Consider the following 57,031-nt stretch of genomic DNA (forward strand, 5'->3'; position numbering starts at 1 on the left):
TGCTAAATCCAGCAAGCAGCTTTTTTGCTTGGAAGATAAGAGGAAGCGATTAAACCCCTTCTTCTTATGAAGAAGGGGTTTTTCTGTTTTGAAATTAGATTTTTACTTAGGATGGTGTCAAATGACAGAACATGTGGAAACGAAGTTAGCGCAAATTGGAAACCGCAGCGAAGAGGTGACTGGTACTGTCAGTCCTCCCATTTATCTTTCAACAGCTTACAGACATAGAGGCATTGGGGAATCAACAGGATTTGATTATATTCGGACGAAAAACCCAACAAGGCAGCTTGTAGAAGATGCAATTGCTTCACTCGAAGAAGGAACGGCCGGTTTTGCCTTCAGTTCGGGAATGGCTGCCATCCAAACGATCATGGCGCTGTTTGAGAGCGGGGATGAACTCATTGTTTCATCAGATTTATATGGCGGTACATACCGTCTATTTGAAAACGAATGGAAAAAGTACGGACTGCGCTTTGTTTATGATGATTTTTCAGATGAAGACTGTTTACGCTCTAAAATGACGCCAAATACAAAAGCCGTCTTTATTGAAACGCCAACAAACCCACTCATGCAGGAAGCGGATATTCAAAAGGTTGCGAAAATCGCAAAAGAACACGGTGCATTGGTCATTGTGGATAACACCTTTTATACGCCCGTCTTGCAAAAACCGATTACACTCGGAGCGGACATTGTCATTCATAGTGCCACCAAATATTTAGGCGGACATAACGATGTTCTTGCCGGACTTGTCGTCACAAAAGGAGAGAAGCTATCGGAAGACATGTTCCAGCATCAAAACGCCATTGGGGCGGTTTTATCTCCATTTGACTCATGGCTTTTAATGAGAGGAATGAAAACATTGGCGCTGAGAATGCGCCAGCACGAAGCAAATGCGAAGGAATTAGCTGATTTTCTAAAGCAGCAGCCTGAAATTCAAGATGTCCTTTACCCAGGCAAGGGAGGCATGCTGTCATTCCGAGTAGCCAAAGAGGACTGGGTCAATCCATTTTTGAAGCAGCTGAAAACGATTTGTTTTGCTGAAAGCCTTGGCGGAGTTGAAAGCTTCATTACGTATCCTGCAACGCAAACCCATATGGACATCCCAGAAGAGATTCGCATCGAAAACGGTGTGTGTAACAAATTGCTCCGTTTCTCAGTCGGGATTGAGCATGTGGAGGACCTAAAAGCAGACCTGAAACAGGCACTATCAAATGTGAAAGAGGAGGTACACACGAAATGACCACACACGATTGGACACTAGAAACACAACTCGTTCATAATGCGTTTAAAACAGACCGTTCAACAGGTGCAGTCAGTGTACCGATTCAACATGCATCGACGTTTCATCAAAGCAGCTTCGATGAATTTGGCCAATATGACTACTCCAGATCGGGAACTCCGACACGTCAAGCATTAGAGGATACGATTGCAGCGCTGGAAGGAGGAACGAGAGGGCTTGCCTTTGCGTCAGGTATGGCAGCCATTTCAACTGCTTTTCTTCTATTATCAAAAGGAGATCATGTCCTTGTCACAAGAGATGTGTACGGCGGGACTTTCCGAATGATCACCCAAGTGCTTTCAAGATTTGGGATTGAGCATACCTTTGTGGACATGACCAATTTGAATGAAGTGAAACAAGGCATTCAATCAAATACAAAAGTCATTTACATGGAAACACCGTCAAACCCTACACTCGGTATTACGGATATTGAAGGTGTCGTACAGATTGCGAAAGAACATGACTGTCTGACTTTCTTAGATAATACGTTTTTAACGCCTGCGCTTCAACGTCCGCTGGACCTTGGTGTTGATGTTGTGCTGCACAGCGCAACGAAATTTTTAAGCGGCCACAGTGATGTACTGTCAGGCTTAGCCGTGGTGAAAGATGAGAAGCTAGGAGACGAACTTTATTCGCTGCAAAACTCCTTCGGGGCGGTGCTTGGCGTACAGGATTGCTGGCTTGTGCTTAGAGGATTAAAGACCCTTCAAGTCAGATTAGAAAAAGCCAGTCAAACCGCATTAGAACTGGCTTCATTCCTCAAAGAACATCCTGCGGTCAAAAAAGTATATTACCCAGGATTAGATGATCACCCAGGGGCAGACATTCAGCGGAAACAGGCGAGCGGTGCAGGTGCTGTTCTTTCATTTGAACTAGAAAACCAAGCGGCTGTCAAAGAATTGATCGATGGCGTCACATTACCTGTATTCGCCGTCAGCCTCGGAGCAGTCGAATCCATTCTTTCCTATCCGGCCAAAATGTCCCATGCCGCTATGCCAAAAGAAGAAAGAGAAAAAAGAGGCATTACGGATGGTTTACTTCGATTAAGTGTGGGCGTAGAAAACGGAGAAGACCTCAAAAGGGACTTCAAACAAGCACTAGATCAACTAAAGCCCGTCCTTGTGAACCAATCATAAAAGTCAGTGAAAAGCCGGTATGGATACCGGCTTTGTGCCTTTTTTGAACAAAACCATTGACGACTGATCATGATGGTTATATAATAGAGACTGTCAGTAACAGAAAGCCCAGAACTGATACATAACCCGATTCCGTAGCTCAGCTGGGAGAGCGCTACCTTGACAGGGTAGAGGTCGCTGGTTCGAGCCCAGTCGGAATCATCGTTGAAACCCTTGCCTAGCAAGGGTTTTTTGTTTTTCTGATAACGAATATTCGTTCTGTTTCTTTTGATTAGGGACGAACTTTATCCACCAGATTGTTTCTCAGTATCTTTAGGATCAAAACGATTAAAGTGTTCTGCAGTGTTTTAAGGGTTAATTTCTAATAATTCGCGAGCTTCTTCTTCTGTAATTTCTCCATCTCGAGAAGCGATTAATGTTTCGAGATCTTTTTAATATTCGACTTGTTGTTTCTACCTTTGGGAAGAACATCAATCGAGACATCTAAAATGTTCGATATAGCTATTAACGTATTATGGTCTGGTTCTCTTTTCCCTAATTCATAGGCTGTATATGCTGAGATACCAAGTTTATTTCCATATATTGTTATTTTAGCTATTTCTCTTTTCTATTTGTTGTTGCCTACCCTTTAATAAATACATTCTAACGTAACGTTTAGTTACATATAAGCGCATGTAACAAAAAGAAACGTTTTTTCTCAAAGTGGTTGATCTTTTAACAAACGGTGGAAACATAAGCATAATGGGGGAAAGAAGTAAACGGACTAATACCAACTTTTCAATGTTAATATTCTTAGATGGGAACAAACAAAAGGTAAAATTAGACCATTTGGAACTCATCAACAGACAGTAATTATCAAGGTTGAATTAAAATCTTGAAATCACTAACATAGGCATAGTGATGGCGGCTATATATTTTAAAGTTAGCTAATTAAAAATGATAGGAGGGTCACCCCCCTATCTATTTTGCCTGTCCAAGTACCATCACCCTTTTATGCATCTTTTAATAAAGAGACCGAAACATTTGATAGATTCTTTTTGTGTATTGGCTTTTAGATGAATAGTTTTCAGCTCATCTTGAGGAGTTATTACCTTTTGACTCATGTTGCTGTCTGCATTAGAAGTTGAAGCGAATGCAGGAGATGCAGAAACAAGTAAAGCAAAGGATAATGCCGAAAAAGTTAAAATTTTTTTTAATCTCATTTAAAACTCTCCCTTGTTTATTTTGATATTCCAGATTATCCCATTTTTTATAATAAAATCAAGGGTGTTTTTGTAAAAATATGAACGGTTTTTAGAGTTAGATAGATTATAAGAAAATTTCAATATGAACTTTCAAGGAGTGGTAAGGTGAAATCTGTATATTACCAGGGATCGATGAGAAGCAAGTTGAAATGCTCTAATCAAGGAGCTGAAGGTCTATAGGGCTCTGAAGGTGAAGGAAGAAAGGAACAGTTACATTAATTATATTGATGATCTTTTATACTGCTATTATAGTTTGGCTAAACAAAAAATTAAAGAAATTAGAACGCGAGAGCCGACTAATGATGAAATTAAAGCATCGTTCTAGGCGTATAAAAATATTAGGATTGTTGGTGCATCCGAAGCGTCTTTGTCTAAACAAGGTGAATTGATTGAGGATTTTAAAAGAACTCATGTTATCATAGAAGAAAATGGATATTGGAGGATTGTCGTTAAATGCTCAAATCAAAGTTAGTTGTTTGGACGTTTATCGTTGTGACTGGATTCTATATGCTGGTGAGTATATGGAACATTGCTGTATTTCCAGATAAAACATGGACAGATTACGCAGGACAGATTTTGATTGTAGTTTTTGGAAGTATGGTGAATGGTTTAATCGCTGCATTCTTTATGTACGCAGCAGCTATGTTAGTGAAATATATTAATGGTGATAAAGCTTAAAACAGGTGTATAAAAAGGTAACATTTTTTTCGGTTTTTAAAAAATACGAAGTAACACCAGAGGATACAGAAGGGTAAGGAAAGCTTATGTATCAAGGTTTATAAGTGAATAGAGGATATCGGTGATAATCACAGGATTCTACATATCTACCTTGACAGGGTAGAGGTCGCTGGTTTGAGCCCAGTCGGAATCATCGTTGAAACCCTTGCCTAGCAAGGGTTTTTTGTTTTTTTTCTTTTGGTTGGGGGCGAATTGGGGACGAATTGGGGACGAACTTTATCCACCAGATTGTTTCTCAGTATTTTTAGAATCAAAAAATCCCTTTTCCATACAGATCACACACTTTTAATAGTATCAGCATATCCAGTTTAAGAGGTTACTTACAAAATATCTAGAACTTTTTAGTAAGAATTCTCAGAAATGTAATACGGTTTTAAGTATTTTCATTTATAATTCTCTATTTGTCTATACTTGTCATACCGCTGTTGTATAAGCTCTTCCGAGGATAATCGTATCAATTTTTTAAGAGATGATTCGATTGCAGATTCAATCAATTTTGCTTGTGATTTTATATCATTTTGTGCTCCACCCTTAATTTCAGGAATGATTTCATCAATAATTCCTAAATGCTTTAAATCTTTTGCTGAAATTTTCATGTGTTTAGCAGCTTCTGGAGCATACTTAGCATCCTTCCATAGGATAGATGCTGCTCCTTCTGGCGAAATGACCGAGTACCATGAATACTCTAACATATGGATATGGTTACCGACACTAATACCAAGAGCTCCACCACTTGATGCCTCTCCAATTACAATACAAACAATTGGCACTTTAAGTGTAGCCATTTCCAATAGATTTCGAGCTATCGCTTCAGAAATTCCACGTTCTTCAGACCCTTTGCCTGGATAGGCGCCAATTGTATCAATAAATGTAATAATAGGGCGATTAAATTTATCAGCTTGTTTCATCAGTCTTAGCGCTTTTCTATATCCTTCTGGATGTGACATTCCAAAATTTCTTTCTATATTTTCCTTTGTACTTCTCCCTCTTTGATGACCAATAACCGTAACGGGCATCCCTTTAAATTTTGCAATACCACCTATCATTGCTTGATCATCACCATATAATCGATCACCATGAAGTTCGAAAAAGTTTGTAAACAATAAAGGTATATAATCCAATGTCGTGGGCCGGTTACGTAGCCTTGCAATTTGAACTCGTTGAAAAGGTGTAAGATTAAAATAAATTTCATCTTGCATTTTATTTAAACGTTTTTCTAATTCTTGAATTTCTGATGATAAATCTACATTATGTTCTTTCATCATTTTCTTTAATTCATCAAATTTCTCTTTTAGTTCAATAATAGGACGTTCAAAATCCAAACTCATTTTATCCTCCAAAGGGTATGATTTACCTAACTCTAATCAAAAGACTTAGAAATAGAATCAATAAATAATTCAAAACCATCCACAACTATTTTTTGTTCTGATTCTGATAAATTATTGAGGATACGTTGATAAAATGTAAGGGATTGTTCTCTTAAGCGATTAACAGTAATGTGGCCTTTTTCTGTGAGGTGCAGAAAAAGTTCTCTTCTGTTTTCTTCATTTACTTCACGATAAACAAGTCCCTTTTTTACTAACTTATCTACCAATCTACTTACAGTTGAAGTCTCTAATCTAAGTTTATTGGATAGTTGCCAAACGGTTAATTTTTCCATCTCTATTTCCTCTAACGCCATCATTTGAGAAGTTGGTAGAGGTTTTTCAAATGGTCCATTGGGCAAATTTTGAGATTCAAAAACCCCAGTTATTATAATCATCTTCTTAATATCTGATCTTAGTTTTAAGGCATCTTCTCTTTTCAAAAAGGTCACCCTCCTAAAATTCATGTGTGATACATCAATTGTATTATACATGAATATGTTTTTTTCACAAGTTTAACGTAAGCCCATATGACAACATGGACAAGAGATTTCTTCTTGTTAAAATGGTTTAAGTGGATTGATTATAGTCGATCCACCTGATTGATAGATGCATCAGGATCTTACCCTAAGTAATTGCTGTTTACTGTTCTTTCAACAAAAATAGGAAAATATGAAAAATAAAGAGAGGGGGAGAAAAATATGAAGTCATTTTTACTAATTGGACAATCTAATATGGCGGGTCGAGGCTTTAAGCATGAAGTGCCGCCAATTTATAATGAAAGAATCATGATGCTGCGAAATGGAAGATGGCAAATGATGACTGAACCGATTCATTTTGATAGGCCGGTAGCTGGTGTAGGACTGGCGGCTTCCTTCGCGGAGACTTGGTGTAAGGATCATGAGGGAGAAAAAATTGGTCTTATTCCATGTGCCGAAGGTGGCAGTTCCATTGATGAGTGGTCACGAGATGGGGTATTATTTCGTCATGCAATAAATGAAGCTACATTTGCAAAGGAAGATAGCGAATTGGCCGGGATATTATGGCATCAAGGAGAAAGTGACAGCCAAGATGGGAAATACAAAGAATACGATGAAAAAATACGAAGATTATTTCATGAGCTAAGAACTGAATTATCTGTACCTAACATTCCGCTTGTGATAGGTGGTTTGGGCGATTTCTTAGGAAAGACAGCATTTGGCGCAGGATGTGTGGAATATCAACTGATCAATGAGGTACTACAAAAATATGCACATCATCATGAAAATTGTTATTATGTTACTGCGAAAGGCCTTATATCTAATCCGGACGGAATTCACATTAATGCGTTGTCCCAAAGAATATTTGGTATAAGATACTATGAAGCATTTCGAAAAACAGAACATATACATGAACCATTACCAAATGAACATGAGCTAGTGAATGACTGTCATAATAGAATGAATACCTCAGCGGAGAATACATATATAGCACTAGAAAAATTCACGTTGGGCAAGATAACTTACGAAGAGTTGCTGCAGGCTTTAACGTAGGTAAAGGTCATGGTAGTCTTTGAATAGACAGAAACATGATATATCTTTTGAAAGGATGATTGTGGTGGTAAAAACAGATAAAGCTTCCTCCTGAATACAAGAAATTACATTCAGGAGGAGATAAAAAATGTTTAAACAAATAGATGAAAATTATCCGAGAAAAGAGCACTTTCATCATTATATGACATTATATGACGGTAACCCGATGCTCATATAGTCTGGTGATCGATCTAGACATCACGAAATTGTATGCAATATTAAAAGAAAAAAGGCTAGATTCAATGCAAATTACCTGAAGACAAAAGGTATTCTCATGGAAATCTAGAAGATGAAGGCAGACTGAAATGAGTCTGCCTTTTAGTTTTGTGATGATAAAGACATGTGCCAAAGGTTTATTGATGTACAATGGTTCTTTTTGCGGTTTCTTTTCGGTGTCTTGTAAATTTCTGTATGTCATAATAAATGTAATATAAGGAAATCTTGTAGAAGGGGAGTAAGGGGATGGAGAAGGTTCTTTCTTCACATGTTGGTGTGAAAATAAATGAATGGTATAAAATGATTCGTCAATTTAGTGTTCCAGATGCAGAGATTTTGAAAGCTGAGGTAGAACAAGAAATTGAACGAATGGAAGAAGACCAGGATTTACTGATTTACTATCAATTGATGTGCTTTCGTCATCAGCTTATGCTTGATTATATTAAGCCCTCTGATCAACGCTCTTTATCCATTGCAGACTTAGTTGATAAAATAGAAAACTCCAATCATAAATTGTCCGGCATGCTGCAGTATTACAACGCTTTTTTTCGTGGGATGTACGAGTTCAGTATAAAAGAATATGTACAGGCCATCCAATACTATAAAATGGCGGAGAAACAACTTACGCTAGTTATAGATGAAATTGAACAAGCTGAATTTCATTTCAAGGTGGCTGAAGCTTACTATATTATGAAACAAACCCACGTCTCGATGCATCATATTTTAAAAGCTCTGGAAATCTACGATCAATATGATCTGTATAAAGTAAGAAAAATTCAATGTTTATTTGTCATAGCAGGAAATTATGATGATTTGGCTCGACATGATAAATCAATTCCTCATCTAAAGAATGCAATTAAAATAGCAGAGGAAATTGGAGATCAAAAAATCCTAACTAAAGCATTTTTGAATATTGGCCATACATTTGATAGAGACGGTCAATGGGATGAAGCAATCAATTATTTTGAGAAGGCTATTCTAAAGGCAGATGATGATTCTGAGCTTCTTACAAAATTGTATTTTGCGATTAGCTGTACGCAATTTAAAGCAGGAAGACTTAAAGAAGGAGAAGCATCTTTAAAACAAGGAACTAATATACTTAAGGAAGCCCCTAATAAGCTTTATGAAAATCTATTTAACTTCTTAGAAGCGGTTTATGTTAATAATATAAATGAGGAGCAGCTGGCCGAAGTATTTCAGTATCTAGAACAGAAACAGCTTTTCGCTTACGCTGAGGCATGCTATATAGTGTATGCAGATGAGTATGGGAAAAAAGGTCAATTTGAAGAAGCAACAGCTGCTTATCAAAAGGTATTAGAAACACAACTCAAAATTCAGAGAGGGGATTGTTTGTATGAGTTTTAAGAAGGGTTTTAAGATGATTGCTCTTACTGTGGTTGCAGCTGCAGGAGTGTACACTATTGCAACTGATCGAAACACAACATCGATACAAATACAAAAAATCGATCGAAACACGACTATGATCGATCGAAACACAACTTCTCAAAACGTATAGGCAAAATTAAAACAGACCCTGCATGGTCTGTTTTTTATGGGGACGGATTGGGGACGAACCCTTTCAGCTCTCTTCAGAAATGCACATTTTTTATCAGAAAGGCTCATCATAGAACCTTATTAAATCAGTCTTTTTCAGGGAAGGTCTGTTTGCTTCGGATGAGGTCATTCACCTTGACAGGATAGAGTTCGCTGGTTCGAGCCAGTCGGAATCATAGATGTTGATACAGAGCCACTCTCGAGATAATCGAGAGTGGCTTTTGTATTTTTAAAACCAAAAAGAAAAAGGTAACATTACCAAAATAAAAACCACACTGAAAATATAGTGTGGTTAATTTAAAATGCCGTCCATTTGATCAGCTATCTGTTGGCCTGTTGAAGTTAGTACATGAGCATATGTTTGAAGCGTTACTTTTATACTTTTGTATCCTAGTCTTTCACTCACTACTTTTACAGGTGCACCATTTAACAATAAAATTTTTTATAGGTGGTGGTTCGTTGACCTGTTTTTCTTAAACAGGGAGCTACATAAAGTGGCTCTCTGCACAGAATCAATCTTTCTTTTTTTTGTAGTCTTTTACTAAGCTTGAAACAGTTAAACCCATTACACCGAAAGCTACTACATAAAATAAAATATTTGTTACAGGTGTATCAATTTTTCCTAAAATCAAGACAACAGCTATAATAGCGATGGGTAAAGTAATTAACAAACTTTTGGATGCTTTATTTTCCTGTGTCATTAACCAAGAACCTCCTTTTTGTTTCAGCATCTAGGTGTGTTTTAGTACATTTTAAAAAACGAACAACATGATGGTTTTAGCAACCCACCATGCTGCATTTTCACTTCCAGTAACTTTAAGAGCACCTAAATAAATACCATGTTCAAGAGTGCCTGTATAATGTTCAATAGTTATTAGAATTGTTTCTAACCCTGTAACACCGCCTATCATTACTTTCAGTTTTGTAGGTAATTGATCATAAGCTTCTTTTATTGCTTTTATAGCCCATGTGAATTTACCGTGTGTAATAGCTTCTCCATTTGTTTTTGATTGAGCTCCTTTAATTGCTTTTTTGAACTTTTCTGTTTCTACTTCATTTAAATTCCAATACTGTGTTATTTTATCTATTGTAGGCTCTTTTGCTTGATCAAAAGAAGATTTTACAAATGAATAAGAATAGAACTGTTCTTTCTCAAAAGCTTTAGATGCATTTGCTTCTGCAAAAGGTGAGAGTATAAAAACAGAAATTCCTGCAACCATTGATAATATTAAACCTTTGGAAGTACTTGATTTTCCCATAATAAGCTCCTACTTTGGAATATTTTTTAGATTAAGCTTTCAACTAATTAATAATTCAATAATTGTTTTAGTTGTTAGAAATATTCTTCCTTCTTTAAATAATGTTATCATTTGTAAATAAATGAAGTAAATAGGTTATTTGTTATAGGATAGAATGGTATAATATACATATTAATTACGAAAAGACATGACTAGCAAAGAATTTAAATCATTCGTAGAATATAAAAAAGGAATATCTTTTTTGCTCTTAAAAACGAAGAAATACCAGAGGGGGATATTAAAGAAGAAGAGGAGGATAAATAGCTTCTACAGAAAAGATAGAAGTGAATACAGTATATCGTTAATAATTACAGGATTTTTATATCTTCTTTGTAAGCTGAGAAAGATATAGAGCACTAGAAAAGTTCACGTTAGTCAAGATCACTTAAGAAGAATTGCTGAAGGCTTTATCGTAGGCTAAGCTTATGGTAGCCATTGAATGAAAACGTTATAACTTAGAGTAGTGGTAGACAGAAACATAACCTACCGGTTGAAAGGATGATCGTGGTGGTAAAAACAGATAAAGCTTCCTCCTGAATACAAGCAATTACATTCAGGAGGAGATAAAAAATGTTTAAACAAATAGATGAAAATTATCCGAGAAAAGAGCACTTTCATCATTATATGACGGTAACCCGATGCACATATAGTCTGGTGATCGATCTAGACATCACAAAATTGTATGCAATATTAAAAGAAAAAAGGCTAAAAGTATATCCTGTGCAAATTTATTTGTTAGCAAGAGCTGTGCAGCAAATTCCTGAGTTTCGGATGGATCAAGTGAACGATGCACTTGGTTACTGGGAGATTCTCCATCCTAGTTATACGATTTTAAATAAAGAAACAAAGACATTTTCAAGTATCTGGACGCCTTATGACGAAAACTTTGCTCGGTTTTATAAAAGCTGTGTAGCGGACATGGACACTTACAGCAAAAGTAATAACCTATTTCCGAAACCTCATATGCCAGAAAACATGTTCAATATTTCAAGTCTGCCGTGGATTGATTTTACTTCTTTTAACCTTAATGTATCTACAGATATAACTTATTTACTACCAATATTTACGGTAGGTCAATTTAAGATGAAAGAAGAAAAAATCACCTTGCCAGTCGCGATTCAAGTCCATCATGCTGTTTGTGACGGCTATCATGCCGGTCAATATGTGGAATATTTGAGGTGGCTTATTGAACATTGTGAAGAGTGGTTAGACGATTCATTGGATATGTCCTAAATGTCAGGAGTGATTTGCAAGAGGTTTCCAATGGTTTATAGAAGTTAGCATAAAGCAGACTTTAACGAGTCTGCTTATTTGTTGTGTGATGAAGAAGTTATTAGTTTGCAAATAAGGCAATCATGTTTTGTTTCTCAATTATTTTTGCGGTTTCTTTTCGGTGTTTTATAAATTCCATTATGTGATAATAAATGTAATATAAAGGGAATTGTTGGAGTGTGGATAGGGGTATAGAAATTTTCAGCTTGAAACTGTCTTCAAGAGTAGTAGGCCTGAAAAATGATTCTGAGTGTTTGTCATGTAAGCTTCTAAATTAATTAATGATAGGTGATGAACTACGGAGTAATGGAATATTTTGAAACTGTAAAAAGGGCGGGAGATTCTTATAGAAGAAAGCAGTGATTTTGTCGGATGTGAAAAAATGTATGCTCACTCTATCCTAAAATCATTATATTGAATTAAATGTATATGTATTTACTCTAAAAATTGATAAAGGTGGTTTACATGATGAAAAAAAGCAATACATTATTACTGTCTTCAATATTTTTAGCTAGCACGATATTCCCTGCAACTGTTTCAGCAACTACTGTTGAGAAAAATGAAACTGAATGGATAACAATTGCAGAGGATACTTCAACGGATTCTGTATCGCATTCAACTAACAAAAAATCGGCAAAAGCTGACTATGTTACGAATTGGAAACTAAGAAAAACTGGTGGATTGATTGGCGAGATATTTCAATGTAACTACAGCATGTTAACGACAGCGAAGTCAAAGGGTAAAATTGATTATATAGAAGCAAAATCACGACTATATGGAGGAGATGGAGGACTTTCTAAAAGCAAGACCGATTCTGCGAAGAAATCAAATTATGCTGGAGCGAATGCTGCCGGTGGTGTTGATGGTGGCTGGGGATGTAAAGGTAGAGCGATTGGAAACTCTTTATATAAAGATAGTGGTTATAAAACTGTTAGTCGCCAAAAGACTTTTAAAATTTAATAGTCGTGATGAGACATAGAACAATTTTATTCATAACCATTTTCATCGTATTACTAATGACTTTTATTTTATTTGTCAGACAAGGAAAAGTCTCTGGCGATATAGACTATAATGATGAAATGTTGGATGTTACTGGACCAGGAACGGAGACCGTATCATATTGTATGTATGAACCTGAGGGGAAGCTTCTTGATACTCTAGATATCGGTTTGATTAAGAAGAACCAAATGAACAAAGTTCTTTCCTTCTCACACTACATAGACGCAGATAGAAAGTACACGTTATTCTTACTAGCAAATTTTAATCAAATAGCATTTTCTGCAGATAATCATAGACCAGCTAAATCATACACATTTGAGATGACTAAAGACCAGGTGATGACATTACCAATCAAAGCGACATTACCAAAAGATGTTGGAGAAATAGCGTTTATTATTGTTCCCGAAGCAAAGTATCATTTGAAAGATAGTCATATAGATATAGCGACAGGTTTACAAGAAAATTATATTATGCGATTCATTACAAAAAAAGCTTCATCTCATCATATTAGAAGTGAATTTTCTCCAATATATAAAACGGATGAATTAACTGGAGAAGAAATTTTCATGGCTTCAGGAAAGGTTTCAAATAAAGTGCTGTATACTTCAAAAAGTCAAATGCCGGTCTATCTCCAAGTGGATAATACAAGTAAAGAAAAAATGAATTATGCTTTAGTCGCATTCTCGGAATTCGATCAACAAAAATTCAATGGAAAACCTGTGATGTATGTATCTGTAGAAAGTGAAAAAACAAATGTTTATCAAATAAAATTGCCAAAAGTGAAAAAGGAAAAGAATTTTCAAGTCATTGCTTTTCCTGCACCTTTTGATAATAGTACTAAATTTGAGGAAGTTAATTTTAGAGGCTATTCTTCTATTAGAACGTTAATTCAACCATAGGAGGCAATTTTATGTGGATGATCATTATTTTATTCATTATATTGATAGGATTTACAGGGAACATGGTATCGATTTAGAGAAATATTCAACAATCTAATGAAAAGATTATAAAATTATTAGAAGAAAATCAGACACACAAGTAGTCCATTGAGTTATGGTTTATGACAGCGTATTTAGCACACTGCTCCTGAGAGGGAGCTCTTTATTTACGGTTTCTTTTTGGAAAGAGTAGCAGAATAGAAAGGCTCTTAAAGCTCAAAATGATATTCAAAAAGGAGAGTGTCTGTATGGTGATTAAAAGACTCCTAATCATTGTATCCATTGTATTGTTAAGTGTTTCAACAGCAGAAACTTTAAAAATCATTGAAACAAAATCAATTCGGAATACAACAATGGAGGAACAAAAAATCATATCGAAACACGACTATGATTGATCGAAATACAACTTCTGAAAACGTATAGACAAGATTAAAACAGACTTTAAGAGTCTGTTTTTTTATGAAGTAGAATGAGCAAATGAACAGTTGGTCAATGTTATACTTATCTCAGATAGATACGAGGAGGCATCCACTTTGAAATCATTCTGGGAGAAAGATGAAGAGAGTCCTTTTACGTTAGAAAAGATAGATGAGGAACAAATTCATGAAGCAGAGGGAACGCTTGGTGTCACTTTACCTGATACATACAAAAAACTCATTTTAGAATGGAATGGTGGTTTTACAGTTCGCAATGCTTTTCCAACCGAACGGCCGAATTCATGGGCAGAGGATCATGTTCAATTCGACCATCTAAGAGGAATCGCCAAAGATGATGTAATTATGAATAGTGTTCAGTTAAGTGATGAATTGGAGCTGCCTGAGGGACTTATTTTCATCAGCGGGGAAGAAGATACATGGATCGCCATGGATTACCGAGAAACGAAAGAACATCCTCCTATTCACTATTTCGATTTAGAGCTGGAAGTAGATTTTAAGCTGGCAGATAGTTTCGATGAATTTGTTGAGCGGTTATATACAGCTGACGACGCCATGGTTGAAGTAATAGAGATTGAGGAGGAAGCTTCGGATTTATATATCAGTAAAGAAGAGCTTGAACACATTTTTGAGAGAGGAGACCTTCGTCAGCAGAATCTCTTCAAAATAGCGCATTATCCGATGGAAGACATTGAAGAGATCGCATGGTTTTTCATGCGCATGAAACAGTGCATTCAACAGATAAAAGATCAACATGTCTTGTATGAAACAGCTACTGCTATTCACTCCAACCTTCTGTTAAACCCAGATATGCCAAGGAATGACCGTATCAATCAAGAGCTGCAAGAAATGGCTGAATTTCTAGAAAATAGTGGAGATCCGAATATCGCCTTTTTGGGAGGGGACATTCATCCAGTGAAAAAACGACAGTGAAAGAAAAAAAGCCCCCAAAAAGGGCTTTTTTTAATCTAATTCATGAAAAAATTGTTTGAGCTGATCAATGAAAACGGATTTGGATTTTCCCTTTTTATAGATAAACTCAATATTGATGTTGAAATTGATAGATGGATCGATTGAAATTTGTTTTAATGTTCCTTGTTTTACTTCATTTCTAACACAATGATGAGGAAGAAACGATAGTCCCATTCCTTGCAGTACCAAATTTTTTGCAGTTTCCATATGATCAACCTCAATGGAAATGTTCGGTGTGATGTTGTTTTTTTGAAATAATCGGTGGAGCATCAACCAATCAAATGACCCATAGTCAAAGAAAATAAAAGGTTGTTCTTCTAGTTCATTCATATTGATGTTGTCATGGCTGGCGAGCGGGTGATGAGTTGGGACGAACAGCCCGATTGGATCGCTGAAAATCGGGATGGATTCAATTTGAGGATGTGTTTCAGTCCTGACAATGCCAAAGTCTACTTGGTTGTTAATCACTTTTTGGACAACATCCTTTGAATGTCCTGTTACAATTTTCACTTTCAGGTTTTCGTATTTTTCTTTTAGGGCGGGCAATATGTTAGGCAATAGATTATTGGAAATAGAGGATGCGCATCCAATCGTCAATTCATAAGGGATCATCGTTTGTTTGAGACTATGCTTTGCTTCTTGATAAGAATGGAGAATCTTTTTGGCATGCGGGTAAAACTGTTCACCTTTTTCCGTCAGAGATAATTTATTTCTCTGTCTATCAAATAATTTCAGATCTAATTCTTTTTCTAACGATTGAATACGTGCCGAAACAGAAGGCTGGGTTAAATACAGTGCTTCTGCAGCTTTATTGATACTGCCTAGCTGGCATACATAAATAAACGCTTCTATATTCTCAATATTCATGTTATCCCCTTATATGACGTTCTTTAAATGTTTAGCTTTTCAAGCTCATACACTAATTTTACAGCTTCTTTCGCCAAAATGACAGTAGGGTCAATCACTTTCACAGCTTTGGTTGACCTTAGAACTAAAGGAATTTCTGTACAGCCGGCAATGATAGCTTCTGCTCCTTGATTGATTAAAATTTCTGCAGCTAACGCCAGTTCACTTTCGCCTTTACTCAATTTCCCTGCTTTCACGGCATAAATCCCATTCATCACGTTTTTCTGAAGATTTTCACTAGGAGTCATGACATCAATCTTGTGATGGGCACAAGCCTTTTGATAGAGCTGGGTTTTTAATGTGCCATCAGTACATAGTAATCCCACAGACGTATAGTGATGTTTGTTCAGGTGCTTAGCGGTTTCTAATGGCATATTCATGATAGGGATATGAGTGGATTGTTGTACGTTTTCTAAAAAGAAGTGAGCGGTATTGCATGCAATCAGAATAAAGTCCACTCCTGCGCGTTCTAATCTTTTAGCTGATGCAATCATATATTCTGTAGGATCTTCGCCTTTCCCAAATATGGCATTGGTTCTATCAGGGATTTGCGGATAATTATCAGCAATCACATGGAGATGATCCTGATCTTTAATAGCTGGTGTATGAGAGATAATTTTTTTCATCAGATCAATCGTCGCTAAAGGGCCCATACCACCCATAACCCCAATCGTTGTAGACATCACTATCACCACATTTCATTTTTTTCTATTATAAAAAAAGAAAGGATGGTGAGTGTTATAGAAAAGTTCTATTTGTATATAGAAGGTTGATTAAAAGCACCTTTTATTTTCTTCTTTATCTGTTTTGAGGTATGAGTTGCAATCTAATCAAAAAACATTAGAATAAAGAAAAATTGATAAAGGAGCAACCATATGAATTTCAATTTGAATGAAGCTTTAGATATGTTGAGTCGAACTCCTCGTACATTAGAAAGTCTTTTGTCAGGTTTATCGAAGGATTGGCTTCACAGTCGTGAAGGGGAGGGAACGTGGAATCCCGTTGAAGTCATTGAACATTTGATTGAAGCAGAGAAATTCAACTGGATTCCCCGATTAAATGTCATTCTTGCTGATGGAGAGAATACCCCATTTCCTGCATTTGACCGCTACTCCCATTTGAATCAAACTGAAAGACAGATAGAACAAGCACTAGCGGAGCTTCATCATGTGCGGATGGAGAATGTGGCATACATTCAGCGTATGACACATTCAAGTCTTGATCTAGAGAAAAAGGGCGTCCATCCAGAATTCGGCGTCGTGCAAGTGAGCGAATTACTTTCTGCGTGGGTTGTCCATGATTTCACCCATATTTCCCAAATTGTTCGGGTCATGGCGGAACGATATCGAACCGATGTAGGACCGTGGAGCGCTTATTTAGGGATTTTGAATAGGAAATAAATGATTAATGACGCTTCGCGGCCCACTCGGATTGAAGAATCGCATATTGATACTCATCGACCCAATGTCCTTTTGACATATAATTTTGTAGCAAATGTCCTTCGCGTCTCATGTCTAAACGTTCCAGCACTCGAATAGATTTTTCGTTGCGTACATCTGTAAAGGCAATGATTTTATGTTTGTTCAGTGTAGTGAAAATATATTCGATCATTGAATTCAAGGCTTCATGAATATAGCCCTTTCCTTGAAATTCAGGCGCGAGTGTAAATCCTATTTCAACGATTCTAGGCTCGCTGCCGAGTGTATGAATGGCGCAATCTCCTATCAACTGATTGGATTCAGATAAGGCAATCGCGTATTGAAACCACGTCCCTGGTTGATTAGGTTGTTGCGTCATTTGGTGTTGTACAAATGATTCAGCGTCTTCGTGCGTGTAGTTTTCCCAAGATTGAAATGTGGCAATAGAGGGATTTGATCGGTATTGATAAAATGCTTCAATATCCTGCTGATCAAACTGACGAATCACAACCCGGTTTGTTCTTGTAAATATGCTGTTTGCATTCTTCATGTGTTACCCTCACTTTTTAGTTTGTTCTTGATTTAAAAAAGTCTATTAGCCATTCAGATAGCTGTTTTTGCGCTTTGGTCACAAATCGATCGGCATAATACGTTAATTCAAGATGCCGAACAGGAGCAGGGGCAGAAATAGGGATAGAGACAATATTAGGCCATGCTGAATGTTGCTTTAACAGCCCTCTTGGCTGGATGGTGGCGCCGATACCGGCTTCAACCAGCTGCAATAATGAAGTGGCAGACCCAACATCCATGACCGTGTCCAATTCAAAACCGTGTTCTTTACATACGTCATCGACCAAATCTCTTCCTAGATAGCCTTTTGGATACATGACCAGTGCATGTTTTGTCAGCTCTTTTAGCGTCACTTCACGCCTTTTTGCCAGTTCACTGTCTGAATGAACAAACAATTCGTAGGGCTCATCGCCAAGTGGAATTTGAATCAGTCGTTTATCCGCAGGCCCGCGCAGCCCAATTCCGATATCGACTTTATGTGAGAGCACCTCGTCACGAACAAAGATGGTCGAAAAAGCCTTTAGGTTGATCTCTGGGTACAGCATTTTAAATTCTACAAAAAGCGGAACAAGCTGAAAGTCAAGATCAGAGGGAAGGACGGCAAGCCGAACGGTACCCCGCTGTTCAGATAACAGCTCTTTCATAGCATTTTTGGCATCTCGTTCAGCCTGAAGCATTTTCATGCCATATTGATAAAGAAGCGTACCAGCTTCAGTTGCAACTACTTTTTTACCGATTCGGTCAAAAAGCGGCATCCCAACTTCAGCTTCAAGCAGCTGAATCTGTTGGCTTAATGTAGGCTGTGATATACCTAGTTGCTCTGCAGCCTTTGTGAAATGTAAATGATCGAATACAGCCATAAAATAGGTAATGTGACGAGTATCCATATGCCATCCTTTCATTAATGATAGTATTTTCCTATCATCATAATACGAATTATTGTATTGATCAATGAATGAAGCGGATTTATACTCATAGTAACCTCAACAAGATGAGAGAGGAAGAAGAGTATTGATAAAAAAAATATTTTATTTAGCTGCTTTATTTTTAGCTGCCTTAAACTTGCGCCCAATCATTACATCCGTAGCTTCTATGATGAGCATGATTCAATCAGACCTTGGCGTTAGTGCACTCACGGCAAGTCTTTTAACCACTTTGCCGGTCTTGTGCATGGGAGTGTTTGCCCCTGTAGCAACGAAACTAAGCCGCCGGTTTGGATTAGAGAGAACTCTTTTTTTCTCGATTTTTCTTATCACAATTGCGACTGGACTGCGTGGTACAAGTCAAACGGTTACCATCCTTCTCATGACTGCTTTTGCAGGAGGAGTTGGAATTAGTTTTGCCGGACCATTGTTGTCTAGTTTTATTAAAAAGTATTTCCCGAAAAGTCCTGGGATTGTCAGTGTGTATTCTATATCGATGACAGTTGGAGCTGCACTTGCTTCGGGCTTGACCATTCCGATTTACCTTCGCAGTGAGCATAACCTTCCACTTGCGTTATCCTGCTGGGCGATTTTAGGCGTTATTGCCATGATTTTATGGCTCGGTCTAGCTCGTCAAAACCAACAAGCGGATCATGCAGATGTGCCGCTGAGATTACCGCTACGAAACAAAAAAGCCATTCAATTTACCTTGTTCTTTGGCTTTATGTCTAGCATGTTCTATTCGTTAACAGCGTGGATTTCACCCATTGCGCTTGATTTTGGGAATAGTCCACAGTATGCCGCCATGCTGCTTACGATATTTACACTCATTCAGATTCCGGTGGCATTACTCGTTCCAAACATCGTCAATCGTCTAGGAAAGCCGAAATTATTTCTGATCTTATGCAGTTTGTCAGAGCTGATTGGCCTCATATTCCTTCTATTTCCAATGCCGATCCTGCCAGCTGTTATTTTTCTTGGGATTGGAGCAGGTGGATTATTTCCTTTGGCGCTTATGCTGCCTATTATTGAAACGCGTACGCCAGAAGAAGCCGGTACATGGTCAGCGATGTCACAGATGGGCGGGTACGTCATGGGAGGATTTGGTCCATTTTTAATCGGTTTGATTTTCGATATCAGCGGACATTTTCAAGCTGCTATTGTCGCAATGCTCGCCATCGTGATGCTGATGATTGGCGTGCAGTTATCTATGAAGTTAGGGGGAAAACGTGAAGAAGGATCCAGCTCATAATTTTACTCGCTGGAAGCATTTCGGTCATCATGTCTAGATGCTGCCCTATTTAATTGGAAATTGGAGGGATTCACATGCTTATACGAGAAGCAAAAACGATCGACTATCCACAATTAAGAGACATTTATTTCGAATCCCGCCGGCAAAGTTTTCACTGGCTCCATACGGAAGAAATACATCAGCATGATTTTGATCAGGATACCCGGGAGGAACAAATTTTTTTAGTCGAGAAGAACAGTAAAATCCTTGGTTTCATTTCTCTCTATGTACCAGATCGTTTTATTCATCTCTTGTTTGTCCATCCAAATGCGGCTGGTCAAGGGGCTGGAGATCTATTGCTTCAACATGCTATAGAAGTTCTAGGAACACCGGTCACCCTCAAATGCGTCTCCGAAAATCACAAGGCTTTATCTTTCTATCACAAAAGAGGTTGGAAGGCAGTGGTAGAAGAAGGAGAACCGGGGGCGGAATACTGGGTTCTTGTTTATGAAGAAAGATCATTTATGTTTTAGCTCCTTTACAAGGGGCTTTTTTGCGGTTTATTTTCGGTGTCGAAAGATTTATAAAATGATAATATATGTCATTATAGGGAAAATAGAGGGAGGAGTAGGGGTGGATGAAAAAAGTACTTTCTTCTCACGTCGGCTTGAAAATCAATGAATGGTATTATCATATTCAAAGATTTAATGTTCCTGATGCCGAGGCGTATAAAGAAGAAATCAAATCGATGCTTGATGATATGGAAGAAAATCAGGATCTATTATTATATTTCTCACTCATGGAGTTCAGACATAAATTAATGCTAGATTACTTGGATCCTTTAGAAAATGGGAAAGAACGAGCGAACTTCAGGGAACTTGCAGTGAAGATAAAAAAAGATCAAGAGAAATTAACAGGATTGCTAGAATATTACTTCAATTTTTTCTACGGCATGTATGAATTTGAGAACTACGAATACTTAAATGCGATTACCTTCTATAAGCGGGCAGAAAAAAAGTTAACCCTTGTAAGTGACGATATTGAACGTGCCGAGTTCAATTACAAAATGGCTGAAATCTATTACCACATGAAACAAACCCACATGTCCATGCACCATATCGCACAGGCGATAGAATGTTACCGAGAAAAAGATACATACACAGTTAGAGAAATTCAATGTTCTTTTGTCATTGGCTTAAACTATATCGATATGGGCTGTCCCGAAAAAGCCATTCCACATTTTGAACGCGCACTAGAACAAGTTGCCGATCACTCAACAAAAAGATTAGAAGGGTCAGCGCTCTATAATTTAGGGTTGAGCTATTTTCATCACGGTGACCTAGCACAAGCAATTATTCACTTTAATGACTCGATTCGAGCATTTAAAGAGCGGGGCTACGAGCATTTAAATCGGATTTTAGACCCTCTCGTGATGTTGTCAAAAGCCTATTTTAAAAAGAACGAACAGGATTTAGGTACGTATGCTTTGCATAGCGGAATAGAACTATCTGAAAAACTGAAAGATCATGTGCTGTTACGTATCTTTACGTTTTTAAAATCACTATACGTTGACAACAATTTTGAACAACTAGAACAAATTTCAGAATGGTTAGAGATGAAGTCCATGTATCCTGACCTTGAAGACTTAGCAAAAGATGCCGCAAAATATTATAATGAATTGGGAGATAAAGACAAGGCAATGCTGTTTTATGAAAAAATTCTTTATTTCCAAGTTCAAGTAAAGCGGGGTGACTGTCTATATGAAATTTAAAACTGTATCCATTGTATTCGTGGTGATGAGTGTGATAAGTGTTGTGAGTTATTTCACATCTGAAGTTACAGCAAGTCATGATGAAGCTAGGAGAGGTCATACAGCAAGTATCGGTTATTCTGCTTAGTAAAAGGCCCTTAAAGGGCTTTTTACTTTAAAATGGAATTTATGCAATGGATAAAGTATATTTTTCACATAAAATATACTGAGGAAGAAGTAAAATGACAATGTTAAAATCCAAATGATTTCGAAGGATTTTCATTATATTCTTTGCTTTAACCTTTATGATTAGCCTGTTAAATATGGCTGTATTTCCAGGGACGCCAGTGTCTTATTATGTTGGTCTGATTTGTAAGATGTTGTTAATCAGTTTGTTAAATGGTATGTTTTTCGGCACAATCTTCTATTTGATTGTCACCTTTCTTATCGCTAAAGATTTTAATCAAAATCAATAGTTAGCAAAGCATTCATGAATCTAACATTCTGATTGGAAGGCAGGCAGTATAAGCCGATACTAGAACAACAAAGATTCAAAAGTTCTCAAGTCTCATTTTTCATTCGCAAAACTCCACTACAAACTCATTCAAAATTTGAATTGCCAATGTTAAATTTCTCTTTCACCTTTATATCGATTGAATGTTGTTAATAATATGAGAATAGCTAGAAAAGTGTACCACATGAAAAATGATTACTAGGGGGATCACAATTTCATGTGAGGCCTCTAAGTAAGTGAAGTAAAAAAATCTGCCCTAATAAAGGGGGCAGATTTTTTTGCATTTTTACATTATTCGTAAACATAACAAGTGCCGCTTATAACAGTGACACATTCATAAGTATTAGAGTAAGACTTACCATTCGAATCTCTAAAGAAAACGGTAACGGTTGCTACTCCACTGCTATTGTAGCCATTCCATTGATATTGATAGCCATCATACTTGTCCCTAATAGGGATTAAATTCGAAGCGGCATCAGCAGGAATTGCAGAGAACATTAAAGCACCAGTGAAGAGAGTAGCTCCCACTATTTTTTTCATTTTTCCCTTAAACATTAAAACATCTCCCTTTTCCTTATTTTTCTATTAAACCAATGTTTAACAGATGCTTATAAGAATAGCACGTCTAGTAGGAGAAAAATGTCAAAAAATGTCTAAATAAATAAAAATTCAAAAAATATACATATTTAGGAATTATTTGTTTTTGGCGTGATTGAATGTTTTTTCCTAAAAATGAATAAAGATAGACTACGCATAAAAGCGAACATGGATAAAGGGATGATTAAATTGATTAGGAGGAGAAATACATGCAAAAGCTTTGCAGGGAAGTCTGGATAGAAGTCAATCTTGATGCGATAAAAAGAAATATCGAAGCGATTCAAGCGCATATTCCAAGAAAAAGTAAGATCATGGCTGTCGTGAAGGCGAATGCTTATGGACACGGTTCAGTGGAGGTAGCACGGCAGGCACTAGAAAGCGGTGCGACGGAGCTCGCAGTTGCTAGCTTAGAAGAAGGGATTGTATTGCGAAGAGCAAAAATAGAAGCACCTATTCTTGTGCTTGGATTTACACCGCTCGATTGTGTGAAAAGGGCCGCAGCCTGGAGAATTGATCTCTCCGGCCTTCGAGAAGACTGGATTGCTCAAGCAAATGAGATCTTAGCGGAAGAAGAAAGCCAGCGCCGGCTTGGGATTCATGTCAATGTTGACACAGGGATGGGGCGATTAGGTGTACGGACAAAGGAAGAGCTGTTAGCGGTGGTGAAGGCGCTTGAAAAGAGTGAAAACCTGAGGTGGGATGGAATATTTACGCATTTCTCTACTGCGGATGAGCCTGATCCTGATTTCACGTTGCTGCAGCACAGCATCTTCATTGATTTTCTTCGGTTTTTGAAAGAAGAAGGGATCAAACTGCCGACCGTACATATGAACAATACAGCTGCTTCGATTGCGTTTCCTGAATTTAGCGCCGATATGATCCGGCTTGGTATCGGACTTTATGGACTGTATCCCTCGCAATACATTAAAAGCTTAGACGCTGTTCAGCTAGAGCCCGCTCTCAGTTTAAAAGCAAGAATTGCGTTCGTGAAGAAAATGGTGACAAAGCCAAGAACGGTCAGCTATGGGGCAACCTATGTGGCAAAGCCTGACGAAGTCATTGCAACCATACCGATTGGTTATGCAGATGGGTACTCACGTGCTTTATCCAATCGAGGGTTTATGCTTTTCCGCGGAGAACGAATGCCAATTGCGGGCCGAGTCACAATGGATATGACGATGATCAGCTTAGGAGAGATGAAAGCAAAGCAAGGCGAGGAAGTCGTCATTTATGGCCGTCAAAAGGGCGGAGAAATTTCTGTTGATGAAATTGCTGAAATGCTCAATACGATTAACTATGAAGTCATTGCAACATTAAGCCGCCGTGTTCCAAGGTTTTATCGTCGAGGCGGGAAGATTATTAAAATATCGACGCCGGTGATGTATGTGTGAAGGTAAGGACTGCATGAAAGTCCAAAAATCCCCCTTTATATGGAAAGGGGGATTTTGAGTTTCATGTCTTATTACGGCTTAAGCTCGATACTCTTTATCTAAAATAAGAATTGGTTTAATCGTAGATCCATTTTTAGAATCTTCAAAAGCTTGTTCAATCTCTTCTAATTCGTAGAATTTTGCTAGTTTCTCAACTGGGAATTGTCCATTTTTAAAGAACTTGACTAGTTTAGGAATGAATAGTTGAGGAACGGCATCGCCTTCTATCACACCTTTTAACGTGAGCGCATTGAGCATGAGATCATTTGTGACATTAAACGTTAAATCACGTTTTCCTACTGCTACTGTTGCACAAGTTCCTTTGACACGCAGGCAGTGAAGGGCAGCTAGCGTGACTTCTGGTACTCCAGTTGTTTCAAATGAGTAATGTGCCCCTTTTCCTTCTGTGATTTCCTTCACTTTTTCAGCTGGGTTCTCATGTTTACTGTTGATGACATGTGTTGCACCTAATTCTTTTGCTAGCTCAAGGCGGCTATCATGGATATCAACGGCAATAATCGGATCACAGCCTGCAATTTTTGCTGCCATTAACCCACTTAAACCAACAGCGCCTGTACCGAACACAACAAGGCTTGTACCTGGAGCTGGAGCAAGTGAATTTAAGACAGTACCGCTCCCAGTCATTAAGCCGCAGCCGAATGGTCCTAAATAACGTAAATCAGTTTCTTTGTCTACTTTCACCACATTTTTCTCATCAACCGTTGCATATGTACCAAATGACGATTGACCAAAAAATTGTGATACATCTTGATGATCATGTGTATGGATAGGCGTTTCATTATGTTTATTACGACCAGAAAAATTCAGTGGAATCATGTTTTCACATCCACCAGCGTTCCCGTCAAGACAATTATGGCAATGACCGCAATAAGCGAAACCAAGTACAACGTGGTCTCCTTCTTGAACGGTTGTGACATTAGAACCTGCTTTCACGACAATGCCAGAGCCTTCATGTCCTAATAAAGCAGGACGTGGGACAGGAAGCGTGCCATCTAATACAGTGGCATCCGTATGACAAACGCCAGATGCAACGATTTTGACAAGCACTTCATCTGCTTTTGGATCATCTAGTAATAGTGTTTGTTTCTCGAAATCTTTTTCATTTGTTGTGACCATCGCTTGAATTTCCATATCATGTGCCCTCACTTTTTGTATAGTATGATATTCTGAAGAAGTTAGATCAAATGTCACAAAAAATTCATTTCTTTATGACTAAGTTGATTGTAGGACGAAAGATTTTTCGTTTCAATCAGCAAAAAATCTTTTTTGTATAGGTTTTCAACACAAATAAATTTATGTATATCTAATCAACATTTATTAAAAAGTGTCTAAAGGAGGGGCCCATGATCAAAAAAGAGGATCGCCGTGTTGAGCGAACAAAAGAAACACTTCGTCAAACATTCAAAATACTAGTAAAAGAAAAAGGATATTCGCACGTAAAAGTGAAGGATATTGTGGAAAAGGCAAACTATAATCGGACGACGTTTTATGTGCATTATGAAAGTAAAGATGAATTAGCAGCAGATGTTATTCACCGGGAAATGGTAGATTTCGAATATGAATTTTGTAAGCCGACTCGTGAAAATCCACTGTTGGATTTAACTCGCATGAAACCAGAGGGCACCGATGTATTTCAATATATCGTTGAAAATCGCGACTATTATGATTTATTAGTGATGGAAGACCGAATTCCCCAAATACAAGAAAAATTGCTTAAAAAAATACAATATATTTTCCAAAATAGAATGTCGTTTGTGAGTGATCAGTATGCAGAAATCAACGACAGTTATTTTGTCCAGTATCGTTCATACGGCATCTTTGGTTTTATCATTGAATGGATCAGAAATGACTACAATGCATCTCCTTCAGAAATGGCACGCCGCATTATCAATTTATTATATATTCAATCCTCACTCATGATTCAGTTGAAAAATGAAGAAGTGATTATGAAAAGGTAATGCTTAGGTTGCATCTCTAGCGCACAACATTTTGAATGTATATAAAGTTTTATTTAAAACTTCTTTAAATTGTAAACTTTGTAAAAAATAGAACGATAAAAGGAGGGAACATAACGAGTTGGAGGAATAGAAAATGAAAAAAAGGTTTTTATTATTTATCACGGTACTCCTATTAATGAGTACTCTTAGTCCATTTAAAGCAAATGCAGAAAATTCAATTGGATGGACGAAACGAGCTGATTTACCAGAAGAACGTATTAATGCTGGTGTGGGAGTCGTTGATGGGAAGATTTATGTATTTGGTGGAGCAAGTGAAAAAAATAAGTTGAATAACCAAACATTTATGTATGATCCAAAAAAAGATGTTTGGGAAGAGAAAGCCAGTATGCCAAGAAATAGAACAGGCGGTACTTACGCTACTGTAGGTAAAAAAATCTATCTAATAGGTGGAATTAATGAAGAGACAGAAGTAGCTTATAACACTATAGATATTTATGATGCAGAACTTGATCAGTGGGCTGAAGAGCCGATTCGAATTCCAAGAGAGCCGGTTTTTTCAGCTTATAGTAAAGGAACTTTACAAGCAGTTGCAGTGAAAGAGAAGATATATATTGTATCTTCAAAAAACTCATATAAGAATAATGTCTATGAATACAATACAGTCTCTGGTGAATGGAAGAGCTTGAACTCATCGGGTTTGCCATCTCGGAATGGGAGAGCAATTTCTGCAATTGACGGAAATATATATGTTGCAGGTGGCGAAAATTCGATAGGGCATAGTAGAGAAAAGTATTTGTTTCAGTATGATATTTCAACAGATACTTGGAAGAGATTAATTGATGTTCAGTTAACATCTTATACATATGAACCCTCCTATGAAACTTACAACGGCAAGTTCTTTATTATTGGTGGGCAATTATATGGTGATAGTTCAAAAAATATGGTAAACAAAGTTCAGATTTTCAATCCAAAAGATGGCCAATTTAAAAATTCAGCATATGATTTACCAGAAGGTAGAGTATCAGCTGTCGCAGCAATTGTTGATGACCAATTGTATGTCATTGGTGGACGTAACTATTCAGAATCTATGAGACATCTTTCTGTGAAAAGTGATTACAGATCCGTGATTTCTATTTCATTAAAAGACTTACAAGTGACTGAGGACGAAACAAAGCCGGATGATGGGATAGCAGAAGACCCAAAGGATCAAGATGGGACACAGCCAGGTGATGATACAACAGAAGAACCGAAAGATCAGGACGGGACACAGCCAGGTGATGATACAACAGAAGAACCGAAAGATCAGGACGGGACACAGCCAGGTGATGGCACAACAGAAGAGCCGAAAGACCAAGATGGAACAAAACCAGGAGAAGAAACTGTAAAAGGTATACTTTCCATTACCATGATCAATGGGTTACAAAAGGATTATCTGCTCTCAATGAAAGAAATCAACGATTTTCTTAATTGGTATAAAGAAAGAAGCTTTGGTATCGGAATGAACTTTTATGAGATCAATGATGAACACAATAAAGGGCCTTTCACAAGTAAGAAGGATTACGTGGTGTACCAAAATATCTTAATGTTTGATATCAAGCAATATTGATAAAATGAAAGCTGCTGATAATAGATTAGCAGCTTTTTATATTTTGCATTATTGTTAAAATTAGGATGAACATCATAAAAAAATAAGATATTTTTTTAAAAATCTGCTAAACATCCCATAACCACGTCCGATAATAGAATTGTCAGGGTTGATAAGCCCTAGAATAAAGGACTTTTTTCAGACAAGGACGTCTGTCAGGTCCCACATACATGGAGGTAATAGGAAATGAGAATTAACCACAATATCGCAGCACTTAACACATTAAACCGTTTGTCTGCAAACAACGGTGCGAGCCAAAAGAACATGGAGAAACTTTCTTCTGGTCTTAAAATCAACCGTGCAGGAGATGACGCAGCAGGTCTTGCAATCTCTGAAAAAATGCGTGGACAAATCCGCGGATTAGAAATGGCTACTAAAAACGCACAAGACGGTATCTCTCTTATCCAAATCGCTGAAGGTGCATTGACTGAAACTCACTCAATCCTTCAACGTGTACGTGAGCTTGTTGTTCAAGCTGGAAACACTGGTACACAAGACGATACAGACCTTGGTGCAATTCAAGATGAGATCAAGGCGCTTGTTGAAGAAATCGGAAATGGTGCAGATAAAAATGGTATCTCTGATCGTACAGAGTTCAACGGTAAAAAATTACTTGACGGTACTTTTAGCGCAAGTGGTGCTGATCCAAAATCATTAACTTTCCAAATCGGTGCTAATGGCGCGCAACAGTTATCAGTTAACATTGAAGCAATGTCTGCTGACAAACTTGGTGCAGTTGATCCAGGTACTGGTGATTTAGTAGCGAACCAAGCTGTATCAAATCTTGATGTCACAAAATTTGCAGCAAACGCAGCTGATGTAGCTGATGTTGGTTTTGATGCACAATTAGGAATTGTTGATGGAGCAATCAAACAAGTTTCAACTCAACGTTCTAAACTTGGTGCAGTTCAAAACCGTCTAGAGCACACAATCAACAACCTTGGTGCTTCTGGTGAAAACTTAACAGCTGCTGAGTCTCGTATCCGTGACGTTGACATGGCGAAAGAAATGAGTGAGTTCACTAAGAACAACATTCTTTCTCAAGCTTCTCAAGCAATGCTTGCACAAGCGAACCAACAGCCACAAAACGTACTTCAATTACTACGTTAATGAAAGGCCCCTTAATGGGGCTTTTTTTTATGCTCTTTTTTCTTCGCTTTTTCTCCTTCTTTTCACTTGTGATTCTTTAATCCCTCTGTTAAATCATGAAAAACGACCTTTAAATTTGGCATACTCTAGCGAAACGATCATATTGAATGAGACTTTTCCCTTATTTATTCCTTTTTTGTTAAACATATTCCATTAAAGTTCGATAAATGGATTGTAAGGCTTACAGAAAAATTCTAATTTAGAACTTTTAGACATGGATGTCTAATTGGTTCAAACACATGGAGGTCATTTAATATGAGAATTAACCACAATATCGCAGCACTTAACACATTGAATCGTCTTTCTACTAACAACGGTTCAAGCCAAAAGAACATGGAGAAACTTTCTTCTGGTCTTCGCATTAATCGCGCAGGGGATGACGCAGCAGGTCTTGCGATCTCTGAAAAAATGAGAAGTCAAATCCGTGGTCTAGAAATGGCTACTAAAAACTCTCAAGATGGTATCTCTCTTATTCAAACGGCTGAAGGCGCATTGACTGAATCTCATGCGATACTTCAACGTATTCGTGAGCTTGTTGTTCAAGCTGGGAACACAGGTACACAGCAGGAAGAGGATTTGGCATCCATTCAAGATGAAATTTCAAACTTGCAAGATGAGATTACAAGTATTTCTACTCGTACAGAGTTTAACGGGAAGAAATTATTAGATGGAACTTATTCGTCTAAGGGTGCTGATGACGGTGGTGAGGCACAAAGCCTTGTATTCCAAATCGGTGCAAACGCAACACAACAAATTACACTTAACATTGAAAACATGGGTGCTTCAGTTTTAGGTACAGATGGGACGGCTGAAGGTGAAGATGGAGCCGGTTCTGTTGCTGGAATCGATGTGACAAAATTTATTAGTGCAAGTGGTGAAGATGGCGAGGAAGCTGCTGGATTTGATGCGCAACTTGGTATTATTGAAACAGCTATTAAGCAAGTGTCTGCTCAGCGATCTAAGCTTGGTGCAGTCCAAAACCGTCTAGAGCACACAATCAACAACCTTAGCGCTTCTGCTGAAAACTTAACAGCTGCTGAGTCTCGTATTCGTGACGTTGATATGGCGAAAGAAATGAGTGAGTTCACAAAGAACAACATTCTTTCTCAAGCTTCTCAAGCAATGCTTGCACAAGCGAACCAACAGCCACAAAACGTACTTCAATTATTACGTTAATTAAAAGCCCCCTTTGAGGGGCTTTTTTTATGTTGATTTTAGCAACAGATGTAATTGAAAATCTGGAACAGCTTCATAGAAGAAAGCTCGATTTAATTCATCATTTTTTTGATCCCACCTATGCCACCAGTTGCGGACCTCACCAGTGGAGTCAGCTTGAATCATGTCTTGCAGCTGCTCTAGGTTGATGATTTTTCTCGGTTCTATTAAGAATGAATGCATACGATGATACGCCTCAAGGCATTTAGGTTGTTTTGTTTGAACGGCATATTGTACATAATAATTGAAAAATTCTTGTACAAATGTCAGATGGGGAATGGGGGTTCCTTTTAATTCGACGCCTTCCCAAGCCATATCCGCAATTGCACAAAGCCACCAGCCAAGCTCATTGGCGTGCTGCATTTGTTGTAAGGTATGCCGTTCAAAAGAAATAAGCTCATCTTCTTGTGCTTGTTTGAGCATACGCTCAAGTGTCTGTGCCTCAAGAGCTGCCTTTGTCATTCCCTGACCATGTATTGGATCTAATGTGCATAAGGCATCACCCATGACCAATAAGCCGCTTGGCCAATCTTCCATTTGTTCATAGTGGTTTCTGACACAAGCCGGAACTCTAAATCCTTTTGGTTTCGTATAGGGAATTAAATGAGTGATGGCTTCTGCTATCGAGGGATTGGTCAGCCTAGCGGTCTCTACATCAAACTGATCAGCGTCCGTTGTTGGATAATGAGAGCCGCCAGCTGCAGAGAGAAGAACCGCTGCTAAATCATGATCTACTCGTTCAAACAGTCCTGTTGGAATTTTTTTATTTGGCTGTCCAACGATGACCATTGGTTCTAGGTTTGGTGCCTCAGATGGTATTTGGTAGTATCTCGTGCTATAGCCAAGAGAGACGATTAGCTCATCTGTCTGCGGCAAGGTTCGTCCTGCGCTTTTCAGCCATTTTGGCAATTTAGACATTCTTCCAGACGTATCAATGACTAAGTCCGCACTCATTTTGTTGATGATTCCAGGCTTTATTCTCCGATCTTTGACCTGTAATCCACTCACTTTAGTCGTTTCTTCTTCAAAAAGAAGAGCGATCGCTTCATGTTTTTCTAAAAATTGAACACGATCCTCACGTAACATTCTTTGCATCAGCACCCACTCTAGCATGGCACGTCGTGTGACAGCTGTTTCTTCAGTATCGGTGAGTACTAACTCGCCATCTTTTGTCATAAATCGAGATGTCTGATGCCATGTGTTGTACCCGCCCATTTCGAGTAATTCTTTTGTATAACCAGGAAATAGACGTTCCACTATTTGTTTGCCTAGTGGCAGCATTCTATGTGGATGAAAAGCTTGAGGTGTGCCAAGACGATTTTCAGGAGCGTCTGGCAATTCGTCCTTTTCAATGATCAATACTTCAAGGTAAAAACTTGATAAAACCTTTGCAGCGAGCATTCCCGTTATTCCGCCTCCGATGACGATCGCCCGCTCATACTTCATGGGTTGTGTCACAACATGCGCCTCCAGTGAATATATCAAATGGTTACATGACCATTTCATCATATGTTGATTTTCTAAGTATAGCAAATTCTCGTTTTTTTGAATATAGAAAGGAATTGGCATACTTTTTACTCGTAAATATGAAAAAAACTTCAATCATGATCATTATTTTTAAAAAATAATGATCAAATTTAAGAGGAATGACCGATAAATACATTAAGGGGGTAGAGAAAATGGATATACTACAGAGTATTGTAACCGCAGCACCTTATATGATGAAGATTTTAAAAGATGAAGTGACGATGGGGGTCATTGATCGAGAAAAATTCTTGCTGTATTTGCCATCAAAAGATGTGGATTTTCAAATACGGACAGGAGATCCCATTAAACCAGATGATCAGAATATGAAAAATGCGCTTAGAGGCGAAACATCAAGTACATTTGTACCTGAATCGGTGTATGGGACGCCTTTAAATGCAATGGGATTGCCGATTTTCGATGAAAATCAACAAGTCATTGGTGCAATCGCTTTAGGTTTTCCACTTAAAAATCAAATAGAACTTGAGGCGTATATGGAGTCATTGAACGACATCATTCAAAGTATTCAAGAAAAAGTACATGTGGTGGCGGCTCATTCAGAAGAGCTCTCTGCGACAAGTGAGGAAATGACATTCCAAACACAGCAAACACTTGAAAGCTCGAAAAAAACTTCAGATATTACAAAAATGATCAAAGGTATCTCTAAACAAACGAGTTTGCTAGGATTGAATGCTTCAATTGAAGCAGCCAGGGCAGGGAAAGAGGGAGCGGGTTTTAGTGTGGTAGCGAGCGAGGTTCAAAAGCTATCAAGCGAAACCTCACGTGCAACAGAAAACATAGAAAGCTCATTGCAAGGGATTTCCTCTAATATACATACATTACTCGAGAGTATGGGCCATATGAAAGGGTCATCTTCAGAACAAGCTTTATTAGTGACGGAGTTTAGTGAAATTGTAGATAGGTTGACGACGGTTAGCAAAGAAATGAAAGAATTTATGCAAAAGGTGATGTCAACGTAAAAAACGAATCCAAAAAGGGTTCGTTTTTTTGCTGGCTCGTTATTTTCTATTTTTCTGATCAAAGCGATAATCGTATGTTTCACCTTTGACCACATTTAAAAACTCATGTCCAATTTGAACGAGCTGTGCATTTTCCCATTTGATCAGAGGATCTTTATCAGGGTACTTCCAGTAGATTGTTTTTTTGTGATGGGTGAGTTTGTTTTCAATTTCTGCTCTGACCGCATTCTCTTTTAGCTTTCCTCCGCTATGTCGATATGTGTTAATGGTATAGGTTCCATCAGGTGATGATATCGAGCGGATGAATGTCCCGTGAGACACGCCTTGAAGAGAGAAGCATTTCCAGTAAATAATTCCGGCGAAGCTAAGACATAAGATGGCAAGGATGATGGTGGTTTTCTTTTTAAACATGAATTCCTCCAGGTGTAGATCGCAATATTCTAATATATGAGAGAGAATACAAAAAGATTCATATAGTCCAAAAGTTCTATTCATTTCAATTATCGGTCATTTTTTCTCAACATTCAACAGTTAGCCCGTAAAGATAAGGAAAATTTAAGGATGCATTCAGATCACACTGGTTATTCGAAAACACTTTACAAAAGAATTTGCGATCAGTAGACTTATGCTCATATAGAGAAATGGGGCAGATGGAATGAATCAAATCATAGATACGTATCAAAATTATGAAGAGCTTTCCGCTCATGAAAGAAAAGGGATCGACTATCAGATTCTTCATCAGCGGAAAGGGGATCAGCTTCTCGTCCTGTCACCTCATGCGGGAGGAATTGAATCTGGTGTGAGCGAGCTGGTCCATGAAGTAGCAACCGATTATTCTATGTATTTATTCGAGGGCCTTAAAGTGAAAGGCAATCATGTTCTTCATATTACGAGCACACGTTTTGATGAGCCGATTTGTCTTTCTCAAGTGCATACACATCATTATACGTTTGCACTCCACGGCTATGGAGAAACAGACGTCCTACAAACTTTAGTTGGCGGTACCGACAGGGAAAAAGCTGCTGAAACAGTGAAGTATCTCACACAAAATGGCTTCCATGCCTTACTTTTATCTGAATCGGATCAATTTGCTGGAACACATCCTCAAAATATTAATAATCAATGCCTCACAGGAAAAAGTGTTCAAATTGAAATTAGCCAAGCTCAGAGAAGAGCTTTCTTTCAAGACTTTAGGCGGAGCCGTAGGCGTGATACACAAACCGAACAATTTTATCAATACACAAATGTACTGAAACAAGTGTTAAGCCTTTATGAATAAACTTCTGACGTCACGTGTGTTGACGCTTTTGTTTGATATTTAGCTTCATTTTCTGCGACCTTGCTGGCTCTCATTAAATAAGAAGTGAATTCTTTTTGAAATTGAATGCCGGCTCTTCGCTGTTCAAATAGAGCAAGCCGTTTTTCAGCAAAATCCCGAGTGACATGAAATGTTTGAGCAATATGCAAAATGGCTTGCTGCCTAAGGTTTGGGAGCGTCATTTGCAGCAGCATAAAAGTCGGAACACAAAAGTGATACATGAATTGTTTTGCTTGAAACTCTTGCAGTTCTCGAAAGAGCTTGTGCATGTTAAAGTGGTTGCCTGTATGCTTCAGCACATGACAAAGCTCGTGGGCGAAATCCTGCCACTGTTCTTCTGACGATAAGGCTCTGTTTAAAATAATACTGTAAAGACCTTGATGTTTGATCATCATGCTGCCAGTATCCTCGTAGTGTACCCATACATGAAATTCAGCGGCGATCCTATGCATGTCTACATAGGCAGGACCGCTTATTTGCAGTTGAGTGTATAACCGTTTAATATCTTCTTCTAAATGGGTTAAAAAATAAGTCATGTCAAAACCTCCATACAAACGTATGTTCTATTTTTGCCGTAAAAGAAAAGTCCATATAGGACTAAATGGCTAATAAAGCTATCGCTTACTTTTTATATCGGCTTGTTTTTAACAATTTTAACATAAAATCAAAGAAAATTGGAAGTTTTTCCTGTTTTTTATTCTATTTTTTTATATTTTACAAAGATAAAACGGCGATTGAATTCAAATTTTACCATAGTCTTATGACGAAAACAAACAAATTTGTCTTACGTTTGCCACCGATTGATGAGCAAGATCAAACATCAATTTAACAAAAAGGAGTGCAAAACATGGTACAAATTTATCAAGATTTTATTCCAGTTGGAAACGGAAATCGGCCAGGATATGCTATGACGCCGCTTTATGTAACTGTGCATAACACAGCCAATACATCTAAGGGAGCTGACGCAAAAAGTCACGCGGCATATGTCAAACGCTCAACAACAGAGGTAAGCTGGCACTTTACAGTGGATGACAAGGAAATTTTTCAGCATCTCCCTTTAAATGAAAATGGATGGCATGCTGGGGATGGACATGGAGATGGCAACCGAAAATCGATTGGCATTGAAATTTGTGAAAATGAGGATGGAAACTTTCAACAAGCTGTCAAACATGCCCAGTGGCTTATTCAAAAGCTTTTAAAAGAACATGGCATTCCATTAGCAAATGTGGTGACGCATCAGCATTGGTCAGGAAAAACATGTCCACGTCTGCTGCTAGCTACATGGGATGAATTTAAAAGAGGAATTGAGACTGCAGGTGATCCGGAAACGGTTATCACATATGTGGTGAAAAGCGGGGATACGCTAACGAGTATTGCCAAAGCCCATGGTGTCACAGTGAGTGATTTACAGACATGGAATCAGATTAGTGACCCGAACATGATTCGAGTTGGACAAGTTCTCAAGATTTATCATGCAGAAGAAAAGCTCAGTTATGAACTGCCAGATGGGGTGTTAAAGGTGACATCACCTCTGACAAAGGGGGAGCATGTACGTCTCGTCCAAAAAGCGCTTGCTGCTGTGTATTTTTATCCTGACAAAACAGCTGTAGATAAGGGCATTGATGGCGTTTATGGGGAAAAAACAGCCAATGCCGTCGCGCGATTTCAACTGATGAATGGTCTAACGAGTGATGGAGTATACGGTCCTAAAACAAAAGTGAAGTTGCTTCAACTATTGAATCAGTGAGTCTTTCTTTTTGGCCGCTTGAATGACGGCTACACTTTTTTCGTGTAATCGGCAGACATAAGGGGATGGCTTAAATTCAGCAAACTGAACATACCTCAATTGTTTAAGTTTCTTTTTCATATTGGCACCTCAATCGTTGCAGCAGTTGGTTTTATTGTATGCAAGTAGATGTGAAAACGGAAGTAGGACGCGGATGAAGTTCCGCGTCCTTTAGTGTAATCAAGCTTTTTTATTTTTATACTCATCTAGGAGCTGTTCATTCTTTTTGAAAATACGCTCCGTATGGGGACTTACTTTGTAATCAGCCATACTAATATGGCGCTTTTTCTTTAAAATCTTAAATGGGTTTTTCTTGCGATTGTTATTATCCCCTTGAAGTGCGTGTTCCATCTTCATCACCTTCCTCTTCGTCAGGCAAGATTAGGTCATAAATCGTTGTAAGTGAAGTCATTAATAAATAGTCGAATTCAGTGACAATATCCTCAGAGGTCAGCTTAATCACAAAGTGTGCATCCGCTACTGAAAACGGGATGAGAACCAATTTGCCGAAATCATCGTAATACACTTCCTGCCTGTCAAGCTTTGCTTGAATGAGCGCTCTCTGATCAAGTGTCCGCAGCAAGTCATCTTTTTGCTCCTGCGTATCATAAGGACAAAGAACTGCTTGAATATTCATTTTTTCTGCAAAAGAATAGATCAGTCGTTCAATTCCCTCTATATAAGCTTCTATACTTCCATAATATACATGGATCGGTTCATTTTTCAATAGGTATTGGTACGTTTTTAGTTTATTGAGGTAAGAATGAAGCAGGTCGTTATTTTGTTCTAGGAGTTGATGGGTGTCGGTTTCAAGTTCATGATTTCCGAGTTTTTTTATATAGGAGCTGAGGAAAATAAAGGCATCAGTTAATGCGAAAAAAACAGCAATAATCAGGTAGTGCATCCAATCGGTGAAGATTGAAGCAGGGTCATTTGTCCAGTACACAACAGCACCCGCTACATAAATCCAATACCACGTTTTACGAATCGCAAACATCTTTTCTTTTACTTTTTGTTCAAAGCGCCATACCGCAAATACATATACAGCAAGAGCACCTAGCAATAACCAAACAGTCAATTGAAAAAATAATAGCATGTTCTTCTCTCCCATAGACAGATGGATACTTACTTTATTTCTATGGATATGATTGGAAACCCTGCTTCATGAAAAAATGGCTCGCAGGAAAAGAGCATTTTGAGGATGCAAACAAATAAAAAAGACCTGTTAGACAGGTCTTTGATATTAAAGAATCGCATTTAACACAAAGTATATAAGTGCCCCTAGAGTTCCCGAAATCGGTAATGTGATCACCCAAGTGACAAGCATACGTTTTGCCGTACCCCAGTTGACTCCTTTTACTCTATGTGCAGATCCTACACCTAGAATAGAAGATGAGATCACGTGAGTGGTACTAACCGGTAAGTGAATAAATGTTGCACCGAAGATAATAGCTGCACCCGTTAAGTCTGCAGATACTCCGTTTACTGGACGAATCTTCATGATTTTACCGCCGACTGTTTTAATAATCTTCCAGCCGCCAATAGACGTACCTAGTCCCATTGCAAGCGCACAAGAGAATTGTACCCAGAAAGGAATGTCGTCTGTTGTATGCAAATTACCTGCAATTAAAGCCATCGTAATAATTCCCATCGCTTTTTGCGCATCGTTTGTTCCGTGGGTATACGATTGCAGTGCAGCCGTTAAAATTTGAACACGTCGGAATTGTTTATTTGTTTTTGCGAGATTGTTGTTTCGGAATATAATTTTGATAATGGTATACACGATATATCCCAAAACAAAAGCCAGGATAGGTGAAAGCAATAGTGCTTGAATGATTTTAATGAATCCTGAATAGTTTAAAGCGCCAAAACCAGCAGAGGCAATAACAGCTCCTGCAATTGACCCGATCAGTGCGTGTGAAGAACTACTCGGAATCCCGTAATACCAAGTAAGCAAGTTCCAAGTAATGGCTGCAATTAAAGCAGCCAAAATGACGACAGATCCGTTTTGAAGTGTAAAAGGATCTGCGATGTCTTTTGTAATGGACTTTGCCACACCTGTAAATGTCATTGCTCCTAAGAAGTTCATAAACGCTGCCATAATAATAGCATGTCTTGGCTTTAACGCCTTTGTTGAAACAGAAGTAGCAATGGCATTTGCTGTATCGTGGAATCCGTTAATGAAATCAAAAGCAAGTGCACAAATGACAATAAGTATGGTAAGGATGAGTAAAGTATCCATGTTTAACTAACCCCGTTACGCATTCTTCATAATGATTGTTTCTAGATTGTTGGCAACACTTTGACAGGAATCTGCGATTTCTTCAAGTGTTTCGTAAATTTCTTTGTATTGAATGACCTTAATTGGATCTGTTTCTTTTCCAAACAAGTTCTTTAGTGATTTGCGGTGAAGATTGTCACAATTATGCTCAATCTCTTTAATTTTGATTGCGTGCGGATGAATATCTTTCAAGCGATTATCAGCCAGTAATTCAATAGTCGTTAAAATTTCTTTCGCACATTCTCTGATGTAGTGGCTGAATTTGTCGATATGTTCGTCAGAGCTTGTAATTGAATAAATTTCTAAAGTTGCTGAAAAATGCTCAATGCCGTCTAAAACATCGTCGAGGCTATTCGTCAATTGAAGAATGTCTTCACGTTCAATCGGTGTAATAAAGGCTTTGTTCAGCTCTTTAATCATGGTATGAACATGATTATCACCTTTTGTCTCATATTCCTTCAATGTGTCAGAAAATTCTTTCAGAGTGGTTTGATTTGTTACTTTATAGCTAACAAAATACTCAGCAGTTTCATCTAAATTTTTAGCAATTTCCGTTAACAAGACGGAAAACTTGTCTTTTTTCCTTTTTAACATGTAAAAACCCTCCATTGTATAAATGAGACAATGCACACATCAAATAATTATATATTCTTTTGTCGAAAAAAAACAGGTGTAGTCGAAAATTTCTTCACTTTTTCTATTTGATCTTATTCTGACCTAAAGATGTGATCTCAACTCACCTTTTTCAGAAAGGGGAAAAGAAAGCAAAAAAGCGGACCATTTTTGGCACCGCTTAAAAGTTAAGAAGCTGAATAAACAAGCTTAAATCGCTCACAAACAAGAAGCATATCTTCCTTAAATGTTAATCCGTACGGCTTAAGGGCTTCTGTGAAAAATTCTTCATGTTCTTTGTACCAATAGTCATATGAAAGATCGCCTTCACCTTCTGCTTTTGCAAATGATTCAGGAACTTCATTCATTGGCATGATATCTACTTGTGTGATCTCTATGATGGCTTTTGGTTCCTCTTGGCTGTCCAAAATGACCGCATATTGACCGGGTTTTGGAAGAGGCTCTTGTTCTTTTTCGTAAAAAAGGTATCCAGAACAAGTGGCTGTTTTTTTTCCTTGTTGTACAAGGTCAAGCAAGTGATCTGGATTTGCGCCAAATGCCCAAGCAGAAACAGAGGCGTGATCAGGAGTTTTTTCTGATTTTTCTTCCCAATAAGATTCCCAAAATAAAGTGCTTTTGTGGTTCATTCTTTTTCCCCCTTTGTTATGAGTTTATTATATCGTGAAGTTTCAAACTTGGAAAACGTATGTCTTTATTACTACAAGATGTGCATGTCATATGTTTTGAAAACATGCGTTTTGTTTGGCAGATATAGGATGATAGAATGAAAAATTTTGAAATTTTAGAATAATCTATTGTATTCTGGTCAAGAAGTCGGTAAGGTCAAAGTAAGAATATGGAAGGGGTGTTGTTCATGAAACGCATTTCTCTAACTGTTTTGTCCATATGTCTGTTTGTTTTCTCGTTTTTCCTGCCGGTCAGCCAAGTCACTGCAAACGAAACTCATGGGAATAAAGTAGCTGTTGGCAAAGATGGTATGGTGGCTACTGCACATCCGCTTGCATCGGAGATTGGTGCTGACGTATTGAAAAAAGGTGGGAACGCAGTGGATGCTGCTGTTGCCATTCAGTACGCACTTAACGTAACAGAGCCAATGATGTCTGGAATTGGCGGCGGCGGATTTATGATGGTTTATGATGGGAAGACAAAGGAAACTTCCATCATCAATAGCAGAGAGCGAGCACCACAGGGCGCAACACCTGACATGTTTTTAACAGATGATGGGAAAGTGATTCCGTTCTCTGAGCGATCTACACATGGAAATGCGGTAGGTGTTCCAGGGACTGTAAAAGGTCTTGAAGCTGCATTAGATAAGTGGGGTACTCGTTCTATGAAGGAATTGATTGAGCCCTCCATTCAACTTGCAGAAGATGGTTTTGAAATTGATTCTGTCTTGGCAAATGCGATTGATGATCACCAAGGAAAATTGAAAAAAACGGCCGCAGCGCCAATTTTTCTTCCAAATGATCAGCCGCTCGAAGAAGGAGATCTGCTTGTCCAACCAGGTCTTGCAAAAACATTTAAACTCATTGCGAAAAAAGGAAGCAAAGCGTTTTATGAAGGAAAAGTAGCAAAGGCACTTGCAAATACAGTTCAAGATTTTGGCGGGACGATGACTTCAAAAGATATCAAACGTTATGAAGTCAAGACTGACAAGCCAATCTGGGGAGACTATAAAGGATATCAGCTTGCAAGCATGCCTCCACCAAGCTCAGGCGGGGTGTTTATGCTACAAATTCTCAAAATACTTGACCATTTTAACCTGTCTCAGTATGACCCCAAATCATTCGAAAAATATCAGCTGCTTGCTGAAACAATGCACCTCTCCTATGCTGACAGAGCCGCATATGCCGGCGACCCCGAATTCGTAGATGTTCCACTAAAAGGACTACTAGACGATGATTACATTTCAGAAAGAGCCTCTCTCATTCAATTAGATCAAATGAATCGCAGCCCGAAAGAAGGAGATCCTTGGGCATATGAGGATGAGAAAAATCCATCCCCAATTGTTCCTCAGCCAGAAGATAAAACCATTGGTGAGACGACCCATTTTACTGTTGCAGATCAGTGGGGAAATGTTGTGTCATTTACAACAACCATTGAACAATTATTTGGTACAGGGATACTTGTTCCAGAGTATGGATTTTTCTTAAATAATGAACTGACTGATTTTGATGCAAGACCTGGCGGGGCAAATGAAGTCCAGCCCAATAAACGTCCGTTATCAAGTATGACTCCGACGATCATTTTTAAAGATGGAGAGCCTGTCATGACTGTTGGGTCTCCTGGTGGAACGACGATCATTGCTTCTGTTTCACAGACGATTCTCAATTTACTTGAATATGACATGGAGCTTCAAGATGCCGTAGAAGAGCCAAGAATCTACACAAACAGCTTAACTTCGTATCGTTATGAAGTAGGTGTCCCTCTAGATGTAAGAACAAAGTTAAATGATATGGGTCACCAGTTTGGCAGTTCCCCTATTGATATAGGGAATGTGCAAGCTTTACTGATTGATCGAAAAGCAGGGACATTTACTGGAGTAGCTGATTCAACGAGAAATGGAACTGCTGTAGGTGTCAATCTAAAGGTAGCTGCAGATCAATAGCATTTCCCGGGAAAAGAAGCGCCTCATCAAGAAGGCGTTTCTTTTTAGTTTTCATTAAAATAAAAACACAGTTGACACCTGTGAATAGTTTGAATAATATATAGACTAACATCAATCATACATAGCTGATCGGACAACCGAAGGCTCTTGGCATTGACGTACAGGACTTTTTTGTACTTCAATCGCTGAGGGCCTTTTTTGCGTATAGAACTGAAAACGGCAAGGTTGGTGTCACTATTCAATGTGAAAGGGAGCGGATAACATGAAAAAATGGATATGGATTTCTATTGCGATGACACTTTTCATCATCACAAGTGCTGCATGCTCAAATGCGAATGAAGCCTCAAATCAAAAGGGAAAGGTTGAGCTGTTGAATGTGTCATACGATCCTACACGTGAATTGTATCAGGAATACAATCAAGCCTTTCAGACTTATTGGAAAGACAAAACCGGTGAGGATGTGACAATACAGCAGTCTCATGGAGGGTCAGGTAAGCAGGGGAGATCGATTATTGATGGACTCGAAGCAGACGTGGCTACACTTGCTCTTGGGTACGACATTGATGCCATTGCAGATCGAGGGCTACTTTCAAAGGATTGGCAAAAAGAATTTCCGAATCAGTCCACACCTTATACGTCTACTATTGTGTTTCTTGTGAAGAAAGGAAACCCCAAAAAAATTAAAGACTGGGATGACTTGATTCAGCCGGGTGTATCTATCATCACACCAAATCCAAAAACGTCAGGCGGTGCAAGATGGAATTATTTAGCCGCATGGGCATATGCAGATAAAACCTTTCATGGGGATGAAGAAAAAACGAAGGATTTTGTGAAAAAGTTATATGAGCATGTCGAGGTGCTCGATTCAGGTGCTCGTGGCGCCACAACAACTTTTGTCGAGCGCGGTCTTGGTGACGTGTTAATTGCTTGGGAAAATGAAGCCTATTTAACACTGCATGAATTAGGCAAAGACAAATTTGAGATTGTCAGTCCCTCCATTAGTATTTTAGCAGAGCCGCCCGTTGCTGTTGTCGACCAAAATGTGAAACGAAAAGGAACAGAGAAAGTGGCAAAGGCTTATTTAGATTATTTGTATTCTAAAAAAGGACAGGAAATTGCGGCTAAAAACTATTATCGCCCAAGAAATCAAGAAGTGCTAAACAAATATAAAGATCAATTTAAAGAGATTGATATGGTGACCATTGATCAGGCATTTGGCGGATGGCGAAAGGCGCAGAAAAGATTTTTTGATGATGGCGGATTATTTGATCAAATATATAGCGGACAAAAATAGGGGGCGACGTGATGAAGAAAGGCTATGCTGCCGCCAATAAAAGAAAACGTGTATTGCCTGGATTCGGGCTGAGTCTCGGAGTGACACTTGTTTATGTCAGTGCGATTGTCGTGATTCCTTTATCTATGGTATTTATTTGGACGGCTTCATTAGGAGCAGAAGGAATTTGGAATGTCTTTAGTGATGCGCGGGTGCTAAAGTCGCTGCAGCTTACGGTTACGACTTCTTTTGCAGCTGCACTCATCAATGCAGGTTTCGGTGTACTGATCGCATGGGTTCTCACGCGGTACTCGTTTCCAGGAAAGAACATCCTGGATGCCCTCATCGATTTGCCGTTTGCTCTTCCAACGGCAGTGGCTGGCATCGCTTTGACGACTCTATATTCTCCGAATGGGTGGATTGGGCAATTTTTGCATGTGAAGGTGGCATACACCCCGCTCGGTATTATTTTGGCACTGATTTTTATTGGCGTTCCATTTGTCATAAGAACGGTTCAACCGGTCATTGAGGGGCTTGAGCAGGAAGTGGAAGAGGCCGCAGCTATACTTGGTGCTACAAGAAAACAGACCTTTTTTCATGTACTGCTGCCTGCCTTGTTTCCAGCGGTGCTGACTGGATTTTCTCTTGCATTTGCAAGAGCACTCGGTGAATATGGCTCCGTTGTGTTTATAGCGGGAAATATTCCGTTTAAAACAGAGATTACACCACTGATGATCATGTCTAAGCTTGAGCAGTATGATTATCAAGGTGCCGCAGCCATTGCCTGTTTCATGCTGCTCTTATCATTCGTCATTTTGTTATTGATTCACGGATTGCAGTGGTTTGTCGAGCGGAAAAAACAAGTGGAAGTGAGGTGAGATGATTGGAAAGGGAGCTTATTAAAGAGCACCGCATCAAGTACAGGAGTCCTGTGACGGAATCAAAAGCGGTGAAGAGTATGTTGATTGGTGTGGTGTATGCTTTTTTGATTTTGTTTTTACTCATGCCGTTGATTGCTGTGTTTTCAAAGGCTTTTGAGAAAGGATGGAGTTCTTATCTTCTTGCCATCTCACATCCAGACACGCTTGCGGCAATTAAATTGACTGTTTTCATTGTGATGATCACATTGCCGCTTCAAATGATTTTTGGGGTCAGTGCTGCTTGGCTCATCACAAAATTTCATTTCCCGGGAAAACGTTTGTTAACGACTGTCATTGATCTTCCGTTTGCGGTGTCACCTGTCATTGCAGGACTTGTATTTGTACTTTTATTTGGTTCAAATGGACTTTTAGGACCGTGGCTTTTAGCAAATGGATGGAAAGTGATTTACTCTGTACCGGGGATGATTCTTGCGACCATCTTTGTGACATTTCCTTTTGTTGCGAGAGAGTTAATTCCGTTTATGCAAAATGAAGGCATTCATGAGGAAGAAGCATCGCTTACGCTTGGTGCCAGTGGGTGGAAGACCTTTTTCCTTGTGACACTTCCAAATATAAAATGGGCCCTTTTTTACGGCGCCATTTTAGCAGGGGCTAGGGCAATTGGTGAATTTGGTGCAGTGTCGGTTGTATCCGGTCATATCCGCGGAATGACGAATACGATGCCGCTTCATATAGAAATTCTATACAACGAGTATCAATTCCAAGCGGCTTTTGCCGTGGCCTCTCTCATGGCATTTGTGGCGGTCATTACATTAATCATCAAGCAGATCATTCAGCAGATGGATCATAGGCTTGGCAAGCGTTCAAAATAAATGGAGGGATCAGCCTTGGGGATTACAGTGAAACAAATATCAAAGCAATTTGGGCAGACGAAGGTTTTGCAAAACGTGGATTTGACGATCGGAAATGGGGAATTGATTTCCTTACTTGGACCGTCTGGGTCAGGTAAGACGACTTTATTAAGAATTATTGCAGGGCTTGATGATGCGAATACAGGGCAAATCTTATTTGGAGAACAGGATTATACTTATATTCCAGTGCGAAAACGGCAAATTGGTTTTGTCTTTCAGCAATATGCGCTTTTTCGAAATATGACGGTATTTGATAATGTGGCTTATGGATTGAAGATGAAACCTAGAGGAGAAAGGTTGCCTAAAAAAGACATCAAAGAGCGCGTGCATGAGCTGCTGAAAGTCGTTCAATTAACGCAGTATGAACATCGTTATCCAGAGCAGCTGTCAGGTGGACAAAAGCAGCGTGTAGCACTTGCACGTGCTCTAGCCGTTAAACCGAAAGCTCTTCTCTTAGATGAACCTTTTGGTGCACTAGATTCAAAGGTGAGAAAAGACTTAAGACATTGGCTGAAAAAAGTTCATCAAGAATTTCAAATGACGACCATCTTTGTGACGCATGATCAAGAAGAAGCGTTTGATATCGCTGATCGTGTTGTGGTGATGAATGAGGGCAGAATCGAAAAAATCGGCACAAAAAAAGAAATGACAGAGCAGACAGACAACCTTTTTGTATCTGAGTTTTTAGATATAGGAAGCCATATTTAACAAGAAATTGATGTGATGTAATGAAAGAGATGCGGCAAAAAGCTGCATCTTTTTTTATAAAAATTTTCCTAGGAACATTGACTTATAATTTCGAATATTATAATATCTTTACAAAGGTAACAGTATTGAACATTTTATAACACACCTGTTTGTAAGCGCTTTACAAAAGGTTTTATTTTAAAATGTTCATTCTATTTGTTACATGTGTTCATATTTATACCAAATGAAAGGGGTGGTTGTTTGAACAGCTTGTTTGAGTTAGATCAACAGCTGATTGAGCTGCAATACGAAGCATCTTCAAGTGAGGAGGTGACTGCCTATTTAGCAGAAAGGTTAGAAACTGGAGGGTATATTAAATCGAGCTTTTTACCAGCAGTGCTTGAAAGAGAAAAAACATATCCGACCGGTCTTCCTCTTGCGACCTTTGGGGTAGCCATTCCCCATACAGATCCTGAACATGTAAACAAACCGGCGATCAGTGTAGCGACATTAAAGGAACCTGTTATTTTTCATAAGATGGGAAGCCCTCATGAGACAGTTCAAGCCAAAATTGTGTTCGTTCTGGCAATCTCTGAACCTAGTAAGCAGCTCGTGATGTTAGAGAAACTGATGACGCTTTTCAGAAAAGAAGAAGTAATGACAAGTTTATCTCACATGACATCGTATGAAGAAGCCGTTGATGTACTTCAAAAAGAATTAAACCAATAGTTATTCAAGACATAATGTAAGCGCTTTATTTAAAATCAGGAGGTGGATGTATGATCAAGCAAGCCGTCGATTTCATCTTAGACTTAGGGCCAACAATTATGCTCCCAATTATTATGACGTTATTCGGTATGATTTTAAGGCAAGGATTTAAAAAATCCTTCCGTGCAGGTATTACCATCGGAATTGGATTTGTCGGGGTCAATCTTGTCATTAATTTACTTGTAAGCGGTCTTGGACCAGCAGCCAAAGCCATGGTCAATTCCCTTGGATTAAAGCTTGATATTTTAGATGTCGGTTGGCCGATTGGAGCCGCCATTTCATTTGGTACACCTGTTGCCCCTTTGATGATTCCTCTTGTGCTCTTGTTAAATGTCATTTTGCTGTCTGTTAACTTTACGAAAACATTGAATGTGGATATTTGGAATTTCTGGCATTTGATTTTCGCTGCTTCTGTTACTTACTACGCTTATCATAATATGTTCTTAGCTCTTGCCGTTGGTTTAATCGTTTCTGCGATTACACTAAAACTCGCCGATTGGACGGCACCGACGATTGAACACCATTTCGGATTAAAAGGCGTATCGATGGCTCATGCTGAAACGGTCAACTTCGCTCCGCTCATGTATGCGTCAAACCGCGTGATTGATAAAATCCCTGGTCTAAACAAAATTCATGCGGATCCAGAAACTTTGAAAAAACGTTTTGGCATCTTTGGTGAACCGCTTGTGATGGGTCTTATACTTGGTATCATTATTGGTCTTCTTGGGGGCTATGATGCAAAAGGTGTCATGACCCTTGGAATTCAAATGGCTGCAGTGCTTGTGTTAATGCCAAGAATGGTTGCTTTATTAATGGAAGGACTTATTCCAATCTCTGAGGGTGCTCGTTCTTATATTCAAAAGCGTTTCCCTGGAAAAAATGTCTATATTGGTTTGGATACAGCGATTGTCATTGGTCATCCAGCGAATATGGCTGTAGCCCTTTTGATGGTGCCAATCACCATTTTGCTCGCTGTCGTTCTTCCTTACAATGGTATGCTGCCGTTTGCAGACTTATCGGTTCTGCCATTTACAGTAGTATGGGCAGTAGCAGCCGCTCGTGGGAATATTATTCGCGGCCTCATTAACAGTATTTTTACCTTAATGATTGTCTTCTTCATTGCAACGAACCTTGCACCACTCGCCACAACAATGGGGAAAGCAGTTGGTTTCGACTTCCCAGAAGGGGCAAATATGATCTCTGGTATCGATCTTGGTTCACACGTCATTCCTTGGATCATGGTGAGACTTCTTGATCCGAGCAATCCTTACTTCATTGCAGCGATTGTCTGTGCACTGGCATATGCGCTTCTTTGGTACTGGGTGCGAAATGATATTAAAAAGCAGTATGCAAAAGAAATGGGCTTAGATCAGAAAGATCAATAAACGAGCTGGAGGGATTCTCATGGCAAAAAAAATATTAGTATCTTGCGGAACGGCAGTTGCTACGTCAACAGTTGTGGCAAAAAAGGTAGAAGAGACATTAAAGGAAAAAGGATACGATGTCATCGTTGAACAATGTAAGGCATCTGAGGTTCCGCAGAAAGCGGAGGGTGCTGATTTAATTGTGACGACAACGCCTGTTAGTGATACAAAAGGAACGCCTGTGATTCAAACGTTATCTTTTTTAACGGGATTTGGCATTGAAGATGATATTGAAAAAATTATCGATCATATTAAGTGAACGATGATCGCGTGGAGGAGCTGCGAAAGCTCCTTCCATGTCATTTGAAAGGAGGAGCTCTCATGCAGCAGCATGCTTATAGCCGAACGTCTGCCATGTTTTCTATTTTCCTTCCGGCCTTGTTAATATGTGTGTTTTTTCTCTGGTCTCTTTATACGTTGATGTCGGCAGGACCTGAGCCATTAGCTGTGTTAGGTGTCTATACGCTGCCTATCCTTATGCTTTCTAGCATCACTGGCCTGAATCAGCCAACGAATATCATGATTAGTGAAGATGAGCTGAAAATAGGTGCTTTTGGCAGGTGGCACACATATGCCGTGTCCGATATTAAAGGAAAATTGTTTTTAAAACCATATCCTCATATCGGGAAAGTATATGTCAGAGTGGGACCTGCGCGAATATTTGGCGGACGCTACTGGATTTCAAGTGAGATGAGTGAGTACAAGCAGCTCGTTCAATCCTTGCAGAGTCTTGCGACATGTGATGAAAAGGAGGATGCGGCTAAATGAAATCAGCTGTCTTTTATTCTTCAGAGGACATTCGTTACGAGGAGCGGAAGCGGCCAGCCATTGGTGACGACGAAGTATTATTAAAAATGCGTGCCTGCGGGTTATGCGGGACGGATATTTATAAAGCGACACATGAGACGGTACCTCCTGGCACAGTGCTAGGGCATGAAATCGCTGGTGACATTATCGAAACAGGCCGTCACGTTACACATGTTCAAACGGGAGACAGGGTGTATGTAGCGCATCATGTCCCTTGTTTTACATGTGACTTTTGTCAAAGAGGATTTTATACAATGTGCCCGCAATTTGCAGCCACAAATGTAGAGCCGGGCGGTTTTTCGGAATATATTCGTGTTCCTGCTTTACATGTTAAGCATACAATGGGCAAGCTCCCACATGACGTCTCATATGAACAAGGAGCGATGGTCGAACCGGTTGCCTGCTGTCTTCACGGCTTTGAAAGGGCGCCCGTTCATCCTGGAGATTCGGTCTTGATTCTTGGAGCGGGGCAAATTGGCTGCATTCAATTACAGCTTGCCAAATATTATTTGGCTGGAAAAGTGATGATCACAGACGTAAATGAGAACAGGCTCCTTCAAGCAAGAAATCTTGGGGCGGACGTCGCTTTTCATCCAGCATCTGAGCCAGTAGAAAACCGCGTCATGAAAGAAACAGATGGAAAGGGAGCGGACCTTGTCATTATTTCTGTGGGGAGCAGTGCGCTTTTAAAAGAAGCATTTCAAGCTGTCGCAAGAGGCGGAACGATTTTGGTCTTTGCTCACTTTCCGAAAGGGGATGTCTCCATTCCAGCAGAACGTTTTTTCCATGATGAAGTGAAAGTAGTCGGAGCTTATTCCTCGCATCCCTATCATTATCGTGAAGCGCTAGAGCTCTTAAAAGCGAAAGTCGTTCATACAGAAAAAATGGTGACGCATCGATATCCATTAAGTCAGCTTCGTCAGGCGATAGAATGCGCTAGGCATCCAGAAGGTGAAAGCGTCAAAATCATGATGTATCCAGATGAATGAGAATGTACGAGATGGAGAGAAAGAGAAGGTCTTTGGAAAAGGGCTTTGCCTTTCTCTTTTTTTCTGAAAAAAGATGAAAACGCTTAAAAAATAAACGGAAATGCTTGACTTCAATGAGAGTTAAACGTATGATAATTACAAATGTAACACATAAGAACAAATGTAAAGGGGAGAGAAGAAATGCAAAAACAAATCACTTTGCCTGAACAGATTAGTCATGAGAAATTAGCAGATTTATATAAACAAATGTGGTTAGTAAGATATTTTGATGAAAAGGTCGATCAATTCTTTGCTAAAGGATTAATCCATGGAACGACCCATTTATGTGTTGGACAGGAAGCATCTGCTGTTGGATCTATTGCTGTGTTAAAGGATGAAGATAAGATTGTCAGTACACACCGCGGACATGGTCACTGTATTGCAAAAGGTGCAGAGGTCAATAAAATGATGGCTGAACTGTTCGGACGTGAAACGGGTTACTGCAAAGGAAAAGGCGGCTCCATGCATATTGCCGACTTAGAAAAAGGAAACCTTGGGGCAAATGGAATTGTTGGCGGCGGTATTCCGCTTGCAACAGGTGCGGCGCTCACGTCCAAGATGAAAAAGGAAGGCTTTGTGGTCCTTTGTTTCTTCGGAGACGGCGCCACAAATGAAGGCAGCTTCCATGAAGCGCTGAATCTTGCTTCCATTTGGGATTTACCTGTTGTGTTTATTTGTGAAAACAACCAATACGGCATGTCTGGTCCTGTGAAAGAAATGATCAACATTGAAGACATTTCAACAAGAGCAGAAAGCTATGGAATCCCAGGAAAATCGATTGATGGAAATGACATGGTTGAGATTATGAATACAGTAGATGAAGCGGTCAGCCGTGCAAGAGCTGGAGAAGGGCCATCACTCATTGAAATGAAAACGTATCGCTGGAAGGGTCACTCAAAGAGTGATGCGAAAAAATACCGTACACGTGAAGAAGAGACAGAATGGAGACAAAAAGACGGAATTAAACGCTTTAAGTCACTCTTAATGGAGCTAGATGTTCTGACAGAAGAGCAGGCTGCTCGTTTACAAGAAGAAGCGAAGCAAGAGATCGAGGCATCTGTTGAATTTGCGAAAAATAGTAAAGAACCATCAATTGACACACTATTAGAGGATGTATACGCCTAATTAGGAGGGGAATCACGTGACAAACACGACAGTGAGAGAGATTTCATATTTAGAAGCCGTTCGAGAAGCAATGAGTCAGGAAATGAGAAAAAATCAAGATGTCTTCATTTTAGGTGAAGATATCGGCGTATACGGTGGCGCATTTGGTGTCACGCGCGGGATGATCGAGGAATTCGGTCCAGAACGCGTCCGCAATACGCCGATTTCAGAGGCTGCCATCGCAGGGGGGGCAGTCGGAGCGGCTTTGACAGGGATGCGTCCGATTTTAGAACTACAATTCTCTGACTTTATTACAATTGCAATGGATCAGCTTGTAAACCAAGCAGCGAAAACACGTTACATGTTTGGCGGAAAAGGGAAAGTGCCGCTTGTTGTCAGAACACCAGCAGGTTCCGGGACAGGTGCCGCAGCGCAGCACTCCCAAAGCTTAGAAGCGTGGATGGCTCATATTCCTGGACTAAAGGTGGTTCAGCCTTCAACAGCTTATGATGCAAAAGGACTTTTAAAAGCAGCAATGGATGATGACAACCCTGTCATTTTCTATGAACACAAGCTTTTATATAAAACAATTGGTGAAGTACCAGAAGAGCAGTATTCGATTCCTTTAGGGAAAGCGGATGTGAAGAGAAGCGGAAAGGACGTCACAATTGTTGCAACAGCCATTATGGTGCACAAAGCGCTCGAAGCAGCGAAGGAACTAGAAGCGGAAGGAATCGATGTCGAGATCATTGATCCGAGAACGCTCGTCCCATTAGATGAAGAAACCATTATTGAATCTGTGAAAAAAACAGGCAAATGTATCGTTGTGCATGAGGCAGTGAAACGAGGCGGCTACGGCGGAGAGATTGCCAGTATGATAGCGGAAAGTGAAGCCTTCGACTATTTAGATGCACCTATTAAACGACTTGGCGGTCTTGCCGTCCCAATACCGTACAACCCAACGCTGGAAAAAGCAGTCATTCCACAAGTGCCAGATATTATTGAAGCAGCAAAAGAGCTCGTGCGCTCTTAAGTAAAGGGGAGAAGATCATGCCAAAAGAGATATTTATGCCGAAGCTAAGCAGTACGATGGAGATCGGTACCTTGCTTCAATGGTTTAAAGAAGAAGGAGATTCGGTTGAAATCGGTGAGCCTCTATTTGAGATTATGACAGACAAAATCAATATCGAGGTTGAAGCCTATGATGATGGCGTTTTTCTAAAGAAATATTATGAAGCAGATGATCAGATTCCAGTTAATGCTGTCATTGGATATATCGGAGAGGCTAATGAGCAGGTACCGAGCGAGCCGCCAGCGCAGTCAGATGAAGCATCTTCTGAAGACAGCGGAACGTCATCACCATCTGAACCATCTGTTTCGACTGAAGTTGAACCAGCGGTGGGTGAGAAAGTACGCGCAACACCTGCAGCGAGAAAAACGGCAAAAGATCACCAAGTAGCCATTCAAGAAGTATCTGGTACAGGACCAAAAGGCAGAATTCAAAAACGGGATGTCGAAGCGGCCCTTCAGACGAACGAGGAAGGCCAACGCGTATCACCACTTGCAGGAAAAGTGGCTGCTCGTGAAGGAATCGACTTAGCGAATGTTGCTGGTTCTGGCGCTCACGGAAAAATCATGAAGAGTGATGTGACAGCAGCAGGCGCACAAAAGGCAGAGGTTGCTCCAGTGAGAACACAAAAACTAGCCGGGATGAGAAAAGTGATCGCAGATCGCATGTCACAAAGTGCCTTTACAGCGCCGCACGTCACATTAACAAGTGAAATTGATATGACAAAAGCAAAAGAAGTGCGCAAACAGCTGCTCCCAGCGATTGAAAAAGAGACAGGCTACAGATTGTCGTTTACAGAAATCATCATCCATGCGGTCAGCAGTGTCCTCACGCGCCATCCGCAAATCAATATGACGTTTGAACAAAATGAGCTCCATTTCCATGAGGATGTGCACATTGGTCTTGCGGTTGCTGTGAAAGACGGCTTAATGGTTCCGGTCATCTCTCATGCAAATCAAAAAGGGCTGAAACAGCTCACAAAAGAAGCAAAAGAAATTGGTCGAAATGCACGCGATCAAAAGCTACTGCCAGACCAGTTGAAGGGGTCTACATTTACCATTAGTAACTTAGGGATGTATGCCATTGACACGTTTACCCCAATTATTAATCAGCCGGAAGTGGCGATTTTAGGTGTTGGACGCATTCAAGAAAAACCTGTAGTGATCGATGGAGAAATTCAGGTGCGGCCAATGATGGGCGTCAGCTTATCATTTGATCATCGAGTGGTAGATGGTGCACCAGCAGCAGCCTTTTTAACAGACCTTAAAAAAGTGCTTGAACAACCATTTGAATTGCTAATGTAGGAGATGAATCGGATGACAAAAACGTATGATCTGACAGTCATTGGCGGAGGGCCTGGCGGATACACTGCCGCCCTTCAAGCCGCTGAACGTGGACACAAGGTTGCATTGATTGAAGAGGATTTTCTAGGGGGGACTTGTTTAAATCGAGGCTGTATCCCTTCAAAGACACTGCTCAAACATGCAGAAGTCATTGAATCCATTGAGAAAGCAAAAAGCTGGGGAATCGAAACAGGTGAGATGGTTCTTTCCTTCGATAAAATGAGAAAACGTAAAGATGATGTCATCGAAAAACTCAGGGGCGGAATCGCCTTTTTATTAAAGCAAGGAAAGATTGATGTATATAACGGCAGAGGCACAGCTGTGACAAAAAATCGCATTGACATTGAAAAACAAGATGGATCAGAAACGATTGAAACAAAAGAGCTGATCATTGCCACTGGCTCATCACCTGCTATTCCGCCTATTCCAGGGCTCAAAGAGATTCAATTTGACACAAGTGATACGATCTTTGACATCCCAGATATTCCTGTATCTGTCGTCATTATTGGCGGGGGTGTAATTGGTCTTGAGCTGGCATGCATCTTCCAGAGTCTCCAATCAAAAGTCACCATTATAGAAGCCGCTCCGTCGATTATTCCGCAGGAAGATGAAGAAGCGTCGAAATTACTAGAAAAAGAATTGAAGAAAAAAGGCATCCATATCGCAAAGAAAACGACGGTGACAGAGGTAACAGAAAGTGAAGGAGTCAAAGCGATTCATGCGACAGACGATAAAGGAGAGACGCACATCTTTACGGCTGAAAGACTGCTAGTTTGCGTCGGAAGAAGACCAAATGTCTCTGCTGTCAGTCAGCTTGATCTTCAGCTGGATGGTCCTTTTATTAAAGTAAACGACGAGATGAAGACAAGTGTTGAAGGTGTATATGCAATTGGAGATGTAGCCGGCGGCTATCAGCTCGCTCATACGGCGATGGCAGAGGCAGCCGTTGCGGTCAGCAATATATGCGGCGAGCCTGAAAAAATGAATCACGACATCGTTCCTAGATGTATTTATACATTGCCAGAAGTAGCGAGTGTGGGACTGACAGAGAAAGAGGCAAAAGCCAAAGGGCTAAACGTGCGGGCAGAGCGATTTGATTTAGCTGCAAGCGGGAAAGCGTTGGCAGCAGGTGTTCAAACCGGTTTTATTAAACTCGTGTACGATACCGTATATGGTGAAGTCATTGGCGCTACAATGGTTGGTCCGCATGTAACGGAGATGATATCAGAGGCTTCCTCATTTATGTATTTAGAAGGAACAGCGGAAGAGATGGCCAAAATGATTCACCCGCATCCAACCATCTCAGAAGGCTTTTATGAAGCAGCTCTTGATATTGTGAGTAAGCTGAGAAAATAAATGCCAAACAAGGGATAGGGAGGAGATCCGTGTGCACGTCCAGCTTCATCAGAAAGTGGCACTTGTGACAGATAGCACAGATGGATTTGGAGAAGCCATCTGCCTAGCTTTGGCCCAGGCAGGTGCACATGTTTTCATACACGCTTTTGGTGATGAATCAAAAGCAAAGTCGATAAGCGAAGACATTGAAAAATTAGGCGGCCAATCGACTGTTGTCATCAATCCGCTTGAGACACCGCGTGATGCTACGCTTATGCTAAGACAAGTCATCGATACATGCGGCAAGCTTGATATTTTAGTCAATCAAGCCGAGCAAAAAGCAGATGAGGAGATTGATGACGTAAGTCCTGAGATATGGGTCGATGAAGTGGAAAGGTCCGTAAATACAGTCTTTCTTTCCAGTCAAGCCGCTGTGTGGCATATGGTGGATCAGAAGCAGGGCTGCATCATTAATATTTCCTCATCAGGCAGCATAACAGGTGATGGCGGGATCTCACATGCTACATCAAATAGTATGTTGAATGCCATGACAAAAGGATTAGCGCGCGAATTTAAAGACAAAGGCATCCGGGTATTGGCACTACTTCCACCGCCTCTCCATTTGCTTCCTGACAAAGAGCAAATCAAGGAGACGGTGGCTCATATGACGGTTTTCTTAAGTACATCGTACGGTGCATTTACAGATGGAGCAGCGATTATGCTCGATGGGGGTGAGAGCGCTGGCTAATCAACAAAAACCAGTTCTCATCGTAGGTGGCGCCCAAGGAATTGGCAAAGAAATTGCTCAGCGTTTTTTAAAAGAAGGGCATCGTGTAGCTGTGTCAGATATAGATGAACAGGGACTTTCGCTTTTAAAACAACAGCACCCTCAGCTGCTGACGTTCCAAGCTGACGTTTCATCGTGGGAAAGTGTTCAGCAAATGGCGTCAGCAGCTGAAAGGGAGTTGGGTGGCATTGGGCATCTTGTCTATTCAGCAGGAATGACGAAATCCCTTCCTTTTTTAGAGGTTGATTTTTCCCTTTGGAAAAAGACACTGGCTGTGAATCTATATGGTCTTTTCTATTGCATCAAAGCATTAGCACCCTATCTATGTGAGCGGAAAGAAGGCAGCGTTGTCATTATTGGATCAGGATCTGCGATAACAGGCTCTGGCGGCGGCATCCAGTATTACGCGTCAAAAGCCGGGGCATTTGGTCTCATGCGTTCGCTTGTAAAGGAATTGGGTTCCCATCATGTCCGCATCAATGTCATTGCACCGCGCGTCATTGAATCTCAGATGCTTGATACGCTCTATCCGACTGAGCTTGAGAAAAGTCAGCTTCGATCACTTATTCCTATCGGGAGATTAGGAAAACCAGAAGATATTGCTGGAGTCACTTTATTTCTCGCAAGTGACGAGGGAAGCTATTTGCACGGACAGATACTCTTATTAGATGGCGGGAGAACGTATCAGCCTAAATATAGCGAGGGAAAAAGAGCGGAGAGTTAATCGCTCTTTTTTTATTTTCATAACAATTGTTCCAATTAGAAACGAATGTTTGGTATACTGGTAATCATAGTATATTAAAAGGATGATGTCACATGCTGAATTGGGAAGAAAGACGACAGCTCGTCAAGGTTGCTCATCTTTATTATACAGACGGGTGGACGCAGCAGGAGATTGCAAAAAAGCTCAATGTCTCAAGACCAGTCATTTCAAAGCTCTTACAAAAAGCAAAAGATGTGGGAATCGTTGAAGTGTACATTAAAGACGAAAGTATTCATACAGTGGAACTTGAAAAGCAGCTGGAAACGACCTTTCAATTAACGGATGCTGTCGTTGTCCCAAGTGTCGGGACAATGTCTGAGATGGTCAAACGGGCAGTCGGTCAAGCGGGCGCCTATTATCTGTCTAAAAACATGAAAGGCGCTGAGAAAATCGGTATTTCATGGGGAACCACACTTGCCGAGCTCGTCAAGGAATATCCATTTGAGCGAAGAAACGATGTCAAAGTCATTCCTTTAGAGGGCGGAATGGGCAGGCAGGCAGTCGACATTCACGCGAATCAGCTGGCATATGAGCTGGCAAAGAAGATGAATGGTACGTGCTCCTATTTATATGCACCTGCGATTTTAGAAACAGAAGAATTAAAAGAGCGGCTGATGGCGATGCAGGACATAGAAGCTGTGCTTGAAGAAGGCAGAAATGTTGATATTGCCCTGATCGGTATTGGGAATCCGCATAAAGGCTCTACATTGAAAACAGTCGGTTATTTAAAAGAAGAAGATTTGTCTGGTTTAAGGCAATCAGGAGCTGTTGGTGATATTGGTTTTCGTTTCTTTGACGGGGAAGGGAAACCAGTCCAAGATGAGCTGAACCAAAAGGTGATTGGATTATCGTTAGAACAATTAAAGAGCGTGAAAAAAGTCATCGCAGTTGTGGAAGGAACCCATAAGGCTGAAAGTATTTTAGGAGCCTTAAACGGCGGCTTTATTCAGGTGCTCGTCACCGATGAATTGACTGCGGCAGCTATTTTAAAGGAAGCATCTGTCCAATAAACAGCTGACAGCCATCGTATTGTATAAAAAGAGCAACATCAAACGAGAAAGGAGCTGTGTATCTTGAAGCAAACCGAAATGGAAGCAAACCTACACTGTACTCGGTGCCAAGAAGAGACCCTCCACAGCATCGTTTATGTGAATGATCAGATGAAAAGCGTTGAGTGTACAGAGTGTCATCAGAAGATCAGTGTGCAAGTCGACATCATGAAGGAATTTTACAAAGAAGTATATGAAAAAATTGCCACAAAGCCGAAGCGGATGACGCAGGAGTATAAGGCGAATCTGAATGGATTTATTTCAAGACTCCCCATCCGGGTTTTAAGTAAGCCATACCGGCTGATGAGATATTTAAACGAATCTTATAAG

60 protein-coding genes, 1 tRNA gene, 2 pseudogenes and 1 riboswitch (2 of these 64 running past the window's edge) are annotated in these 57,031 nt (G+C 39.6%); of the genes and pseudogenes, 43 read left to right on the forward strand and 20 right to left on the reverse strand.

Going from position 1 to position 57,031, the window contains the following annotated elements; translation table 11 throughout:
• A riboswitch (SAM riboswitch) is annotated at window positions 1–42 on the forward strand (it extends 80 nt beyond the left edge of the window).
• Between the two features lie 79 nt (window positions 43–121).
• The 3 genes from NSQ52_RS06000 to NSQ52_RS06010 all read left to right on the forward strand — a co-directional run bounded on the left by NSQ52_RS06000 (window position 122) and on the right by NSQ52_RS06010 (window position 2,616).
• The gene (locus NSQ52_RS06000) at window positions 122–1,240 is read left to right on the forward strand and encodes a methionine biosynthesis PLP-dependent protein (RefSeq protein ID WP_144678913.1); all 1,119 of its coding nucleotides are present in this window, start codon (window positions 122–124) and stop codon (window positions 1,238–1,240) included.
• Entirely contained in the window at window positions 1,237–2,415 is a 1,179-nt protein-coding gene (gene metC, locus NSQ52_RS06005; RefSeq protein ID WP_144678912.1) for a cystathionine beta-lyase, read from the forward strand. The genes NSQ52_RS06000 and metC overlap by 4 nt, the downstream gene beginning before the upstream one ends.
• Before the next feature lie 128 nt (window positions 2,416–2,543).
• A tRNA-Val gene (locus tag NSQ52_RS06010) sits at window positions 2,544–2,616 on the forward strand.
• A gap of 790 nt (window positions 2,617–3,406) precedes the next feature.
• Here NSQ52_RS06010 and NSQ52_RS06015 read toward each other — a convergent pair.
• Window positions 3,407–3,617, reverse strand: a pseudogene (locus NSQ52_RS06015) (hypothetical protein).
• 495 nt (window positions 3,618–4,112) lie between these two features.
• Here NSQ52_RS06015 and NSQ52_RS06020 point away from each other — a divergent pair.
• Window positions 4,113–4,337, forward strand: a complete 225-nt coding sequence (locus NSQ52_RS06020; RefSeq protein ID WP_017359644.1) for a hypothetical protein — start codon at window positions 4,113–4,115, stop codon at window positions 4,335–4,337.
• Between the two features lie 443 nt (window positions 4,338–4,780).
• Here NSQ52_RS06020 and NSQ52_RS06025 read toward each other — a convergent pair whose 3' ends face one another.
• Both NSQ52_RS06025 and NSQ52_RS06030 read right to left on the reverse strand, forming a co-directional pair.
• Complete coding sequence (locus NSQ52_RS06025; protein ID WP_217967349.1) at window positions 4,781–5,725, reverse strand: acetyl-CoA carboxylase carboxyltransferase subunit alpha; 945 nt, start codon at window positions 5,723–5,725, stop codon at window positions 4,781–4,783.
• 32 nt (window positions 5,726–5,757) lie between these two features.
• The gene (locus tag NSQ52_RS06030; RefSeq protein ID WP_047945567.1) at window positions 5,758–6,204 is read right to left on the reverse strand and encodes a MarR family transcriptional regulator; all 447 of its coding nucleotides are present in this window, start codon (window positions 6,202–6,204) and stop codon (window positions 5,758–5,760) included.
• A 258-nt stretch (window positions 6,205–6,462) separates the two neighbouring features.
• On the opposite strand from NSQ52_RS06030, the gene NSQ52_RS06035 reads away from it, so the two are divergent.
• From NSQ52_RS06035 to NSQ52_RS06050, 4 genes and pseudogenes are all read left to right on the forward strand, one after another.
• Complete coding sequence (locus NSQ52_RS06035; protein WP_326241615.1) at window positions 6,463–7,293, forward strand: sialate O-acetylesterase; 831 nt, start codon at window positions 6,463–6,465, stop codon at window positions 7,291–7,293.
• Window positions 7,294–7,420: 127 nt separating this feature from the next.
• Window positions 7,421–7,568, forward strand: a pseudogene (locus tag NSQ52_RS06040) (CatA-like O-acetyltransferase); the annotation flags it as partial.
• A gap of 226 nt (window positions 7,569–7,794) precedes the next feature.
• Window positions 7,795–8,913: a Rap family tetratricopeptide repeat protein gene (locus tag NSQ52_RS06045; protein ID WP_342473996.1), complete on the forward strand. Its 1,119-nt coding sequence runs from the start codon at window positions 7,795–7,797 to the stop codon at window positions 8,911–8,913.
• A complete protein-coding gene (locus tag NSQ52_RS06050) occupies window positions 8,903–9,064 on the forward strand; it encodes a RapH phosphatase inhibitor (protein ID WP_178930054.1) in 162 nt (53 codons plus the stop codon). The genes NSQ52_RS06045 and NSQ52_RS06050 overlap by 11 nt, the downstream gene beginning before the upstream one ends.
• 550 nt (window positions 9,065–9,614) lie before the next feature.
• Here NSQ52_RS06050 and NSQ52_RS06055 read toward each other — a convergent pair.
• Together NSQ52_RS06055 and NSQ52_RS06060 are read right to left on the reverse strand one after the other, a co-directional pair.
• Window positions 9,615–9,803, reverse strand: a complete 189-nt coding sequence (locus NSQ52_RS06055) for a hypothetical protein (protein WP_045035248.1) — start codon at window positions 9,801–9,803, stop codon at window positions 9,615–9,617.
• Window positions 9,804–9,854: 51 nt separating this feature from the next.
• Window positions 9,855–10,361, reverse strand: coding sequence for a hypothetical protein (locus NSQ52_RS06060; RefSeq protein ID WP_342473997.1), 507 nt, complete (start codon window positions 10,359–10,361; stop codon window positions 9,855–9,857).
• A gap of 609 nt (window positions 10,362–10,970) precedes the next feature.
• Between NSQ52_RS06060 and catA the strand changes: the two genes are divergently transcribed.
• The 5 genes from catA (at window position 10,971) to NSQ52_RS06085 (ending at window position 14,976) form a co-directional block, all read left to right on the forward strand.
• Window positions 10,971–11,633, forward strand: coding sequence for a type A chloramphenicol O-acetyltransferase (gene catA / locus NSQ52_RS06065; protein ID WP_342473998.1), 663 nt, complete (start codon window positions 10,971–10,973; stop codon window positions 11,631–11,633).
• A gap of 507 nt (window positions 11,634–12,140) precedes the next feature.
• Entirely contained in the window at window positions 12,141–12,632 is a 492-nt protein-coding gene (locus NSQ52_RS06070) for a hypothetical protein (RefSeq protein ID WP_342473999.1), read from the forward strand.
• Window positions 12,633–12,796: 164 nt separating this feature from the next.
• Window positions 12,797–13,570: a hypothetical protein gene (locus tag NSQ52_RS06075; protein WP_342474000.1), complete on the forward strand. Its 774-nt coding sequence runs from the start codon at window positions 12,797–12,799 to the stop codon at window positions 13,568–13,570.
• A gap of 287 nt (window positions 13,571–13,857) precedes the next feature.
• Complete coding sequence (locus NSQ52_RS06080) at window positions 13,858–14,004, forward strand: RapH phosphatase inhibitor (RefSeq protein ID WP_342474001.1); 147 nt, start codon at window positions 13,858–13,860, stop codon at window positions 14,002–14,004.
• 138 nt (window positions 14,005–14,142) lie between these two features.
• Entirely contained in the window at window positions 14,143–14,976 is an 834-nt protein-coding gene (locus tag NSQ52_RS06085; protein WP_342474002.1) for an SMI1/KNR4 family protein, read from the forward strand.
• 30 nt (window positions 14,977–15,006) lie between these two features.
• Here NSQ52_RS06085 and NSQ52_RS06090 read toward each other — a convergent pair whose 3' ends face one another.
• The gene (locus tag NSQ52_RS06090; protein ID WP_039168805.1) at window positions 15,007–15,882 is read right to left on the reverse strand and encodes a LysR family transcriptional regulator; all 876 of its coding nucleotides are present in this window, start codon (window positions 15,880–15,882) and stop codon (window positions 15,007–15,009) included.
• A 23-nt stretch (window positions 15,883–15,905) separates the two neighbouring features.
• On the reverse strand, window positions 15,906–16,604 hold the full coding sequence (locus tag NSQ52_RS06095) for an amino acid racemase (RefSeq protein ID WP_342474003.1): 699 nt from the start codon (window positions 16,602–16,604) through the stop codon (window positions 15,906–15,908).
• Between the two features lie 192 nt (window positions 16,605–16,796).
• Here NSQ52_RS06095 and NSQ52_RS06100 point away from each other — a divergent pair, with 192 nt between their 5' ends.
• A complete protein-coding gene (locus NSQ52_RS06100; RefSeq protein ID WP_047945579.1) occupies window positions 16,797–17,321 on the forward strand; it encodes a DinB family protein in 525 nt (174 codons plus the stop codon).
• Window positions 17,322–17,325: 4 nt separating this feature from the next.
• On the opposite strand, the gene NSQ52_RS06105 is transcribed toward NSQ52_RS06100, so the two are convergent.
• Both NSQ52_RS06105 and NSQ52_RS06110 read right to left on the reverse strand, forming a co-directional pair.
• A complete protein-coding gene (locus NSQ52_RS06105) occupies window positions 17,326–17,889 on the reverse strand; it encodes a GNAT family protein (RefSeq protein ID WP_035700391.1) in 564 nt (187 codons plus the stop codon).
• Between the two features lie 16 nt (window positions 17,890–17,905).
• Window positions 17,906–18,811: a LysR family transcriptional regulator gene (locus NSQ52_RS06110; RefSeq protein ID WP_342474004.1), complete on the reverse strand. Its 906-nt coding sequence runs from the start codon at window positions 18,809–18,811 to the stop codon at window positions 17,906–17,908.
• A 112-nt stretch (window positions 18,812–18,923) separates the two neighbouring features.
• Here NSQ52_RS06110 and NSQ52_RS06115 point away from each other — a divergent pair, with 112 nt between their 5' ends.
• From NSQ52_RS06115 to NSQ52_RS06125, 3 genes are all read left to right on the forward strand, one after another.
• The gene (locus tag NSQ52_RS06115) at window positions 18,924–20,084 is read left to right on the forward strand and encodes an MFS transporter (protein WP_342474104.1); all 1,161 of its coding nucleotides are present in this window, start codon (window positions 18,924–18,926) and stop codon (window positions 20,082–20,084) included.
• 74 nt (window positions 20,085–20,158) lie between these two features.
• A complete protein-coding gene (locus NSQ52_RS06120; protein ID WP_342474005.1) occupies window positions 20,159–20,596 on the forward strand; it encodes a GNAT family N-acetyltransferase in 438 nt (145 codons plus the stop codon).
• Window positions 20,597–20,700: 104 nt separating this feature from the next.
• Window positions 20,701–21,834, forward strand: a complete 1,134-nt coding sequence (locus NSQ52_RS06125; RefSeq protein WP_096881305.1) for a tetratricopeptide repeat protein — start codon at window positions 20,701–20,703, stop codon at window positions 21,832–21,834.
• A 784-nt stretch (window positions 21,835–22,618) separates the two neighbouring features.
• On the opposite strand, the gene NSQ52_RS06130 is transcribed toward NSQ52_RS06125, so the two are convergent.
• Complete coding sequence (locus NSQ52_RS06130) at window positions 22,619–22,882, reverse strand: hypothetical protein (protein ID WP_024720168.1); 264 nt, start codon at window positions 22,880–22,882, stop codon at window positions 22,619–22,621.
• A gap of 251 nt (window positions 22,883–23,133) precedes the next feature.
• On the opposite strand from NSQ52_RS06130, the gene alr reads away from it, so the two are divergent.
• Window positions 23,134–24,315 (forward strand): alanine racemase, encoded by a 1,182-nt coding sequence (gene alr, locus NSQ52_RS06135; protein ID WP_039168779.1) that lies wholly within the window; start codon window positions 23,134–23,136, stop codon window positions 24,313–24,315.
• A 78-nt stretch (window positions 24,316–24,393) separates the two neighbouring features.
• Here the strand turns inward: alr and NSQ52_RS06140 are convergent, their stop codons facing one another.
• Window positions 24,394–25,506: an NAD(P)-dependent alcohol dehydrogenase gene (locus tag NSQ52_RS06140; protein ID WP_113766968.1), complete on the reverse strand. Its 1,113-nt coding sequence runs from the start codon at window positions 25,504–25,506 to the stop codon at window positions 24,394–24,396.
• A 212-nt stretch (window positions 25,507–25,718) separates the two neighbouring features.
• On the opposite strand from NSQ52_RS06140, the gene NSQ52_RS06145 reads away from it, so the two are divergent.
• The 4 genes from NSQ52_RS06145 to hag (NSQ52_RS06160) all read left to right on the forward strand — a co-directional run bounded on the left by NSQ52_RS06145 (window position 25,719) and on the right by hag (NSQ52_RS06160) (window position 30,303).
• The gene (locus NSQ52_RS06145; RefSeq protein WP_285527806.1) at window positions 25,719–26,333 is read left to right on the forward strand and encodes a TetR/AcrR family transcriptional regulator; all 615 of its coding nucleotides are present in this window, start codon (window positions 25,719–25,721) and stop codon (window positions 26,331–26,333) included.
• A 133-nt stretch (window positions 26,334–26,466) separates the two neighbouring features.
• Complete coding sequence (locus NSQ52_RS06150) at window positions 26,467–27,939, forward strand: kelch repeat-containing protein (protein ID WP_342474006.1); 1,473 nt, start codon at window positions 26,467–26,469, stop codon at window positions 27,937–27,939.
• A 225-nt stretch (window positions 27,940–28,164) separates the two neighbouring features.
• On the forward strand, window positions 28,165–29,088 hold the full coding sequence (gene hag, locus NSQ52_RS06155) for a flagellin Hag (RefSeq protein ID WP_342474007.1): 924 nt from the start codon (window positions 28,165–28,167) through the stop codon (window positions 29,086–29,088).
• Between the two features lie 294 nt (window positions 29,089–29,382).
• On the forward strand, window positions 29,383–30,303 hold the full coding sequence (hag, locus tag NSQ52_RS06160; protein WP_041092274.1) for a flagellin Hag: 921 nt from the start codon (window positions 29,383–29,385) through the stop codon (window positions 30,301–30,303).
• Window positions 30,304–30,330: 27 nt separating this feature from the next.
• Here hag (NSQ52_RS06160) and NSQ52_RS06165 read toward each other — a convergent pair whose 3' ends face one another.
• Window positions 30,331–31,800, reverse strand: coding sequence for an FAD-dependent monooxygenase (locus NSQ52_RS06165; protein WP_342474008.1), 1,470 nt, complete (start codon window positions 31,798–31,800; stop codon window positions 30,331–30,333).
• Between the two features lie 221 nt (window positions 31,801–32,021).
• Between NSQ52_RS06165 and NSQ52_RS06170 the strand changes: the two genes are divergently transcribed.
• Window positions 32,022–32,846, forward strand: a complete 825-nt coding sequence (locus NSQ52_RS06170) for a methyl-accepting chemotaxis protein (RefSeq protein WP_019743472.1) — start codon at window positions 32,022–32,024, stop codon at window positions 32,844–32,846.
• 39 nt (window positions 32,847–32,885) lie between these two features.
• Here NSQ52_RS06170 and NSQ52_RS06175 read toward each other — a convergent pair whose 3' ends face one another.
• Window positions 32,886–33,257 carry a DUF5412 domain-containing protein gene (locus tag NSQ52_RS06175; RefSeq protein WP_017359605.1) on the reverse strand — a complete coding sequence of 124 codons (372 nt, stop codon included), beginning with the start codon at window positions 33,255–33,257 and terminating at the stop codon, window positions 32,886–32,888.
• Window positions 33,258–33,501: 244 nt separating this feature from the next.
• On the opposite strand from NSQ52_RS06175, the gene NSQ52_RS06180 reads away from it, so the two are divergent.
• On the forward strand, window positions 33,502–34,125 hold the full coding sequence (locus NSQ52_RS06180) for a poly-gamma-glutamate hydrolase family protein (RefSeq protein ID WP_024719586.1): 624 nt from the start codon (window positions 33,502–33,504) through the stop codon (window positions 34,123–34,125).
• Here NSQ52_RS06180 and NSQ52_RS06185 read toward each other — a convergent pair.
• Window positions 34,116–34,700: an ImmA/IrrE family metallo-endopeptidase gene (locus tag NSQ52_RS06185; protein ID WP_342474009.1), complete on the reverse strand. Its 585-nt coding sequence runs from the start codon at window positions 34,698–34,700 to the stop codon at window positions 34,116–34,118. The genes NSQ52_RS06180 and NSQ52_RS06185 overlap by 10 nt on opposite strands.
• Window positions 34,701–35,011: 311 nt before the next feature.
• On the opposite strand from NSQ52_RS06185, the gene NSQ52_RS06190 reads away from it, so the two are divergent.
• Complete coding sequence (locus NSQ52_RS06190; protein WP_017359601.1) at window positions 35,012–35,911, forward strand: N-acetylmuramoyl-L-alanine amidase; 900 nt, start codon at window positions 35,012–35,014, stop codon at window positions 35,909–35,911.
• On the opposite strand, the gene NSQ52_RS06195 is transcribed toward NSQ52_RS06190, so the two are convergent.
• From NSQ52_RS06195 to NSQ52_RS06220, 6 genes are all read right to left on the reverse strand, one after another.
• Window positions 35,897–36,031, reverse strand: a complete 135-nt coding sequence (locus tag NSQ52_RS06195) for a hypothetical protein (RefSeq protein WP_017359600.1) — start codon at window positions 36,029–36,031, stop codon at window positions 35,897–35,899. The genes NSQ52_RS06190 and NSQ52_RS06195 overlap by 15 nt on opposite strands.
• 99 nt (window positions 36,032–36,130) lie before the next feature.
• Window positions 36,131–36,307, reverse strand: a complete 177-nt coding sequence (locus NSQ52_RS06200; RefSeq protein WP_008346289.1) for a type II toxin-antitoxin system SpoIISB family antitoxin — start codon at window positions 36,305–36,307, stop codon at window positions 36,131–36,133.
• Entirely contained in the window at window positions 36,276–37,046 is a 771-nt protein-coding gene (locus NSQ52_RS06205) for a type II toxin-antitoxin system SpoIISA family toxin (RefSeq protein WP_019743468.1), read from the reverse strand. The genes NSQ52_RS06200 and NSQ52_RS06205 overlap by 32 nt, the downstream gene beginning before the upstream one ends.
• 147 nt (window positions 37,047–37,193) lie before the next feature.
• Window positions 37,194–38,192: an inorganic phosphate transporter gene (locus NSQ52_RS06210; protein ID WP_017359158.1), complete on the reverse strand. Its 999-nt coding sequence runs from the start codon at window positions 38,190–38,192 to the stop codon at window positions 37,194–37,196.
• 15 nt (window positions 38,193–38,207) lie between these two features.
• Entirely contained in the window at window positions 38,208–38,825 is a 618-nt protein-coding gene (locus tag NSQ52_RS06215) for a DUF47 domain-containing protein (protein ID WP_017359157.1), read from the reverse strand.
• 206 nt (window positions 38,826–39,031) lie between these two features.
• Window positions 39,032–39,490, reverse strand: a complete 459-nt coding sequence (locus NSQ52_RS06220; RefSeq protein WP_073414248.1) for an ASCH domain-containing protein — start codon at window positions 39,488–39,490, stop codon at window positions 39,032–39,034.
• 227 nt (window positions 39,491–39,717) lie between these two features.
• On the opposite strand from NSQ52_RS06220, the gene ggt reads away from it, so the two are divergent.
• The 18 genes from ggt to NSQ52_RS06310 all read left to right on the forward strand — a co-directional run.
• Window positions 39,718–41,472: a gamma-glutamyltransferase gene (gene ggt, locus NSQ52_RS06225; RefSeq protein WP_072367653.1), complete on the forward strand. Its 1,755-nt coding sequence runs from the start codon at window positions 39,718–39,720 to the stop codon at window positions 41,470–41,472.
• 262 nt (window positions 41,473–41,734) lie between these two features.
• Window positions 41,735–42,766 carry a sulfate ABC transporter substrate-binding protein gene (locus tag NSQ52_RS06230; protein ID WP_045034931.1) on the forward strand — a complete coding sequence of 344 codons (1,032 nt, stop codon included), beginning with the start codon at window positions 41,735–41,737 and terminating at the stop codon, window positions 42,764–42,766.
• A gap of 11 nt (window positions 42,767–42,777) precedes the next feature.
• Window positions 42,778–43,623 (forward strand): sulfate ABC transporter permease subunit CysT, encoded by an 846-nt coding sequence (cysT, locus tag NSQ52_RS06235; protein ID WP_024719596.1) that lies wholly within the window; start codon window positions 42,778–42,780, stop codon window positions 43,621–43,623.
• Between the two features lie 5 nt (window positions 43,624–43,628).
• Entirely contained in the window at window positions 43,629–44,498 is an 870-nt protein-coding gene (cysW, locus tag NSQ52_RS06240) for a sulfate ABC transporter permease subunit CysW (protein ID WP_072367654.1), read from the forward strand.
• 15 nt (window positions 44,499–44,513) lie between these two features.
• The gene (gene cysA / locus NSQ52_RS06245) at window positions 44,514–45,245 is read left to right on the forward strand and encodes a sulfate ABC transporter ATP-binding protein (RefSeq protein ID WP_061418762.1); all 732 of its coding nucleotides are present in this window, start codon (window positions 44,514–44,516) and stop codon (window positions 45,243–45,245) included.
• Window positions 45,246–45,485: 240 nt separating this feature from the next.
• Window positions 45,486–45,953 carry a PTS sugar transporter subunit IIA gene (locus NSQ52_RS06250; RefSeq protein ID WP_008346265.1) on the forward strand — a complete coding sequence of 156 codons (468 nt, stop codon included), beginning with the start codon at window positions 45,486–45,488 and terminating at the stop codon, window positions 45,951–45,953.
• A 50-nt stretch (window positions 45,954–46,003) separates the two neighbouring features.
• Window positions 46,004–47,377 carry a PTS transporter subunit IIC gene (locus tag NSQ52_RS06255; RefSeq protein WP_007498866.1) on the forward strand — a complete coding sequence of 458 codons (1,374 nt, stop codon included), beginning with the start codon at window positions 46,004–46,006 and terminating at the stop codon, window positions 47,375–47,377.
• Between the two features lie 19 nt (window positions 47,378–47,396).
• The gene (locus tag NSQ52_RS06260) at window positions 47,397–47,675 is read left to right on the forward strand and encodes a PTS sugar transporter subunit IIB (RefSeq protein ID WP_017367077.1); all 279 of its coding nucleotides are present in this window, start codon (window positions 47,397–47,399) and stop codon (window positions 47,673–47,675) included.
• 62 nt (window positions 47,676–47,737) lie between these two features.
• A complete protein-coding gene (locus NSQ52_RS06265) occupies window positions 47,738–48,184 on the forward strand; it encodes a hypothetical protein (protein WP_008346260.1) in 447 nt (148 codons plus the stop codon).
• Window positions 48,181–49,212, forward strand: a complete 1,032-nt coding sequence (locus NSQ52_RS06270; RefSeq protein ID WP_017367078.1) for an alcohol dehydrogenase catalytic domain-containing protein — start codon at window positions 48,181–48,183, stop codon at window positions 49,210–49,212. The genes NSQ52_RS06265 and NSQ52_RS06270 overlap by 4 nt, the downstream gene beginning before the upstream one ends.
• A gap of 180 nt (window positions 49,213–49,392) precedes the next feature.
• Window positions 49,393–50,376: a pyruvate dehydrogenase (acetyl-transferring) E1 component subunit alpha gene (gene pdhA / locus NSQ52_RS06275; protein WP_048001645.1), complete on the forward strand. Its 984-nt coding sequence runs from the start codon at window positions 49,393–49,395 to the stop codon at window positions 50,374–50,376.
• A gap of 31 nt (window positions 50,377–50,407) precedes the next feature.
• On the forward strand, window positions 50,408–51,388 hold the full coding sequence (locus NSQ52_RS06280; protein WP_026050078.1) for an alpha-ketoacid dehydrogenase subunit beta: 981 nt from the start codon (window positions 50,408–50,410) through the stop codon (window positions 51,386–51,388).
• A gap of 17 nt (window positions 51,389–51,405) precedes the next feature.
• Window positions 51,406–52,728, forward strand: coding sequence for a dihydrolipoamide acetyltransferase family protein (locus NSQ52_RS06285; protein ID WP_342474010.1), 1,323 nt, complete (start codon window positions 51,406–51,408; stop codon window positions 52,726–52,728).
• A gap of 12 nt (window positions 52,729–52,740) precedes the next feature.
• On the forward strand, window positions 52,741–54,123 hold the full coding sequence (gene lpdA, locus NSQ52_RS06290; protein ID WP_342474011.1) for a dihydrolipoyl dehydrogenase: 1,383 nt from the start codon (window positions 52,741–52,743) through the stop codon (window positions 54,121–54,123).
• Between the two features lie 31 nt (window positions 54,124–54,154).
• Window positions 54,155–54,850, forward strand: coding sequence for an SDR family NAD(P)-dependent oxidoreductase (locus NSQ52_RS06295; protein ID WP_342474012.1), 696 nt, complete (start codon window positions 54,155–54,157; stop codon window positions 54,848–54,850).
• Window positions 54,828–55,613, forward strand: a complete 786-nt coding sequence (locus tag NSQ52_RS06300; protein WP_024719604.1) for an SDR family oxidoreductase — start codon at window positions 54,828–54,830, stop codon at window positions 55,611–55,613. Before NSQ52_RS06295 ends, NSQ52_RS06300 begins: the two co-directional genes overlap by 23 nt.
• 92 nt (window positions 55,614–55,705) lie before the next feature.
• On the forward strand, window positions 55,706–56,662 hold the full coding sequence (locus tag NSQ52_RS06305) for a sugar-binding transcriptional regulator (protein ID WP_007498849.1): 957 nt from the start codon (window positions 55,706–55,708) through the stop codon (window positions 56,660–56,662).
• Between the two features lie 63 nt (window positions 56,663–56,725).
• Window positions 56,726–57,031 carry the 5' portion of a hypothetical protein gene (locus NSQ52_RS06310; RefSeq protein WP_024719605.1) on the forward strand. It continues 24 nt past the right edge of the window, so only the first 306 of its 330 coding nucleotides appear in the window; the start codon lies at window positions 56,726–56,728; its stop codon lies beyond the right edge, outside the window.

Origin of the sequence: Bacillus sp. FSL W8-1141, assembly GCF_038593205.1 — a bacterium.
Taxonomy (GTDB): domain Bacteria; phylum Bacillota; class Bacilli; order Bacillales; family Bacillaceae; genus Bacillus; species Bacillus altitudinis.

Bases quoted from the DNA above. Each gene is read 5' to 3' on its own strand.
- NSQ52_RS06060 (WP_342473997.1), bottom strand. From the start codon at position 10,361: ATGGGAAAATCAAGTACTTCCAAAGGTTTAATATTATCAATGGTTGCA.
- NSQ52_RS06125 (WP_096881305.1), top strand. From the start codon at position 20,701: ATGAAAAAAGTACTTTCTTCTCACGTCGGCTTGAAAATCAATGAATGG.
- NSQ52_RS06100 (WP_047945579.1), top strand. From the start codon at position 16,797: ATGAATTTCAATTTGAATGAAGCTTTAGATATGTTGAGTCGAACTCCT.
- NSQ52_RS06145 (WP_285527806.1), top strand. From the start codon at position 25,719: ATGATCAAAAAAGAGGATCGCCGTGTTGAGCGAACAAAAGAAACACTT.
- NSQ52_RS06095 (WP_342474003.1), bottom strand. From the start codon at position 16,604: ATGTCTACAACGATTGGGGTTATGGGTGGTATGGGCCCTTTAGCGACG.
- NSQ52_RS06075 (WP_342474000.1), top strand. From the start codon at position 12,797: ATGTATGAACCTGAGGGGAAGCTTCTTGATACTCTAGATATCGGTTTG.
- NSQ52_RS06110 (WP_342474004.1), bottom strand. From the start codon at position 18,811: ATGAAAGGATGGCATATGGATACTCGTCACATTACCTATTTTATGGCT.
- hag (WP_342474007.1), top strand. From the start codon at position 28,165: ATGAGAATTAACCACAATATCGCAGCACTTAACACATTAAACCGTTTG.
- NSQ52_RS06220 (WP_073414248.1), bottom strand. From the start codon at position 39,490: ATGAACCACAAAAGCACTTTATTTTGGGAATCTTATTGGGAAGAAAAA.
- NSQ52_RS06270 (WP_017367078.1), top strand. From the start codon at position 48,181: ATGAAATCAGCTGTCTTTTATTCTTCAGAGGACATTCGTTACGAGGAG.
- lpdA (WP_342474011.1), top strand. From the start codon at position 52,741: ATGACAAAAACGTATGATCTGACAGTCATTGGCGGAGGGCCTGGCGGA.
- NSQ52_RS06195 (WP_017359600.1), bottom strand. From the start codon at position 36,031: ATGAAAAAGAAACTTAAACAATTGAGGTATGTTCAGTTTGCTGAATTT.
- NSQ52_RS06120 (WP_342474005.1), top strand. From the start codon at position 20,159: ATGCTTATACGAGAAGCAAAAACGATCGACTATCCACAATTAAGAGAC.
- NSQ52_RS06150 (WP_342474006.1), top strand. From the start codon at position 26,467: ATGAAAAAAAGGTTTTTATTATTTATCACGGTACTCCTATTAATGAGT.
- NSQ52_RS06105 (WP_035700391.1), bottom strand. From the start codon at position 17,889: ATGAAGAATGCAAACAGCATATTTACAAGAACAAACCGGGTTGTGATT.
- NSQ52_RS06140 (WP_113766968.1), bottom strand. From the start codon at position 25,506: ATGGAAATTCAAGCGATGGTCACAACAAATGAAAAAGATTTCGAGAAA.
- NSQ52_RS06090 (WP_039168805.1), bottom strand. From the start codon at position 15,882: ATGAATATTGAGAATATAGAAGCGTTTATTTATGTATGCCAGCTAGGC.
- NSQ52_RS06285 (WP_342474010.1), top strand. From the start codon at position 51,406: ATGCCAAAAGAGATATTTATGCCGAAGCTAAGCAGTACGATGGAGATC.
- NSQ52_RS06265 (WP_008346260.1), top strand. From the start codon at position 47,738: ATGCAGCAGCATGCTTATAGCCGAACGTCTGCCATGTTTTCTATTTTC.
- NSQ52_RS06210 (WP_017359158.1), bottom strand. From the start codon at position 38,192: ATGGATACTTTACTCATCCTTACCATACTTATTGTCATTTGTGCACTT.
- NSQ52_RS06175 (WP_017359605.1), bottom strand. From the start codon at position 33,257: ATGTTTAAAAAGAAAACCACCATCATCCTTGCCATCTTATGTCTTAGC.
- hag (WP_041092274.1), top strand. From the start codon at position 29,383: ATGAGAATTAACCACAATATCGCAGCACTTAACACATTGAATCGTCTT.
- cysT (WP_024719596.1), top strand. From the start codon at position 42,778: ATGAAGAAAGGCTATGCTGCCGCCAATAAAAGAAAACGTGTATTGCCT.
- NSQ52_RS06190 (WP_017359601.1), top strand. From the start codon at position 35,012: ATGGTACAAATTTATCAAGATTTTATTCCAGTTGGAAACGGAAATCGG.
- NSQ52_RS06045 (WP_342473996.1), top strand. From the start codon at position 7,795: ATGGAGAAGGTTCTTTCTTCACATGTTGGTGTGAAAATAAATGAATGG.
- NSQ52_RS06050 (WP_178930054.1), top strand. From the start codon at position 8,903: ATGAGTTTTAAGAAGGGTTTTAAGATGATTGCTCTTACTGTGGTTGCA.
- NSQ52_RS06215 (WP_017359157.1), bottom strand. From the start codon at position 38,825: ATGTTAAAAAGGAAAAAAGACAAGTTTTCCGTCTTGTTAACGGAAATT.
- ggt (WP_072367653.1), top strand. From the start codon at position 39,718: ATGAAACGCATTTCTCTAACTGTTTTGTCCATATGTCTGTTTGTTTTC.
- NSQ52_RS06130 (WP_024720168.1), bottom strand. From the start codon at position 22,882: ATGTTTAAGGGAAAAATGAAAAAAATAGTGGGAGCTACTCTCTTCACT.
- NSQ52_RS06070 (WP_342473999.1), top strand. From the start codon at position 12,141: ATGAAAAAAAGCAATACATTATTACTGTCTTCAATATTTTTAGCTAGC.
- NSQ52_RS06055 (WP_045035248.1), bottom strand. From the start codon at position 9,803: ATGACACAGGAAAATAAAGCATCCAAAAGTTTGTTAATTACTTTACCC.
- NSQ52_RS06300 (WP_024719604.1), top strand. From the start codon at position 54,828: ATGGGGGTGAGAGCGCTGGCTAATCAACAAAAACCAGTTCTCATCGTA.
- NSQ52_RS06305 (WP_007498849.1), top strand. From the start codon at position 55,706: ATGCTGAATTGGGAAGAAAGACGACAGCTCGTCAAGGTTGCTCATCTT.
- NSQ52_RS06185 (WP_342474009.1), bottom strand. From the start codon at position 34,700: ATGACTTATTTTTTAACCCATTTAGAAGAAGATATTAAACGGTTATAC.
- NSQ52_RS06080 (WP_342474001.1), top strand. From the start codon at position 13,858: ATGGTGATTAAAAGACTCCTAATCATTGTATCCATTGTATTGTTAAGT.
- NSQ52_RS06230 (WP_045034931.1), top strand. From the start codon at position 41,735: ATGAAAAAATGGATATGGATTTCTATTGCGATGACACTTTTCATCATC.
- alr (WP_039168779.1), top strand. From the start codon at position 23,134: ATGCAAAAGCTTTGCAGGGAAGTCTGGATAGAAGTCAATCTTGATGCG.
- NSQ52_RS06020 (WP_017359644.1), top strand. From the start codon at position 4,113: ATGCTCAAATCAAAGTTAGTTGTTTGGACGTTTATCGTTGTGACTGGA.
- NSQ52_RS06260 (WP_017367077.1), top strand. From the start codon at position 47,397: ATGGCAAAAAAAATATTAGTATCTTGCGGAACGGCAGTTGCTACGTCA.
- pdhA (WP_048001645.1), top strand. From the start codon at position 49,393: ATGCAAAAACAAATCACTTTGCCTGAACAGATTAGTCATGAGAAATTA.
- NSQ52_RS06255 (WP_007498866.1), top strand. From the start codon at position 46,004: ATGATCAAGCAAGCCGTCGATTTCATCTTAGACTTAGGGCCAACAATT.
- NSQ52_RS06035 (WP_326241615.1), top strand. From the start codon at position 6,463: ATGAAGTCATTTTTACTAATTGGACAATCTAATATGGCGGGTCGAGGC.
- NSQ52_RS06205 (WP_019743468.1), bottom strand. From the start codon at position 37,046: ATGCTATTATTTTTTCAATTGACTGTTTGGTTATTGCTAGGTGCTCTT.
- NSQ52_RS06170 (WP_019743472.1), top strand. From the start codon at position 32,022: ATGGATATACTACAGAGTATTGTAACCGCAGCACCTTATATGATGAAG.
- NSQ52_RS06025 (WP_217967349.1), bottom strand. From the start codon at position 5,725: ATGAGTTTGGATTTTGAACGTCCTATTATTGAACTAAAAGAGAAATTT.
- metC (WP_144678912.1), top strand. From the start codon at position 1,237: ATGACCACACACGATTGGACACTAGAAACACAACTCGTTCATAATGCG.
- catA (WP_342473998.1), top strand. From the start codon at position 10,971: ATGTTTAAACAAATAGATGAAAATTATCCGAGAAAAGAGCACTTTCAT.
- NSQ52_RS06000 (WP_144678913.1), top strand. From the start codon at position 122: ATGACAGAACATGTGGAAACGAAGTTAGCGCAAATTGGAAACCGCAGC.
- NSQ52_RS06180 (WP_024719586.1), top strand. From the start codon at position 33,502: ATGAATCAAATCATAGATACGTATCAAAATTATGAAGAGCTTTCCGCT.
- NSQ52_RS06200 (WP_008346289.1), bottom strand. From the start codon at position 36,307: ATGAAGATGGAACACGCACTTCAAGGGGATAATAACAATCGCAAGAAA.